The 55,724-nt window shown below is 70.1% G+C and carries 52 protein-coding genes and 1 tRNA gene (2 of these 53 cut by a window edge); 19 read left to right on the top strand and 34 right to left on the bottom strand.

The genetic code is table 11. The annotated features are described in order from the left end of the window. Nucleotides 1–630, bottom strand: the 5' portion of a protein-coding gene (locus ABZ796_RS13150) for a LuxR C-terminal-related transcriptional regulator (protein ID WP_357337371.1). The gene continues 255 nt to the left of window position 1, outside the view; 630 of the gene's 885 nt are visible here — the first part of the coding sequence; its start codon is at nt 628–630; its stop codon lies off the left edge, out of view. 135 nt (nt 631–765) lie between these two features. On the opposite strand from ABZ796_RS13150, the gene ABZ796_RS13155 reads away from it, so the two are divergent. The 3 genes from ABZ796_RS13155 (at nt 766) to ABZ796_RS13165 (ending at nt 4,552) form a co-directional block, all read left to right on the top strand. After that, nucleotides 766–2,082 carry an MFS transporter gene (locus tag ABZ796_RS13155; RefSeq protein ID WP_357337373.1) on the top strand — a complete coding sequence of 439 codons (1,317 nt, stop codon included), beginning with the start codon at nt 766–768 and terminating at the stop codon, nt 2,080–2,082. Nucleotides 2,083–2,147: 65 nt separating this feature from the next. Then, complete coding sequence (locus tag ABZ796_RS13160) at nt 2,148–3,788, top strand: AMP-binding protein (RefSeq protein ID WP_357337375.1); 1,641 nt, start codon at nt 2,148–2,150, stop codon at nt 3,786–3,788. Then, nucleotides 3,785–4,552: a thioesterase family protein gene (locus ABZ796_RS13165; protein ID WP_357337376.1), complete on the top strand. Its 768-nt coding sequence runs from the start codon at nt 3,785–3,787 to the stop codon at nt 4,550–4,552. The genes ABZ796_RS13160 and ABZ796_RS13165 overlap by 4 nt, the downstream gene beginning before the upstream one ends. A gap of 16 nt (nt 4,553–4,568) precedes the next feature. On the opposite strand, the gene ABZ796_RS13170 is transcribed toward ABZ796_RS13165, so the two are convergent. Both ABZ796_RS13170 and ABZ796_RS13175 read right to left on the bottom strand, forming a co-directional pair. Next, complete coding sequence (locus ABZ796_RS13170; RefSeq protein ID WP_357337378.1) at nt 4,569–6,272, bottom strand: AMP-binding protein; 1,704 nt, start codon at nt 6,270–6,272, stop codon at nt 4,569–4,571. 53 nt (nt 6,273–6,325) lie between these two features. Then, nucleotides 6,326–6,805, bottom strand: coding sequence for an OsmC family protein (locus tag ABZ796_RS13175; protein ID WP_357337379.1), 480 nt, complete (start codon nt 6,803–6,805; stop codon nt 6,326–6,328). 96 nt (nt 6,806–6,901) lie between these two features. Here ABZ796_RS13175 and ABZ796_RS13180 point away from each other — a divergent pair, with 96 nt between their 5' ends. After that, complete coding sequence (locus tag ABZ796_RS13180) at nt 6,902–8,035, top strand: DUF418 domain-containing protein (protein ID WP_357337380.1); 1,134 nt, start codon at nt 6,902–6,904, stop codon at nt 8,033–8,035. A 7-nt stretch (nt 8,036–8,042) separates the two neighbouring features. Here ABZ796_RS13180 and ABZ796_RS13185 read toward each other — a convergent pair whose 3' ends face one another. The 3 genes from ABZ796_RS13185 to ABZ796_RS13195 form a co-directional block, all read right to left on the bottom strand. Continuing rightward, nucleotides 8,043–9,536, bottom strand: coding sequence for an MFS transporter (locus ABZ796_RS13185; protein WP_357337381.1), 1,494 nt, complete (start codon nt 9,534–9,536; stop codon nt 8,043–8,045). Between the two features lie 73 nt (nt 9,537–9,609). Beyond that, entirely contained in the window at nt 9,610–10,779 is a 1,170-nt protein-coding gene (locus ABZ796_RS13190) for a CoA transferase (protein WP_357337382.1), read from the bottom strand. A gap of 5 nt (nt 10,780–10,784) precedes the next feature. Next, nucleotides 10,785–12,113, bottom strand: a complete 1,329-nt coding sequence (locus ABZ796_RS13195; protein WP_357337383.1) for an SLC13 family permease — start codon at nt 12,111–12,113, stop codon at nt 10,785–10,787. Between the two features lie 109 nt (nt 12,114–12,222). Between ABZ796_RS13195 and ABZ796_RS13200 the strand changes: the two genes are divergently transcribed. Both ABZ796_RS13200 and ABZ796_RS13205 read left to right on the top strand, forming a co-directional pair. Then, on the top strand, nt 12,223–12,921 hold the full coding sequence (locus tag ABZ796_RS13200; protein ID WP_357337384.1) for an FCD domain-containing protein: 699 nt from the start codon (nt 12,223–12,225) through the stop codon (nt 12,919–12,921). Beyond that, a complete protein-coding gene (locus ABZ796_RS13205) occupies nt 12,921–13,682 on the top strand; it encodes a sulfite exporter TauE/SafE family protein (protein WP_357337385.1) in 762 nt (253 codons plus the stop codon). Before ABZ796_RS13200 ends, ABZ796_RS13205 begins: the two co-directional genes overlap by 1 nt. Nucleotides 13,683–13,705: 23 nt before the next feature. On the opposite strand, the gene ABZ796_RS13210 is transcribed toward ABZ796_RS13205, so the two are convergent. Both ABZ796_RS13210 and ABZ796_RS13215 read right to left on the bottom strand, forming a co-directional pair. Further along, nucleotides 13,706–13,981 (bottom strand): DUF4873 domain-containing protein, encoded by a 276-nt coding sequence (locus ABZ796_RS13210; RefSeq protein ID WP_357337386.1) that lies wholly within the window; start codon nt 13,979–13,981, stop codon nt 13,706–13,708. Beyond that, a complete protein-coding gene (locus tag ABZ796_RS13215) occupies nt 13,978–14,658 on the bottom strand; it encodes a TetR/AcrR family transcriptional regulator (RefSeq protein ID WP_357337387.1) in 681 nt (226 codons plus the stop codon). Before ABZ796_RS13215 ends, ABZ796_RS13210 begins: the two co-directional genes overlap by 4 nt. Nucleotides 14,659–14,724: 66 nt before the next feature. Between ABZ796_RS13215 and ABZ796_RS13220 the strand changes: the two genes are divergently transcribed. Next, complete coding sequence (locus ABZ796_RS13220) at nt 14,725–15,606, top strand: diiron oxygenase (RefSeq protein WP_357337388.1); 882 nt, start codon at nt 14,725–14,727, stop codon at nt 15,604–15,606. 29 nt (nt 15,607–15,635) lie between these two features. On the opposite strand, the gene ABZ796_RS13225 is transcribed toward ABZ796_RS13220, so the two are convergent. Then, nucleotides 15,636–16,820, bottom strand: a complete 1,185-nt coding sequence (locus ABZ796_RS13225) for an acyl-CoA dehydrogenase family protein (protein ID WP_357337389.1) — start codon at nt 16,818–16,820, stop codon at nt 15,636–15,638. Between the two features lie 143 nt (nt 16,821–16,963). Between ABZ796_RS13225 and ABZ796_RS13230 the strand changes: the two genes are divergently transcribed. Genes ABZ796_RS13230 through ABZ796_RS13240 form a run of 3 tightly spaced genes read left to right on the top strand, consistent with a single transcriptional unit; the run spans nt 16,964 to nt 18,939 of the window. After that, nucleotides 16,964–17,635: a YceI family protein gene (locus ABZ796_RS13230; protein ID WP_357337390.1), complete on the top strand. Its 672-nt coding sequence runs from the start codon at nt 16,964–16,966 to the stop codon at nt 17,633–17,635. A 21-nt stretch (nt 17,636–17,656) separates the two neighbouring features. Further along, entirely contained in the window at nt 17,657–18,175 is a 519-nt protein-coding gene (locus ABZ796_RS13235; protein ID WP_357337391.1) for a sigma-70 family RNA polymerase sigma factor, read from the top strand. Next, nucleotides 18,172–18,939: a zf-HC2 domain-containing protein gene (locus tag ABZ796_RS13240; RefSeq protein ID WP_357337392.1), complete on the top strand. Its 768-nt coding sequence runs from the start codon at nt 18,172–18,174 to the stop codon at nt 18,937–18,939. The genes ABZ796_RS13235 and ABZ796_RS13240 overlap by 4 nt, the downstream gene beginning before the upstream one ends. Nucleotides 18,940–18,960: 21 nt before the next feature. Here ABZ796_RS13240 and ABZ796_RS13245 read toward each other — a convergent pair whose 3' ends face one another. The 3 genes from ABZ796_RS13245 to ABZ796_RS13255 form a co-directional block, all read right to left on the bottom strand. Beyond that, on the bottom strand, nt 18,961–20,574 hold the full coding sequence (locus ABZ796_RS13245) for an AMP-binding protein (RefSeq protein WP_357337393.1): 1,614 nt from the start codon (nt 20,572–20,574) through the stop codon (nt 18,961–18,963). 52 nt (nt 20,575–20,626) lie between these two features. Further along, the gene (locus ABZ796_RS13250) at nt 20,627–22,210 is read right to left on the bottom strand and encodes a GMC family oxidoreductase N-terminal domain-containing protein (protein WP_357337394.1); all 1,584 of its coding nucleotides are present in this window, start codon (nt 22,208–22,210) and stop codon (nt 20,627–20,629) included. A gap of 107 nt (nt 22,211–22,317) precedes the next feature. Beyond that, nucleotides 22,318–23,280, bottom strand: a complete 963-nt coding sequence (locus tag ABZ796_RS13255) for a tyrosine-type recombinase/integrase (protein ID WP_357337395.1) — start codon at nt 23,278–23,280, stop codon at nt 22,318–22,320. Between the two features lie 100 nt (nt 23,281–23,380). On the opposite strand from ABZ796_RS13255, the gene ABZ796_RS13260 reads away from it, so the two are divergent. From ABZ796_RS13260 to ABZ796_RS13270, 3 genes are all read left to right on the top strand, one after another. Further along, on the top strand, nt 23,381–24,475 hold the full coding sequence (locus ABZ796_RS13260; RefSeq protein ID WP_357337396.1) for a hypothetical protein: 1,095 nt from the start codon (nt 23,381–23,383) through the stop codon (nt 24,473–24,475). Between the two features lie 57 nt (nt 24,476–24,532). Next, nucleotides 24,533–24,608, top strand: a tRNA-Gly gene (locus ABZ796_RS13265). A gap of 166 nt (nt 24,609–24,774) precedes the next feature. Further along, nucleotides 24,775–25,629: a DnaJ domain-containing protein gene (locus ABZ796_RS13270; RefSeq protein WP_357337397.1), complete on the top strand. Its 855-nt coding sequence runs from the start codon at nt 24,775–24,777 to the stop codon at nt 25,627–25,629. Here ABZ796_RS13270 and ABZ796_RS13275 read toward each other — a convergent pair. Further along, nucleotides 25,593–26,165 (bottom strand): 2'-5' RNA ligase family protein, encoded by a 573-nt coding sequence (locus tag ABZ796_RS13275; protein ID WP_357337398.1) that lies wholly within the window; start codon nt 26,163–26,165, stop codon nt 25,593–25,595. The genes ABZ796_RS13270 and ABZ796_RS13275 overlap by 37 nt on opposite strands. Nucleotides 26,166–26,240: 75 nt before the next feature. Between ABZ796_RS13275 and ABZ796_RS13280 the strand changes: the two genes are divergently transcribed. Then, nucleotides 26,241–26,876, top strand: coding sequence for a class I SAM-dependent methyltransferase (locus ABZ796_RS13280; protein WP_357337399.1), 636 nt, complete (start codon nt 26,241–26,243; stop codon nt 26,874–26,876). Here ABZ796_RS13280 and ABZ796_RS13285 read toward each other — a convergent pair. Genes ABZ796_RS13285 through ABZ796_RS13295 form a run of 3 tightly spaced genes read right to left on the bottom strand, consistent with a single transcriptional unit; the run spans nt 26,853 to nt 30,012 of the window. Further along, the gene (locus ABZ796_RS13285; RefSeq protein ID WP_357337401.1) at nt 26,853–27,959 is read right to left on the bottom strand and encodes a prenyltransferase; all 1,107 of its coding nucleotides are present in this window, start codon (nt 27,957–27,959) and stop codon (nt 26,853–26,855) included. The genes ABZ796_RS13280 and ABZ796_RS13285 overlap by 24 nt on opposite strands. Nucleotides 27,960–27,966: 7 nt before the next feature. After that, entirely contained in the window at nt 27,967–28,734 is a 768-nt protein-coding gene (locus ABZ796_RS13290) for a class I SAM-dependent methyltransferase (RefSeq protein ID WP_357337402.1), read from the bottom strand. 3 nt (nt 28,735–28,737) lie between these two features. Continuing rightward, nucleotides 28,738–30,012, bottom strand: a complete 1,275-nt coding sequence (locus tag ABZ796_RS13295) for a glycosyltransferase family 4 protein (protein ID WP_357337404.1) — start codon at nt 30,010–30,012, stop codon at nt 28,738–28,740. A gap of 129 nt (nt 30,013–30,141) precedes the next feature. Here ABZ796_RS13295 and ABZ796_RS13300 point away from each other — a divergent pair, with 129 nt between their 5' ends. After that, entirely contained in the window at nt 30,142–30,762 is a 621-nt protein-coding gene (locus ABZ796_RS13300; protein ID WP_357337405.1) for a DUF1707 domain-containing protein, read from the top strand. On the opposite strand, the gene ABZ796_RS13305 is transcribed toward ABZ796_RS13300, so the two are convergent. The 4 genes from ABZ796_RS13305 to ABZ796_RS13320 are packed head-to-tail and all read right to left on the bottom strand — an operon-like array spanning nt 30,759 to nt 37,344. Next, entirely contained in the window at nt 30,759–32,744 is a 1,986-nt protein-coding gene (locus ABZ796_RS13305) for a phosphocholine-specific phospholipase C (protein ID WP_357337407.1), read from the bottom strand. The two genes, ABZ796_RS13300 and ABZ796_RS13305, sit on opposite strands and share 4 nt — an antisense overlap. A 49-nt stretch (nt 32,745–32,793) precedes the next feature. Further along, nucleotides 32,794–34,362, bottom strand: coding sequence for a hypothetical protein (locus ABZ796_RS13310; protein ID WP_357337408.1), 1,569 nt, complete (start codon nt 34,360–34,362; stop codon nt 32,794–32,796). 48 nt (nt 34,363–34,410) lie between these two features. Continuing rightward, the gene (locus ABZ796_RS13315; protein ID WP_357337410.1) at nt 34,411–35,709 is read right to left on the bottom strand and encodes an MFS transporter; all 1,299 of its coding nucleotides are present in this window, start codon (nt 35,707–35,709) and stop codon (nt 34,411–34,413) included. A 9-nt stretch (nt 35,710–35,718) separates the two neighbouring features. Continuing rightward, on the bottom strand, nt 35,719–37,344 hold the full coding sequence (locus tag ABZ796_RS13320) for a hypothetical protein (RefSeq protein WP_357337412.1): 1,626 nt from the start codon (nt 37,342–37,344) through the stop codon (nt 35,719–35,721). 145 nt (nt 37,345–37,489) lie between these two features. Between ABZ796_RS13320 and ABZ796_RS13325 the strand changes: the two genes are divergently transcribed. Continuing rightward, entirely contained in the window at nt 37,490–38,665 is a 1,176-nt protein-coding gene (locus ABZ796_RS13325; protein ID WP_357337413.1) for a macrolide family glycosyltransferase, read from the top strand. A gap of 272 nt (nt 38,666–38,937) precedes the next feature. On the opposite strand, the gene uvrB is transcribed toward ABZ796_RS13325, so the two are convergent. The 7 genes from uvrB to ABZ796_RS13360 form a co-directional block, all read right to left on the bottom strand. Next, nucleotides 38,938–41,079 (bottom strand): excinuclease ABC subunit UvrB, encoded by a 2,142-nt coding sequence (gene uvrB, locus ABZ796_RS13330; protein ID WP_357337415.1) that lies wholly within the window; start codon nt 41,077–41,079, stop codon nt 38,938–38,940. A 10-nt stretch (nt 41,080–41,089) separates the two neighbouring features. Next, nucleotides 41,090–42,679: a hypothetical protein gene (locus ABZ796_RS13335; RefSeq protein ID WP_357337416.1), complete on the bottom strand. Its 1,590-nt coding sequence runs from the start codon at nt 42,677–42,679 to the stop codon at nt 41,090–41,092. A gap of 105 nt (nt 42,680–42,784) precedes the next feature. Then, complete coding sequence (locus ABZ796_RS13340; RefSeq protein WP_357337418.1) at nt 42,785–43,954, bottom strand: sulfotransferase; 1,170 nt, start codon at nt 43,952–43,954, stop codon at nt 42,785–42,787. Continuing rightward, nucleotides 43,947–44,741 carry an SDR family oxidoreductase gene (locus tag ABZ796_RS13345; protein WP_357337419.1) on the bottom strand — a complete coding sequence of 265 codons (795 nt, stop codon included), beginning with the start codon at nt 44,739–44,741 and terminating at the stop codon, nt 43,947–43,949. The genes ABZ796_RS13340 and ABZ796_RS13345 overlap by 8 nt, the downstream gene beginning before the upstream one ends. A 39-nt stretch (nt 44,742–44,780) precedes the next feature. After that, on the bottom strand, nt 44,781–47,096 hold the full coding sequence (locus tag ABZ796_RS13350) for a serine/threonine-protein kinase (protein WP_357337420.1): 2,316 nt from the start codon (nt 47,094–47,096) through the stop codon (nt 44,781–44,783). Nucleotides 47,097–47,142: 46 nt separating this feature from the next. Beyond that, nucleotides 47,143–48,315 carry a hypothetical protein gene (locus ABZ796_RS13355; RefSeq protein ID WP_357337421.1) on the bottom strand — a complete coding sequence of 391 codons (1,173 nt, stop codon included), beginning with the start codon at nt 48,313–48,315 and terminating at the stop codon, nt 47,143–47,145. Further along, nucleotides 48,312–49,208, bottom strand: a complete 897-nt coding sequence (locus tag ABZ796_RS13360; protein ID WP_357337423.1) for a TIGR03619 family F420-dependent LLM class oxidoreductase — start codon at nt 49,206–49,208, stop codon at nt 48,312–48,314. The genes ABZ796_RS13355 and ABZ796_RS13360 overlap by 4 nt, the downstream gene beginning before the upstream one ends. A gap of 46 nt (nt 49,209–49,254) precedes the next feature. On the opposite strand from ABZ796_RS13360, the gene ABZ796_RS13365 reads away from it, so the two are divergent. Both ABZ796_RS13365 and ABZ796_RS13370 read left to right on the top strand, forming a co-directional pair. Further along, nucleotides 49,255–49,743, top strand: coding sequence for a nitroreductase/quinone reductase family protein (locus ABZ796_RS13365; protein WP_357337424.1), 489 nt, complete (start codon nt 49,255–49,257; stop codon nt 49,741–49,743). Nucleotides 49,744–49,753: 10 nt separating this feature from the next. After that, entirely contained in the window at nt 49,754–50,179 is a 426-nt protein-coding gene (locus tag ABZ796_RS13370) for a nuclear transport factor 2 family protein (protein ID WP_357337425.1), read from the top strand. Between the two features lie 4 nt (nt 50,180–50,183). On the opposite strand, the gene ABZ796_RS13375 is transcribed toward ABZ796_RS13370, so the two are convergent. Next, on the bottom strand, nt 50,184–50,453 hold the full coding sequence (locus ABZ796_RS13375; RefSeq protein WP_357337426.1) for a helix-turn-helix domain-containing protein: 270 nt from the start codon (nt 50,451–50,453) through the stop codon (nt 50,184–50,186). A 197-nt stretch (nt 50,454–50,650) separates the two neighbouring features. On the opposite strand from ABZ796_RS13375, the gene ABZ796_RS13380 reads away from it, so the two are divergent. Next, nucleotides 50,651–50,905: a hypothetical protein gene (locus ABZ796_RS13380; RefSeq protein ID WP_357337427.1), complete on the top strand. Its 255-nt coding sequence runs from the start codon at nt 50,651–50,653 to the stop codon at nt 50,903–50,905. A gap of 63 nt (nt 50,906–50,968) precedes the next feature. Here the strand turns inward: ABZ796_RS13380 and ABZ796_RS13385 are convergent, their stop codons facing one another. From ABZ796_RS13385 to ABZ796_RS13410, 6 genes are all read right to left on the bottom strand, one after another. After that, a complete protein-coding gene (locus ABZ796_RS13385) occupies nt 50,969–51,301 on the bottom strand; it encodes a hypothetical protein (RefSeq protein ID WP_357337429.1) in 333 nt (110 codons plus the stop codon). A gap of 394 nt (nt 51,302–51,695) precedes the next feature. Continuing rightward, a complete protein-coding gene (gene pcaD / locus ABZ796_RS13390; protein ID WP_357337430.1) occupies nt 51,696–52,466 on the bottom strand; it encodes a 3-oxoadipate enol-lactonase in 771 nt (256 codons plus the stop codon). A gap of 134 nt (nt 52,467–52,600) precedes the next feature. Next, nucleotides 52,601–53,182: a hypothetical protein gene (locus tag ABZ796_RS13395; RefSeq protein ID WP_357337431.1), complete on the bottom strand. Its 582-nt coding sequence runs from the start codon at nt 53,180–53,182 to the stop codon at nt 52,601–52,603. A 148-nt stretch (nt 53,183–53,330) separates the two neighbouring features. Next, nucleotides 53,331–54,404 carry a ferredoxin--NADP reductase gene (locus ABZ796_RS13400; protein ID WP_357337432.1) on the bottom strand — a complete coding sequence of 358 codons (1,074 nt, stop codon included), beginning with the start codon at nt 54,402–54,404 and terminating at the stop codon, nt 53,331–53,333. Further along, a complete protein-coding gene (locus ABZ796_RS13405) occupies nt 54,394–54,699 on the bottom strand; it encodes a hypothetical protein (protein WP_357337433.1) in 306 nt (101 codons plus the stop codon). Before ABZ796_RS13405 ends, ABZ796_RS13400 begins: the two co-directional genes overlap by 11 nt. After that, nucleotides 54,699–55,724: the 3' portion of a Rieske 2Fe-2S domain-containing protein gene (locus ABZ796_RS13410; RefSeq protein ID WP_357337434.1), read on the bottom strand. It continues 144 nt past the right edge of the window; 1,026 of the gene's 1,170 nt are visible here — the last part of the coding sequence; its start codon lies off the right edge, out of view — the gene reads right to left on this strand; its stop codon occupies nt 54,699–54,701. Before ABZ796_RS13410 ends, ABZ796_RS13405 begins: the two co-directional genes overlap by 1 nt.

Below are 55,724 nucleotides of genomic sequence, written 5' to 3' on the forward strand. Positions count from 1 at the left end.
CTCCAGACGGCTGCGGACCTCGGGGTCCACCACCTGGCCGGCCAGGTCGGTCAGCTCGGCGGCCATCTCCCGGCGTTCGGCGAGATCGCGCTTCGCCGCGGCGTCGACCGAGCTCGGAGCGGGAGTGGGCGTGGGCGCCAGCCGGGAGAGCCGGTTGCGGACCTCGTCGTCGATCAGGATCTCGCGCTCGAGGGTGCGGATCAGCGGACGGAGCCCGTCGAACCAGACACCGCCGAGACCGAGTCGCGAGCGGGAGGCGAGGTAGATGAGCATTCGCGGGGCCCGGTCGACCAGGATCGGCAGGGCGGCGACGGTCTGGATCTGCTCCTGGGCGACGGCGGTGTCGTAGAGATGGGTGATCCCGCGAGCCGTGTAGTAGTGGTCGACGGAGCCGGGCTGGCGGGTCTGCAGGGTCTTCCCACCCAGGCCCTCTCCGTTGACGACCCGAAGACCCCGCAGCGAGACACCCTTGGCGCCGTAGGTCGCGGTGATGTCGATGGCAGTGCCGTCGCCGCGCACCGGACCACCGAAGGCGAGATCGAGCCCCGAGGCCGACCGGAACGAGGCCAGCGTCTGGGCGATCCGGGACCCGTCGTACGGCACCTCGGGGGCGATCGTGGGGCTGCTCATGACATTGAGCGTAAGTGACGACGATCACAGGCAACAAGAGGCACACCCCCTCCTTCGAGGGCACTCTTCCGGGGGTATCGGACCAAAGGTGACCGCCCCACACTCGGTTCACCAATCCGAGTAGGAGGCACGATCATGGCCCAAATCGCGGCTAGCCGAGCCGAGGTCGACGGGCGCACCATGCGCCGCGTCGCGACGGCGTCACTGACCGGCACCACCATCGAGTTCTACGACTTCCTCATCTACGGACTCGCGGCAGCTCTGGTGTTCAACGCCATCTTCTTCCCGTCCATGGGCGGCCCCGAGGGAACCCTGGCCTCGATCGCGACCTTCGGTGTCGCGTTCGTCTTCCGGCCGCTCGGCGCGATCCTCTTCGGCCACTACGGCGACCGGATCGGCCGCAAGGCCACCCTGATCACGACGCTGCTGATCATGGGCACCTCGACGTTCGTGATCGGCCTCATCCCGAGCGTGGAGTCCATCGGGAAGAGCGCCGTGGTGATCCTGGTGCTGCTGCGCGCCCTGCAGGGCATCGCGCTCGGCGGCGAATGGGCCGGCGCCGCCCTCCTCACCACGGAGTACGCCGCCCACGGCCAGCGCGGCCGCTACAGCATGTTCCCGCAGCTCGGTCCCAGCCTGGGCCTGATCATCGCCGCCGGCGCCATGCTCACCACCTTCCGGCTGATGGAGCCCGACGCGTTCGCGGCCTGGGGCTGGCGGATCCCGTTCCTGGCCAGCGCCGTCCTGGTCGGCGTCGGCCTCTGGGTCCGGCTCAACGTCGCCGAGACCCCGTCGTTCAAGAAGCTGCAGTCGGCGGGCAACCGCAGCTCGCTGCCGTTCCTCGGCTGCATCCGGGACCAGTGGCGCCAGGTCCTGCTCGGCGGGGGAATCATGGCGATCGTCTTCGGCGCCTTCTACACCGGCGCGAGCTTCATGGTCGCCCACGCGGTCGGCACCCTCGGCCTGAGCATGACCCAGGCGCTGCTCGGGGTGATCGTCGCCGCGTTCGCGATGAGCATCACCGTCATCGCCTCCGCGTGGCTCTCCGACGTGCTCGGCCGCCGGACGGTCCTGCTCCTGGGCGCTGCCTTCGGCATCGTCGCCGGTCCGCTGGCCTTCGGGGTCATGGAGCCGGGCAGCTTCGCGAGCTTCGCCCTCGGCAACAGCCTGCTGCTGTGCGTACTCGGCCTCAACTACGGTCCGATCGCGGCGTTCCTGCCCGAGATGTTCCAGGCGAAGTACCGCTACACCGGCGCCGGGCTGGGCTACAACATCGCCGGCATCCTGGGCGGCGCCGTCCCGCTCGTCATCGCCGAGGACCTGCTGGCCCGATGGGGCACCGACGGGATCGCCTACTTCCTCACCGCCCTGGCGCTGCTGAGCGTCGTGTGTCTGCTGGTCGCCAAGGAGACCAGCAGGGTGGAGCTCGACGCGGAGCCCGCGATCGCCTGATCCGGCACCCGCTCACCCTCCTTCGGGGGTGTGGCTGCCACCACGGTCTCGGTCATGCTCGCGGCATGACCGAGACCTCATCCATCACCGCGTCGTCGGCTCGTGGCGACATCGACGTCCCGCTGCTCGAGGAGACGATCGGGGCCAACTTCGAGCGCACCGTCGCCCGCCACGGAGACCGTGAGGCGCTCGTCGAGATCGCCACCGGACGACGCTGGACCTACGCCGAGCTGGACGCCGACGTGGACGCCCTCGCGGTCGGCCTCCGCAAGGCCGGCATCGGCAAGGGCGACCGCGTCGGCATCTGGGCTCCCAACTGCGCCGAGTGGACGATGGTCCAGTTCGCCACGGCCAAGATCGGCGCGATCCTGGTCAACATCAACCCCGCCTACCGGACCCACGAGCTCGCCTACGCGCTCAACCAGTCGGGCGTGCGGCTGTTGATCAGCGCGACGGCGTTCAAGACCAGCGACTACGTCTCCCTGGTCGGCGAGGTGGAGGGCGACTGCGGTGCGTTGGAGCAGACCGTCTTCCTGGGTACGCCGGAGTGGGACGCGCTGCTCGCGGCCGGCCGCGGAGAGCGGCTGGCCGACCACGTCGACTACCCGCTGGACCCGAACGACGCGATCAACATCCAGTACACCTCCGGGACCACGGGCTTCCCGAAGGGCGCGACCCTGTCGCACCGCAACATCTTGAACAACGGCTTCTTCGTCACCGAGACGATCCACTTCACCGAGCAGGACCGGCTCTGCATCCCGGTGCCCTTCTACCACTGCTTCGGCATGGTGATGGCGAACCTGGGCTGCACCACCCACGGCGCGACCATGGTCATCCCGGGCCCCGGCTTCGACCCGGCGACGACACTGCAGACGGTGCAGGACGAGAGGTGCACGGCGCTGTACGGTGTACCGACGATGTTCATCGCCATGCAGGACGACCCGGGCTTCGCGTCCTACGACCTCTCCACGCTGCGCACCGGGATCATGGCCGGCGCGCTGTGCCCGATCGAGGTCATGAAGCGGTGTGTCAGCGAGATGCACATGAGCGAGGTCGCGATCGCGTACGGGATGACCGAGACCTCGCCGGTCTCCTGCCAGACCCGCACCGACGACGACCTCGAGCGGCGCACCGAGACGATCGGCCAGGCCGCCCCGCACGTCGAGGTCAAGATCGTCGACCCGGCCACCGGCGAGGTGGTCCCCCGCGGCGCGGCGGGTGAGTTCTGCACCCGCGGCTACTCGGTGATGCTGGGCTACTGGGACGATGAGACCAAGACTGCCGACGCGATCGACGCCGACGGCTGGATGCACACCGGCGACCTGGCCGTGATGCGGGAGGACGGCTACTGCGTGGTGGTGGGAAGGATCAAGGACATGGTCATCCGGGGCGGGGAGAACATCTACCCCCGCGAGATCGAGGAGTTCCTCTTCACCCACCCCGACATCGCCGAGGCCCAGGTCGTGGGTGTTCCGGACGAGAGGTACGGCGAGGAGCTCTGCGCTTGGATCCGGATGCGCCCCGGCGCCGAGCCGCTGGACGCCGACGCCGTCCGCGCCTTCGCCAGCGGCAAGCTCGCGCACTACAAGGCGCCGCGCTACGTGCTGCTGGTCGACGAGTTCCCGATGACGGTGACCGGCAAGGTCCGCAAGATCGACATGCGCGAGCAGAGCGTCGCTCTGCTCGGCCTGCGAGCCGCCGAATGACGTACTGGCACCGGACTGGTCCCCAGACCTTCACCCCGACGTCGCACGTCGGCGGTGCCTGGGATCCGGGTACGCAGCACATCTCCACCCTGCTGGGCGTGCTCGCGCACGAGGTCGAACGCGATCGCGACAGCCGCCGTGAGGACGGGCTCCAGGTCACCCGGTTCAGCTACGACATCCTCGGCACGATCCCGCTCGAGCCCGTGGACGTGGAGGTCACCGTGCTCCGGGCCGGGCGCACCATCGAGCTCGTCGAGGCGCGGGCGAGCCACGGCGGCCGGCCGGTCGTGCTGCTCCGTGCCTGGCTGACCACCGCCTACCCGACCGCGGAGCTCGAGGGCACCCACCACGCGCCGATGCCGGCGCCGGACGACGTGCCGGTGTGGGACATGACCTCGCTGTGGCCCGGAGGCTTCATCGCCTCGGTCGAGGTGCGGCGCCACCACCTCGGTCCGGGCCGGGCCCAGACCTGGGTGCGTACACCGCACCCCATCGTGGCCGACGAGGAGGTGAGTCGGCTGGCGCAGGTCGCCGGGCTGCTCGACATCACCAACGGCGTCGCCGTCCGGGTCGACCCCAAGGCGGTCGCCTTCCCCAACCTCGACCTGACTGCGCACCTGTTCCGCGCACCGGTGCAGGGCTGGCTGGGGCTCGACACGACGGTCTCGTTCGGTCCCGACGGTGCCGGCGTGACCACCACCGTGCTCCACGACGAGAAGGGCGCCTTCGGCATCAGTACGCAGTGCCTGACCGTGCGTCCGTGACGCCCTCCTCCCCCGGCTAGCTGCGCGTGAAGAAGTCCTCGTAGCGGTGCTCCCCCGGCGGTCGTTGGTCGACGACCTCCTGCTCGCGGGTCCGGAGCTCGACGCGCCGGATCTTCCCCGAGATCGTCTTGGGCAGGTCGAAGAACTCCAGCCGCCGCACGCGCAGGTAGGGCGGCAGGTGGTCGCGGGCGAACTCGAGGATGGCTCGGGCGGTCTCGGCGCTCGGCTCGTGGCCGGCGGTGAGGGAGACGTACGCCTTGGGCACGGCGAGCCGCACCGGGTCCGGGGCGGGCACGACCGCCGCCTCGGCCACCGCGGGGTGCTCGATCAGCACCGACTCCAGCTCGAAGGGCGAGACCTTGTAGTCGGAGGCCTTGAAGACGTCGTCGGTGCGGCCGACGTAGGTGATGTAGCCCTCCTCGTCGCGGCTGGCGACGTCACCGGTGTGGAAGAAGCCACCGCGCATCGCGTCGGCGGTGCGCTTCTCGTCGTCGCGGTAGGCGGTCATCAGCGTGGCGGGCTGCTGCGAGAGGTCCAGGCACAGCTCGCCCTCACCCGGCCCCTCGATCACGGTCTCCTCGATCGGGTCGACGAGCACGACCGGGACACCGGGCAGCGGCCGGCCCATCGAGCCCGGACGTACCGGCTGGCCCGGGCTGTTGGCGATCGTCGCGGTCATCTCGGTCTGCCCGAACCCGTCCCGGATGGTCAGGCCCCACGCCTGCTGAACCTGGCTGATCACCTCGGGGTTGAGCGGTTCACCGGCACTGATCGCCTCGCGCAGCGAGCCGCGGCCGCCGCTGAGGTCGGCCTGGATGAGCATCCGCCACACGGTCGGCGGGGCGCACATACTGGTCACGTGCTCCTCGCGGATCCGCTGCAGCAGCGTGGCCGCCTCGAAGCGCGCGTAGTTGAGGACGAAGACGGTCGCGCCCGCGAGCCAGGGCGCGAAGAAGTTCGACCAGGCGTGCTTGGCCCACCCGGGGCTGGAGATGTTCATGTGGACGTCGCCGGGGCGCAGACCGAGCCAGTACATCGTCGTCAGGTGCCCGACCGGGTAGGTGTAGTGGGTGTGCTCGACCAGCTTCGGACGGCTCGTGGTGCCGCTGGTGAAGTAGAGCAGCAGCGCGTCGGTGGTGGCGTTTCCTGGGTGCTCGACCGGCTCCTGGGCCTCGGCGGCAGTCGCGGCGTAGCCGTGCCAGCCCTCCCGCTCCCCCACGCTGATCCGCACGTAGTCGCCGGAAACCTCATCGAACTTGTCGGTGTCCTCGGCGTTGCAGACCACGGCCTTCGCCCGGCCCCGGGCGAGGCGGTCGACGAGCTCGGCGGTGCCGACCGCCGTCGTCGTCGGCATCAGGACCGCACCGACCTTCATCGCCGCGAGCATCGTCTCCCACAGCTCGACCTGGTTGCCGAGCATGACGACCACGCTGTCGCCGGATCCGACGCCGAGCCGCTTCAGATAGCGCGCCACCGCGTTCGAGCGACGCGCCAGCTCGTCGAAGGAGTACGCAGCCCTCGACCCGTCCGACTCGGAGATGACCAGCCCCGGAGCGTCGTTGCCCCGAGCCATCGGGTCGAACCAGTCGTGAGCGAAGTTGAAGCTCGCCCCGACGTCGGGCCAGCGGAAGGTGTCGAGCGCCCCGGCGTAGTCGAGACGCTGGGCGATCAGCGCGTCCCGGGCGGCAAGCAGGGCGTCGGTCGAGGTCGATCCAGTCATGGCGGTCATCATGGTCGCGGACACCGACCCCGCCCTACCCCCGGAAGAGGGGGCTAAGACTTCAGCCCACCGACGATCACGGTCGGCTCGACCTCGACGGGGAAGTTCACGCTGCTCGCGATGAAGCAGTCCAGGTGGGCCTGGTGGTGGGCGGAGGTGGCGGCCTCGATCATCGCAGCGTCCGCGACCGTGACGACCGGGTGCAGCACGGCGCGGGTGAACCGGCCTCCGGTCCCCTGCGTCTCCATGGTGGCGGTCGCGGCGTCGTGGTAGTCGAGGACGACCACGCCCACCGTCACCGCCTGATGCAGGTAGGAGAGCATGTGGCACTGCGCCAGCGAGGTCAGCAGCAGCTGCTCGGGGTTGTGCCGGCTCGCGTCGCCGCGGAAGGTCGGGTCGGCTGAGCCGAGGATGTCGGGCAGGCCCTCGATGCGGACGACGTGGTCCCGGGCGTAGTCGCGGTAGCCGCTCGTCCCGGTGCCACGGTTGCCCGTCCACTCCACCGAGACCGTGTAGTCGTGGGTCAGTGCCATGTCCGCACCCTAGTGCCGTACGCGCAGACCAAAGTCGGGGACGGTGGATCCCCTGGGCTGATGCCCGCTGCCGCGATGCTCTGTTTCGATCGGAACATGACCACCGTCGCGTCCGAGCCGACGCCGCTGACCGCCCGCGCGCTGGGGCCGGATCTGGCCCGCGGGGTGATGCTGCTGTTCATCGCGCTCGCGAACTCCCACTACTTCCTGCGCGGGCAGGACTACCTGGGAGGGTTCCCGCTGGACGGGTCGGCCGCGGACCGCGCCGTGTCGTGGTTGATCGCCACCTTCGTGGACGGCCGCGCGTTCCCGATGTTCGGGCTGCTGTTCGGCTACGGGGTGGCACACCTGGTTCGGCGCAACGCGGCCTCGGGCCGGCCGACGGTACGCCGGTTGCTGTGGCGACGCAGCGCGGTGCTCATCGTCGTCGGAGTGATCGACGGCCTCCTCTTCTACGCCGGCGACATCCTGGCGATGTACGGGATCCTGCTGCTGGTGGGCGCCTGGGCCGTCTTCTGGCGTGACAGGTGGGTGCTCGCGGTGGCCGGTCTGTTCTTCGTGATGACGTCGCTGCCGAGCCCCGGTGCCTTCTCGACCGCTGCGCCGGACGGGTCCCTGCTACCGGCCGACCTGGTCTCGATGGTGACCGACCGCGGTGCCGCCGTCCTGTTCGTCGCGTTCCTCGGGCCGCTCGGGTTCGCCTGCCCGTTCCTGGTCGGCCTGTGGGCAGGGCGCCGGCGCACTCTGGAGCGGCCGGACCTGCACAGGGTGCTGCTGACGGTGACAGCAGTCGTGGGAGTCGGGGCCGCCGTGCTCGGCGCGCAGCCGGTGGCCCTGCCGCTCGCCGGGATCGGCGGGGTGCCTTCCGCCGAGGATCTCGCGGTCCTCGGCGCCCTGCACAGCGCCACCGGAGTGCTCGGCGGGTTCGGGTACGCCGCGTTGATCGCGCTCCTCGCCGAGCGGATCAGCCATCGGCGCGGTGCGGTGGTGGACGCGCTCGCGGCCACGGGTCAGCGATCGATGACGTGCTACCTGATGCAGTCGCCGGTGTGGGCGGTGACCTTCACCCCGTTCCTCCTCGACCTCTCCGACGACCTCACGGTCACCTCGACCGCGCTGCTGGCCGTCGTGACCTGGCTGGTCACGGTCGTGGTCGCCCAGCGGATGAGCCGTGCGCAGCGCCGAGGGCCGTTCGAGACGCTGGTGCGGCGGGTGACCTATCGGCGGTGACCCGATCTCAGTGGTCGGCCGGGTGCAGCTGGGGACCGCTCACGCCACAGTGCACACAGGTCTCGATGTGCACCCGGTGTTCGTCGGGCTCGGCTGCGGCGGCGAGCGGGCGCCGTACGAAGGCCGCGGCGAGCGCCGCGCCGAGAAGCAGGAGACCGGCGTTGATGATCATCGCCATGCCGTAGCCCTCGTCGAAGGTCTGCGGGTTGGTGTAGTCGCCGGCGATCCCGACCGCCGCCGGGACGACCGCGACGGCCAGCAGCCCGGCGGTCCGGGCGACCGCGTTGTTGACGCCGGAGGCGATGCCGGCGTGCCGGTCGTCCGCGGCGTCGAGCACGGTGGCGGTCAGCGGCGAGACCAGCAGCGTGAGCCCGATGGCGAAGAGCAGGACGGGGGCCAGCACGTCGGGGACGTACGCCGCTTGGGGGCCGATCCGGCCCATCCAGAGTGCGCCGCCGGCCGCGAGCAGCGGCCCGAGGGTCATCGGCAGGCGCGGCCCGATGCGCTGCGCCAGCGCGCCCGAACGTGACGAGAAGAGCAGCATCACCACCGTCACCGGCAGCAGGGCCGAGCCCGCGGCGAGGGGCGACCAGCCACTGACGATCTGGAGCTGGAGGACGAGCAGTACGAAGATCACCCCGAGCGCGGCGTACACGAGCAGGGTGACGGCGTTGGCCGCGCTGAACTGAGGATTGCGGAACAGCTCGAGCGGGACCAACGGGTGGGTCGAGCGGGCCTCGACGACCACGAAGGCGACCAGGCAGGCGACTCCGGCCGCCACCCCGGCCGCGACGGTCCCGGCGAAGCCCACCTCACCCGCCCGGGTCAGCCCGAAGGTGAGCGCCCCGAGCCCGGCTGCGGCGAGCAGCGTGCCGGCCAGATCGATCCTGCCACCGGCGTCCGGGTCCCGGCTCTCCGGGACGTGGCGCAACGCGACGACGACGATGAGCACCGCGACGGGGACGTTGATGAGGAACACCAGCCGCCAGTCGATCTCGACCAGCCAGCCGCCGACGAGCGGTCCGACCGCGGCCGCGACGCCGCTGAGACCCGACCAGGCGCCGACGGCTGCGGGCCGGTCGTCGACGTGGAACGACGCCGCGATGATCGCCAGGCTCCCCGGCGTCAGCAGGGCGCCGCCGACTCCCTGCAGCCCCCGCGCGGCGATCAGCAGCTCGATGTCGGGAGCCAGCCCGCACAGCAGCGAGGCGACCGCGAACCAGACCACGCCGATGAGGAACACCCGGCGCCGGCCGAAGCGGTCGCCGAGGGAACCGCCGAGGAGGATCAGCGCGGCGAGGCTCAGCGTGTAGGCGTTGACCGTCCACTGCAGCCCGGAGAAGCCCGCGTCGAGATCCTCCCCGATCCGGCCGAGGGCGACGTTGACGACGGTCGAGTCGAGCAACGCCAGGCCGGAGCCCAGCACCGTCGTCGCCAGCACCCAGCGGCCGCGGGCCGTACCCAGACGGAGAGGAGCCCGATCGTTCGCAGAGTCCTGCATGATCGGGCTCCTTCTCTCGGTGGCAAGACGCGGTATCAGCAGTATCCCAGCCAGGCGCCCCGCGTCTCCTCGTTCAGGGCTGGTCCGCCACCCACGTACGCAGCCCGGGGCCGTGCTGGTCGAGGGTGGGCGGCGCGGCGTGGTCGGTGGGAGTCACCTCCGCCCCGTCGGTGAAGAACCGCAGCGGCGGTCCGGGGAGGGTCAGGTGGCCGAGCGTGGAGTGGTCGACGTCGATCAGCAGACCCTGGCTGGCGGTCTGCTCCCAGGCGTAGACCTCGTCCAGGGAACGCACCTTGCCGGCCGGGACACCGGCGTCGGCGAGCTTGGCGAGCAGCTCCTCGGCCGGCCAGGGCGAGAAGAGCGCCTCGACGAGCTCGACGACCTTCTCCCGGTTGGCCGCTCGCTCCGGGTTGGTGGCCATCCCCTCGAGGTCGGGCGCGATGTCGAAGGCGGTGCAGAACCGCCGCCACAGCCCCTCGCTCCCGACCGCGATCTGCACGGTCCCGTCGGCGCAGCGGAACAGGCCGTAGGGCGAGATGCTCGGGTGATGGTTGCCCTGGGCGCGGCCGACCTCGCCGGCCACGGTCCAGCGGGTGCCCTGGAAACCGTGGACGCCGACGACGGCGGAGAGCAGCGAGGTGCGCACGACGGTGCCGCGGCCGGTGCGGTCGCGCTCGTGGAGAGCGGCCAGGACACCGTAGGCGCCGTACATCCCGGCCAGCAGGTCGGCGATCGGCGTGCCGACCCGCTGGGGATCGTCGGGGCCGGAGCCGGTGATCGACATCAGGCCGGCCTCGCCCTGCGCGATCTGGTCGTAACCGGACCGCCCACCCTCGGGGCCGTCGTGGCCGAACCCGGTGATCGAGAGCACGACGAGGCGCGGGTTGCGGGCCTGGAGCTCGTCGATGCCGAGCCCGAGCCGGTCCAGGACGCCCGTGCGGAAGTTCTCGACGAGCACGTCGGCCCGGTCGACCAGGCGCAGCAGGACGTCCTTGTCGTCGGTGTCCTTGAGGTCGAGGGTGATCGATTCCTTGTTGCGGTTGGCCGAGAGGAAGTACGTCGCCTCCCGCTGCCCCTCCGCCCCCACGAACGGCGGGCCCCAGCCTCGGGTGTCGTCGCCGTGCCCGGGCGCCTCGACCTTGATCACGCGGGCACCGAGGTCGCCCATCATCATCGCGGCGTGCGGCCCGGCCAGGGCGCGGGAGAGGTCGAGGACGACGACGTCGTCGAGCGGTCCACGCATGCCCGTCACCAGCCCGGGAGGACCATGGTGGCCCAGACCAGGAGGGGACCGACGAGCACCACGACGACGCTGTAGCCGAGGATCTGCTTGTAGTAGCGCTCCTCGGTGATGGACTCTGGCCGGTTGGCCAGCATCAGCGCGCCGTTGGTGGAGAACGGGCTCACGTCGACGATCGTCGACGAGATCGCCAGCGCGGCCACGAACATGGCGGCGGAGATCCCGCCCTCGGCGATCAGCGGCACCGAGATCGGGATGATGATCGGGAGCAGCGCCGTCGAGGAGGCGAACGCGGAGACGACCGCCCCGACGTAGCAGAGGATGAGCGCGCCGATGGTCGCGACACCCAGGCCGGCCGCCCAGCCACCCACGAACTCCGGCGCTCCGGCGGTGTTCAGGATCGTCGCGTACGTCGAGACGCCGGCGACCAGGAGGACCGTGGGCCAGGCGATCTGGCGGATGGCGTCCTTGTGCTGGCTCGGCGACAGCGCCGCGAGGACGGTCGCCGCGGTGATCGAGGCGAAGCCGATGTTCTTGTCGAAGAACAGGGCGACGGCGGCGACGATCACGAAGGCGGCCAGGGTGAGGACCTGCTCGGTGCGGATGCCGGGCTTTGTCCCGGTCGGGGCGAGGGTGCCGTAGCCGCGGGCCGGGACGGTCACGCCGCCCTCGTTCAGCTCACCCGGTACGCCGGCGGCGGCGCTGGCCGCCTCGTCGGGGTCGAGCCGCATGCCCATCAGCGCTCGCCCACCGAGGGCGAAGAACAGGATCGTCGCCATGATCAGGTTGACCACCAGGCTGGCCAGGAAGACCGTCATCTCGCTGGCGGGCAGGCCGTTGTCGACCATGACCGAGTTGGTGATCGTGCCGTAGATGCTGATCGGCGAGAAGCCGCCGCCCTGGGCGCCGTGCACGACGAACATGCCCATCATCAGCGCGTTGATCTTGTAGCGGCCCGCGAACCCGAGCGCGACCGGCCCGATGATCGCGCAGGCCGCCGGGCTGGCGGCTCCCATGGCGGTCAGGAGCGCGGTCACGCCGAACATCACCCACGGGATCAGGGCGACCCTGCCGCCCACCGCGCGTACGGCGCTGCTGACGATCAGGTCGACCGTGCCGTTGTTCCTCGCGATCGCGAACAGATAGGTCACTCCTATCAGCGTCAGGATCAGGTCGGCACTGACCCCGGCCAGGATCTCCTTCTCGTCGAGGTTCAGCGCGAACATCCCGACCAGCCACGCTGCGACGTAGGCCAGCGCACCCATGTTGATCGGCAGCAACGTGCCGGCCACGAACAAGGCGACCAACGCGATGATCGCCACCCATTCCGGTCCCATCGGATTTCCCTTCTGTTTGGCCCCCGTCTGGCACCTGTGTGACTCGCATCACGTCGGCTCAGTGGCCTAGCCAATAGGACAATCAGCCGAACGTCAATACCCTGTAGCCATGAGTGAGTCCGCGCGCTTTCCACGTCCGCTGCAGCGAACCCGCCTGTACGAGCAGGTTGCGGAGCAGATCACGGCCTGGATCTCGGAGAACGATCTGAAGTCCGGAGACCGGCTGCCGCCGGAGCGACAGCTCGCCACCAGCCTCGGCGTGAGCCGGGCGACCCTGAGCCAGGCGCTGGTCGCGCTCGAGGTCATCGGCGTCGTCGCGGTGCGCCACGGCGACGGGACGGTGCTGACCGACAAGCCGCGGGTCGAGCGCATCACCGATGCGATCCGGGCGCACGCGGAGCGGATCCCCGACGTCATCGAGGCGCGCGACGCGCTGGAGACGAAGATCGCCGCGCTGGCCGCACGCCGGCGTACGCAGGAGGACCTGGACCATATCGACGCGGCGCTGAAGGCGATGGACGAGGACATCGCGGGCGGTGGCCGCGGCGTCCACGGCGACGAGCTCTTCCACCGGGCGGTGACCCAGGCCGCCCATTCCCCTCTGCTCGAGCAGATGATGTCCGAGATCAGCGAGCTGATCCGCGAGACCCGCATCGAGTCGCTCTCCCAGCCCGACCGTCCCAAGACCTCGCTCGCCGGCCACCAGAAGATCGCCGACGCGATCGCCGCGGGTGACGCCGAAGCCGCGGCAGCCGCGATGCACGGCCACGTCATGCTCGTCAGCGACGTCGCGCTGCTCCGCGACTGATGACCTGGCTGGATCAGCTCGTGGTGCTCGCCGCGGGCCTGGGTGCGGGCATCCTCACCTCCACCGTCGGTGTCGCCTCGCTGCTCAGCTTCCCCGTCCTCGTCGCGGTCGGCCTCCCACCGGTGGTGGCCAACACCTCCAACACGGTCGGGATGACGCCGGCCGGGCTCAGCGGCTCCTTCGGCTACCGGCGCGAGCTGGCCGAGCATCCGGGGGTGACCACCGCGGTGCTGATCACCGCCGCCGGCGGCAGCGTCGTGGGGTCGTTGCTGCTGCTGTGGCTGCCGGGATCGGTCTTCGAGGCGGTCGTGCCGTGGCTGATCCTGGGGACCTGTGTACTCGTGGGGGTGCAGCCGCGGCTGAGCCGCTTCCTGCGCCAGCACGCCGCCGATGACGAGCCGAGGGTACGGATCTCGGGGCTCACCAAGGTGTTCGCGACGCTGACCGGCGTCTACGGCGGCTACTTCGGTGCCGGGTCGGGGGTGATGATGATGGCCGTGCTCGGGCTCGGAACCGACCTGGAGTTCCGTACGGTCAACGCGCTCAAGACGTTCGCGGTGATGGCCTCGAACGTGGTCGCCACGGTGATCTTCCTGGCCATCGCCGAGCTCGACTGGCTGGCCGTCGGGCTGCTCGCCGCAGGCTCGGTCGTGGGCGGGTACGTCGGGTCGCACATCGGCCGGCGACTGCCGGCCACGGTCCTGCGGTCACTGATCGTCGTCGTCGGGATCGGCGCGGCGGCGCTGATGCTCGTGCGCTGAGGTCCCTCGCGACCCGCGCGGGGTCAGAACGGAGGCTTCCCCGTCCCGGAGACCCGGAACCGTCCCCAGGGGTCGATGTCGGAGAGCTTCCCCTCGGCCTCGCCGTGGTCGGTGCGGACGGTGACGGTCTGGCCGTTGCGCACATCGTCGAGGGCCGTGCCGACCCGGCCGTACCAGTGGAAGTGGCCGTCGATCGGCTGGAAGACGCCGCGCAGCGCGACGTCGACCTCCCAGGTGCCGTGCTCGGACTCGAGACGGGCGGGACCGTCGTAGAGGTGCTGGGGCTCGTGCTCGCTCATCGGGGGCTCTTTCGCAGCGGGGTGACGATCTCGGGACGGTCCAGGGCGTTCAGGTCGACGCCGTACTCGGCGGTGGTGCCGGCCAGCGCATGCCAGACGAACTCGCTGAGATAGCGGGTGAAGGCGGCGCGGGACATGGTGCGCCGGTCTAGCCACCACTGGCCCGCCGACTCACCGATCCCGACCAGGCTGTGGGCCCACGGCTCGGCGCCGGCGGCGTCGACGCCGAGGCGGCCGAAGGTGTCACCGAGCAGACGCGCCAAGGTCGCGGCGATGAGCTGCTTGCCGTCCGCGAGCGGGTCGGTGCCGCCGGTGTGCTGGCGCACCAGGAGCAGATAGACGTTGGGGTGGCCGGCGATCGTCTCGACGTACGCCGCGACCCCGGCCTCGACGCGCTCGCGGGTCGGCGCCGGGGCGAGCACGGCGTCGACCACCGCGTCGAGGATCTGCCGCGCGGCCCACATCCCCACCGCTCCGTGCAGCTCGGCCTTGTCGGCGAAGTAGCGGTAGAGCACCGGCTTGCTGACCCCGGCCTCCGCGGCGATGTCGGCGATCGAGACCTCGGCGCCGACCGCGTCGACGGCGCGTACGGCAGCCGCGACCAGCTCTGCCCGCCTGTTCTCCCGGTGGGAGTCCCAGCGCGAGGAGCGGCCGTCGTCCTTGACGTTCCGTGTCATGTCCTGCACTCTAGCAACTATCCGTAACTCTTGGTAACACATAGTTCAGCAGGGAGAAGAATGACCATGGCCGACCCGACCTCCGAGCGGCTCCTGCGTTCCACCGCGCGTCAGTCCTACGACCCGGAGGTCGACCTCGACTGGGACGCCGCGCCCGTCGAGGGACTGTGGTGGATGCAGCCCGAGCGCGTCTCCCTCTACGGCACCCCGGCCTGGGACCGGCTCAGCCCGGAGCAGCAGATCGAGCTCTCCCGGCACGAGGTGGCCAGCATCATGAGCGTCGGGCTGTGGTTCGAGGTGCTGCTGATGCAGCTGCTGCTCCGCGAGGTCTACGGGGCGGACCCGCGCACCGCGCGGACCCAGTACGCACTGACCGAGATCGGCGACGAGACCCGGCACTCGGTGATGTTCGGCCGGGCGATCGCGGCGATGGGCGCACCGGCGTACGCACCCCGGCCCGCCGTCCTGCGCATCGGCAAGCTCGCTCCGCTGCTGCACGGGCCCAGCGTCTTCTCCGCGACCTTGGTCGGCGAGGAGCCGCTCGACCGGTGGCAGCGCGAGCTGATGAAGGACGAGCGCTGCCAGCCGCTGACCCGGATGGCCTCCCGCATCCACGTCACCGAGGAGGCCCGCCACGTCACCTTCGCCCGCGAGGAGCTGGCCGCGGCGATGTCGCAGAAGATCGGGCGTACGCAGCTCCGGCTCCATCAGAACCTCACCGCCCGCTCGGCCTATGTGATGGCCCGCTCGCTGGTCCACCCGGACTGCTACGCGGCCGTCGGGCTGGACCCGATGGCCGCCCGCCGTGAGGCGCTCGGCAACGAGCACTACCGTGCCACCCTGGCCTGGATGGGCGAGAAGATGATGCCGTACCTCACCGAGCACGGGATGGTCTCGGCGAAGGACCGCAAGCTCTGGCGGGCCTCGTTCCTGCTGCCGCGCGACTGACGCCCGCTCGCCGCTCCGTCGCCCCGGGGTCAGCGGAAGGCGGACTGCCCCGTGAGCGCCTGCCCGATGATGAGCTGGTGGACCTCGCTGGTGCCCTCGTACGTCAGCACGGACTCGAGGTTGTTGGCGTGGCGCAGGATCGGGTACTCGAGGGTGACGCCCGCGGCGGCGAGGATGGTGCGGCACTCGCGGGCGATGGCGATGGCCTCGCGGACGTTGTTGAGCTTGCCCAGGGAGATCTGCTCGGAGCGGAGGGTGCCCTCGTCCTTCAGCCGGCCCAGGTGGAGCGCCAACAACATGGCCTTGCCGAGCTCGAGGGTCATGTCGGCCAGCTTGGTCTGGGTGATCTGGTAGCCGGCGAGCGGCTTGTCGTAGATCTCGCGGGAGGCGGCGTACGCGATGGCGGACTCGAGGCAGTCACGGGCGGCGCCGACGGCGCCGAAGACGATGCCGAAACGGGCCTCGTTGAGGCAGGAAAGCGGCCCCTTCAGCCCCCTGACCTCGGGGAACGCTGCGGCCTCAGGGAGGCGTACGTCGTCGAGGACGATCTCGCCGGTGACCGAGGCCCGCAGGGACAGCTTCTGCTTGATCACCGGGGCGGAGAAGCCCGGGGTGTCGGTCGGGACGACGAACCCGCGGATCCCCTTGCCCTCCGTGCCCTCGTCGGTCTGGGCCCAGACGACCGCGACGTCGGCGACCGGGGCGTTGGTGATCCACATCTTGGTGCCGGACAGGATCCAGTCGCCCGAGGCATCGCGGCGCGCCCGGGTGCGCATCCCGGCGGGGTTGGAGCCGAAGTCGGGCTCGGTGAGCCCGAAGCAGCCGATCGCCTCGCCGGCCGCCATCCGCGGCAGCCATTCCTGCTTCTGCTCCTCGCTCCCCCATTTCCAGATCGCGAACATCGCCAGCGAACCCTGCACCGAGACCAGGGAGCGGATCCCGGAGTCGGCGGCCTCGAGCTCCAGGCAGGCCAGGCCGTACGCCGTGGCGCTGGTGCCCGCGCAGCCGTAGCCCTCCAGGTGCATGCCGAGAACACCGAGCCTGCCGAGCTCGGGAGCCAGCTCCTTGACCGGCACCGAGCCCGCCTCGAACCAGTCGGCGAGGTGCGGCTTGATCTCCTTCTCCGCGAAGGATCTCACCGTGTCGCGGATCGCGCGGTCCTCATCGCCGATGAGGGCCTCGGTGCCGAAGAGCTCGAGCGGGGTCTGGGGCATGGTGGAGTCTCCTTGGGGTTCGATCGAGGGCGCCCGCCGATTGTGTCACCCGTCACGGACACTCGTTTGAACCGTTCGCGACAGAGCTCCGTAGTAGAGGTGAAGGCCGGCATCGGGTCAGCCTCCAGGCGAGAGGAAACGGCGTGCGGACACGTACGAAAGCAGCAGTCGGGGTCGGTGCGGCAGTGGTCGTGGTCGCAGGCGTCGCAGCGATCTTCGGACCCGGTTGGTACGCGGACCACGCCGAGGACGCCGCCGCGGACAAGCCCAGCCTGAGCGCGTCGGCGGCACCCGCGGACGGCGCCGACAGCAGCGGGACCTGGACCGTCTCGGACGGCTCCTACGCCGGCTACCGCCTCGACGAGGTGCTCCAGGGCGAGGACGTCACCGTCACCGGCCGCACCGAGGACGTGACCGGCCAGGTCACCATCGCCGACGGCGAGGTCACCGAGGCGAGCATCGAGGTGAAGGTGGCCACCATCGCCACCGACTCCGGCAACCGGGACGGCTACTTCCGCGACAACGCGGTCGAGGCCGAGAAGTTCCCGACCGCCACCTTCGAGCTGACCGAGCCCGCCGCTCTCGAGGAGGGTGCCACCGAGGTCGAGCTCGTCGGTGACCTCACCGTGCACGGCGAGACCAGGTCGGTGACCGTAGACGCCCAGGTCGGCGGTGACGGCGCCAGCACCCTGCAGGTCGTCGGGAGCGTGCCGATCACCTTCGCCGACTTCGGCGTCGAGGCACCGAACCTCGGTTTCGTGAAGGTGGAGGACACCGGCAGCGTCGAGTTCTCCCTCGACCTGGCCAAGGCCTGATCCGGGACTCTGGGATCCTGGGTGCGAGGAGGCGACATGGGTGCGGAGGACGAGCTGCTCGTAGCAGTGCACGACGCCCACTCCGAGGCGCTCTACCGCTACGTCGTACGCCGCACCGGTGACGCCGAGGAGGCGCGCGACGTGGTGCAGGAGACGCTGCTGCGCGCTTGGCGCAACCCGGACGTGCTGCAGCGGCCCGACGAGGGCGTCCGCGCCTGGCTGTTCACCACCGCCCGCAACCTCGTCATCGACGACCTGCGCAGCGCGCGCCGGAAGCGGGAGTACGCCGCCGAGTCGCCACCCGAGCAGAGCCGGGCCGACGAGACCCAGGCGGTGCTCGACTCCTGGGTCGTCGCCGACGCTCTGCTCGCCCTCTCCCCCGAGCACCGGGCGGTGGTGGTCGGGGCCTACTACGGCGGCCGGTCGGTCGCCGAGCTCGCCCACGAGCTCGACATCCCGCCCGGCACGGTCAAGTCTCGGTTGCACTACGGTCTGCGAGCCCTGCGTCTCGCGCTGCAAGAGAAGGGGGTCACCTCATGAACGACCTGGACGCCTCCGCACACGAGACGTACGCCGACTGGGACGCCTCCTACGTGCTCGGCGCGCTGAGCCCGAGCGACCGGCGGGCCTTCGAGCGACACCTGATCGGTTGCGGCCTGTGCCGCGACGCCGTCGCCGAGCTCGCCGGGATGCCCGGGCTGCTCGGCGCGCTCTCCCGCGAGGAGGCCGTGGAGCTGCTCGAGGAGCCTGCCGCGGAGGTGGCGACGCCGCCGCTGGCAGAGCTGGCCGGGGCCGTACGCAGGTCGCGGCGGCGTCGCCGGGCCTTCGCGGTCGCCGCCGCGGTCGTCCTGCTCGCGGGCGGTACGGCGATCGGTGGCCTGCTGCTCGGTCGTGACGGCACCCAGCAGCCGGCCGCGGCCCCCTCGACCTCCGCCACGCCGACGGGTTCTGCGGGTGCGAACGTACGCACCGTCGATCTGCGGCCCGTGGGCAGCGTCGACATGTGGGCCCAGCTCGTCGTCACCCCGACGTCCTGGGGAACCAAGCTCAACTGGAGCTGCCACTACCCGCCCAAGCCCGGGAAGACGCCGGCGTCGTCGGACTACCAGGGCGAGCCGGTGACATACGACCTGGTGCTCGTCGGCCGCGACGGGTCGCGCACCGTCGCCGGGTCGTGGACCTGGTCCGGTGGGGAGACGCTCGGGCTGGACGCCTCCTCCGCGCTGCCGATCACCGACGTCGAGCGGGTCGAGATCACCCTCGTCGGCAAGGACACCGCGGTGGCGGCGGCCTCGCTGACCTGACCTCTTGAACTCCTAGAGCCCCTAGAGCCCGAGCTCGGAGACCGTCTTCTCCCGCATCTCCACCTTGCGGACCTTGCCGGTCACGGTCATCGGGAACTCCTCGACGATCAGGACGTAGCGCGGGATCTTGTAGTGGGCGAGCTTGCCGGCTGCGTACGCCCTCAGGGTCTCGGCCGTCATCCGCTCGGCGCCGGGGCGCAGGCGGACCCAGGCACAGAGCTCCTCACCGTACTTCTCGTCGGGGACGCCGATCACCTGAACGTCCTCGACGTCGGGGTGGGTGTAGAGGAACTCCTCGATCTCGCGCGGGTAGATGTTCTCGCCGCCGCGGATGACCATGTCCTTGATCCGGCCGACGATGCTGCAGTAGCCGTCGGGGTTCATCACCGCGAGGTCGCCGGTGTGCATCCAGCCCTCCGCGTCGATCGCGACCCGCGTCTTCTCCTCGTCGGCCCAGTAGCCGAGCATCACCGAGTAGCCGCGGGTCTGGAGCTCGCCGGCCTCACCCCGGGGCAGCACCGCGCCCGAGACGGGGTCGACCACGCGCACCTCGACGTGCGGATGAACCCGGCCGACGGTGGCGGTGCGGTGCTCGAGGTCGTCGTCGCGCCGGGTCTGGGTCGAGACCGGCGAGGTCTCGGTCATGCCGTAGGCGATCGAGACCTCGCTCATGTGCATCTCGTTGACGCACCGCTTCATCACCTCGACCGGGCACGGGCTGCCGGCCATGATCCCGGTGCGCAGCGTGCTCAGGTCGAACGTGGCGAAGTCGGGGTGGTTCTGCATCGCGATGAACATCGTGGGTACGCCGTAGACGGCCGTGCAGCGCTCGTCCTGGACCGCCTTCAGGGTGGCGGCCAGGTCGAAGGCCTGGCCCGGGATGACCATGGTGGCGCCGTGGGTGATGCAGCCCAGGTTGCCCATGACCATCCCGAAGCAGTGGTAGAAGGGCACCGGGATCGCCAGCCGGTCGTTCTCGGTGAAGCCGATCGTCTCGGTCGTGAAGTAGCCGTTGTTGAGGATGTTGCGGTGGCTCAGCGTGGCGCCCTTGGGATAGCCGGTGGTGCCCGAGGTGTACTGGATGTTGATCGGGTCCTCGGGGCTCAGCTCGTAGGTGACGTGGTCGGCCAGCCGCTCCCCGGCGCCTGACTCGAGAAGGGCGGTCCACTCAGGGTCACCGATGAAGACGGTCTGCTCGAGGTCGGGGCAGTCGCCGCGGACCGCGGCCACCATGCTCCGGTAGTCCGACGTCTTGAACTCGGGGGCGGAGACGAGCAGGCGGACGCCCGACTGCGTCAGGGCGTACGCCAGCTCGTGGGTGCGGTAGGCAGGGTTGATGTTGACCAGGATCGCCCCGATCTTCGCGGTCGCCACCTGGGTCAGCGTCCACTCCGCACAGTTGGGCGCCCAGATGCCGACCCGGTCACCTTTCCCGATCCCGGCCTTGCGCAGCCCGACGGCCAGCGTGTCGACGTCACGGCTCATCTCGGCGTACGTCCAGCGCCTTCGGCCGGAGCCGAGGTCGACCAGCGCCTCCCGGTCGCCGAACCGGGCGACGGTGCGGTCGAAGCTCGCCCCGATCGTCTCCTCCAGCAGCGGGGTGGTGGTCTCTCCGGCAGCGTAGGAATCCGTCATGCGACCAGTGTGACCTGAGTCACGGGCGGGTTCAACGGACCTGCTGAGCGTGTCAGGCGCCGGCGATCAGCTCCGCGGCACGCTCGCCGATCATGATCGCGGGGGCGTTGGTGTGGCCGCGCACGATCCTGGGCATGACTGAGGCGTCGGCGACGCGGAGGCCCTCGACGCCGCGTACGCGCAGCCGGGGGTCGACCACGCTGGCCTCGTCCGTGCCCATCCGGCAGGTTCCGGTCGGGTGGTAGAGGGTGTGCGCGTGACGCGCCAGGAGTGCGTCGGCGACCTCGTCGGCGGACGAACCCACCGGTACGTCGGGCCGCAGAAACTTGCCGAGGAACGGCTTGAGCGCGGGCTGGGAGGCGATCTCCAGCGCCACCCGGACGCCCTCGACCATCGCGGCGCGGTCCCGGCCCTCGGGGTCGGCGAGGTAGCGCGGGTCGATGACCGCCTTGGCGGCCGGATCCTTGGAGGCGAGCGTGACGCTGCCGCGGCTGGCCGGGTCGACGAGGATCGGACCGGCGACGACCGCCTCCCCCACGAACGGCACCAGACCCTCGTCGAAGAACCCGACCGGGGCGAAGATCATCTCGATGTCGGGCGCCTCCAGGTCGGGGCGCGAGCGGATGAAGCCGTACGCCTCGCCGACGTTGGAGGTGAGCATCCCGCGTCTGCGCAGCAGGTAGTTGCCCAGGTTGCGGAGCGACTCAGCGGTCGCGAGCGAGCCCTGCTCGACCTCCCAGCCGATGCCGGCGACGAGGTGGTCGGAGAGGTTCTCCCCCACCTCCGGCGCATCACGGACGACATCGATGCCGAGATCCTTCAGCTGTGCCGCCGGCCCGATCCCGGAGAGCATCAGCAGCTGCGGCGTGTTGATCGCGCCGCCGGACAGGATCACCTCGCGTCGCGCGGTGATCCTCGTCTGCGTGCCGTCGACGACGGCCTCGACCCCGGTCGCGCGGGTGCCGTCGAAGGTCACGCGTGACGCCAGCGCGCCGGTCACCACGTTCAGGTTCGCGCGCCTGGCGGCGGGCTTGAGGTAGGCCGACGCGGTGCTCCACCGCATCCCCCGCCGCTGGGTGACCATCGTCTCGACGTACGCCTCGGGGTTGGGGCCGTTGGCCCGCCCGCGCCGGTAACCGGCCTGCTCGGCGGCCTGGAGGAACGACTCGGTGTAGGGGCGGGGGCTCCGCTGGCGCTCGACGCGGACCGGACCACCGGTGCCGTCGAGCGCGGTGGCGTCCTCGACGTCCTCGAGCTTCGCGTACGCCTTCTTCACAGCGTCCCAGCCCCACTCGGGCCCGGCAGCCGCGCCCCACTCCTCGTAGTCGGCCTGGAGCCCCTTGACCCACATCATCGCGTTCATCGAGGACGAGCCGCCGAGCATCCGCCCTCGCGGCCAGTAGATCCGCCGCCCGCCGAGCGCCGGCTGCGGCTCGGTGGAGTAGTCCCAGTCGTGCTCGGTCCGGAAGAGCTTCGAGAACGCCGCCGGGATGTGGATGTTCATGCTCTTGTCGCGCGGCCCGGCCTCGAGCAGCGTGACCTGGACGCTCGGGTCCTCACTGAGTCTCGCCGCGAGCACCGCCCCCGACGATCCGGCCCCCACCACCACGTAGTCGCTGGTCAGTTCCTGGCTCATACCGGATCTCCTTCGTCAGCGTTGACGGGCGTTCGAAGGCTACCGCTGCGACGGTGGGGTTGGGGAGGGGTTGAGCGAGCGAGCTCGTGCCGACGGTCAGGCTGGTGTCAGTCGGCGAGGAAGGCGCCCAGGGCGTAGGCGGGGTGGCGGTCGAGGTTGTGGCGGCCGCGGTCGTAGCGGCGGGTGGTGCGGGGGTCGGCGTGGCCGGCGGCGTCCTGGACGTCCTCGAGAGGTACGCCGGCCTCACGGGCCAGGGTCACGAAGGTGTGGCGCAGGCTGTGTGGGGAGAGCTTGTCGCCGTGCTCGATGCCGGCCGAGGCGCCGAGCTTGCGGATCAGCCGGAAGGCCTCGGAGCGGTGCCAGCGGTTGCCGGTGCCGGTGATGAAGACCGGGCCGTCGGCTCGGGCGTCGAGGTAGGCGTCGAGCGCCTGTGAGGTCGCCGGGTTGAGGACGACGTCGCGCCGAGCACCGCCCTTGCGGGTGATCGTCAGGATGCGGTGGCCGCGGGAGTGGCTGAGGTCGGTGACATCGGCCCCCAGGGCCTCGGAGATGCGCAGGCCGTCGTGGAGCAGCAGCGTCACCAGTGCGGCGGCGCGGGTGGAGTGCTCCCGAGCGGCGGCGAGGAAGGCTCGCGCCTCTCCCCTGTCCATGCCCAGGGTCTGGGAGTCATTGCTCGTCTTGGGGCGCTTGATGTGCTCGGCCGGCGAGGCGGTCAGGACGTCCTCCGCCACGCCGTAGCGGTAGAAGCCGGCGACCGCGGAGAGTCGTCGAGCGATCGTCGCCGGGCTCCGCCGGGTCTCCAGATGGCGGGCGTAGCCGTCGACCATCGCCCGGTTGGCGGCGAGCGGGTCGATCTCCAGGGCGGCGCACCAGCCGAACCAGTCGGCGAGGTCTCGGCCGTACGCGGCGCGGGTGTGTCCGGCGTAGGAGAGCAGGAACCGTCTGGCGAGCGCTTCGGCCCTCTTCTCCTGGGGCACTTCCCGGAGGTCTTCGAGGAACAGTTCTCTGACGGATTCCGTCACCGCGACCTCTGTGGTGGGGGTCTGCGGACGGCGTTCGACGGTGCTCATGGGACACATCATAATGCCAGTTATGTTGTGCCGCCCATCTGGATCTCACTTGGACGCACTTCAGTATTCGTTACGTCTTTCGTCACGCTATGCTGACGTTATGACGGAAACGATAGTGGTCGACGAGAAGCTCTGCCGGTTCCCCGGCTGTCCGCTGCCCGCAGCGGCGTCAGAGAGCGGGAGTGGCCGGCCGCCGGAGTACTGCGACGACCCCGCCCACAACCGGGCAGCCGCCTGGCGCGAGCGGAAGCGCCTGCAGCGGCTCGTGGAGACGCGCGACCCCGAGGAGACCGCGCGACCGGTGCAGGCCGCCCAGCAGCGGGCCGCGGAGATCACCACCCAGCTGACCCAGCTCGCCGACAGGTTCCTCGACCAGCTCCCGAAGGCCCTCGACGAGCTGCGTACGCTCGGCGACCTCACCGCCGCCGAGGCCCAGATCGCCACGGTGCAGAGCGAGGCCCAGGAGCAGATCGCCGCCGCGAGTGCTCGTGCCGTGCGCGCCGAGCAGGCGCAGCGTACGGCCGAGGCGGAGCGCGACGAGGCAGATGCCGCCGCGGCAGAGGCGCTGGAGGAGTCGGAGCGATCGGCCGAGATCCTGCGAGAGGCGCTGTCGGCCACGACCGCCGCCGAGGAGTCCCGTCAGGCCGCCCAGGCGGCGCTGGAGAGAGCCGAGTCCGAGGCTGCTGCCGCGGCGAAGACCGCCTCCGCGACGATCGACGCGCTGGAGAAGCGCGTCGATGAGACCGCCTCGGCCCGCGATGCCTTGGCCGAGAAGCTCGAGAAGCTCCAGGCCGAGCACGCCTCGGCCGTGCAGCACAGGCGGAGCGAGACCGCGCGCGCCGACCATGCCGAGAAGGCGATGGCGCGGCTGCAGGAGCAGCTGATCGCCGAGAAGAAGGCCGCCGAGAAGGCGGCGGCGAGCGCGGAGGCGACGATCTCCGGTCTGCGTACGCAGCGCGACGCCGCCCGTGAGCAGAACGACGCCCTGCGGGACCAGGTGGCCGACCTCCGCGGGAGCGAGGCGGCGGCGAAGGCGGATCGCGACGCCACCCGCGCCGAGCTGGACCGCGAGCGCACCCACGCGAGCGAGCGGCTCGAGGATCTGCGGGCAGCACACCAGGCCCAGGTCGCGCAGCTGCTGGAGCAGATCGAGCGGCGTACGCCGTCTCCGGATGTCCCCGACGAAGGTGCGTGACACGCGGGACCCCAGTTGGAGCTGAACGGACGACATCCGCTACTGTTCTTCTCGCAAGCGGACGTAGCTCAGTTGGTAGAGCGCAACCTTGCCAAGGTTGAGGTCGCGAGTTCGAGCCTCGTCGTCCGCTCCACATCGAGGGCCGCCCCATCGGGCGGCCCTCGATCAATTTCCCGTGGCGAAACCAGCATCTCGCCGCGACTGCTCTAGGATTTCAATGTTCTGGGATTCAGGCACCAGGTGTGGATGAGCCTGGGGGCGAGGCCGACAACCGAAGGACCGTGCGTGGGGGGCGTTGAATGAGCGGGAAGTTCATCGACGCCTATGCCGTGCTCGAGATCGGTCCGGACGCGGACGACGCGGCCGTCCGGGCTCGCCATCGTGAGCTCGCCAAGCAGTTCCACCCCGACCGTGGCGGCCGCGCTGCCGACGGCGAGCTGATGATGCGCATCAACCGGGCGCGCGACGTGCTGCTGGACCCGGTCGCGAGGGCCACCCTCGACGAGGAGCTCGCCCGCCGCCGCCGCGAGGCCGCGTCCCCAGGTTCCGCCGGGAAGGCGCCCGCGTCAGCTTCTCCTGGTGGCCCGCCGTTCAGCCGCGACCGGCGCTGGCGAGCAGAGTGGGGTGCCACCACTCCCCGGCCGACCCCGGCGCCCGGGAGCAGCTCCCCGGCCCCGGTGCCGCCACCCGCTCGGGTGCGCCCGTCGGCCACCAGGCTGCGCCAGGCCACCCGGCAGGCTCGGTCGGCGAACTCCGCGCTCTCCTCCCGGCAGCGGCCCGCGGCCACGAAGCCTCCTCGCCGGATGGCCGAGCCGCCTCCTCCGCAGCCCGCCGGCCAGCAGCCTGTCGGCCAGCCCGCGAATCCTCAGCCGGCGCCCCCGCAGCAGCAGACCGCGCCGGCGGCGGACAAGCCGGCCAACGCCTGGTCGCTCTACTCCGTGCCCCTCGACGCGGTCTCGGTCGCCTCGCTGCTCGCCAGCGTGCTGATGTGCGGCCCGCTCGGCTTCATCCTGGGCATCATCGGCCTGGCCCGGACCGCCGACGACAAGCGTCGCGGCCGCTGGGCCGCGGTCGCGGGCATCGCCATCAGCAGCCTGACGATGCTCGTCGCCATCGGCTACGTGATGCAGGCGGTCTCCGCACCTTCGCCCTGACCCGGTGATCCGCCCAGCGGCCACTCGGCGATGGTCCGGCAGCCGTGGTTCTCGTACCACTGCAGGCTGACCCGGTCGGCACGACATCGCGCGGGGAGATACGGCTCCAGGGACGTACGTGTCGAGGCGAGGTCCACTCCCCCGGCGAGGTGGTCGACGGTCAGGTGCGGCACCGGGTCGAAGAGCCCGGCATACGGCGGGCACTGCGGAAACGCCGCACTCAGCTCGGCGGTCAGCGCCGCGAAGGGCTCCGCGGGCTCGGGAGGCAGGTAGATCGTGCCACCGGCGAAGACACGTACCTCGTCGAGCCGGAAGTCGAACGCAGCCGCCGCGGTCGCGATCTTGCCGATCCGCTCCAGATCGTCGGTCGTGGGCGAGCTCAGGAACGGTGCGAGCAGCGTGATGTGCGCGTGCACGAACGCAGGGTCGGCCGAGACGAACGAGTCGTCGTAGTGGCGCGTCCGCCCCAGGACGTACGTCTCCAGCACGGGCACGGGGACGACCAGCACCGAGTGCCCGGCCGAGGATCTGCTCATGTCCGGATTCTCACGTTCAGGTCGCATCGATGACCACTCGGCGCGAACCGCTCACGGCTGGGCTAGGGTGCCCGGGTGTCCGTACCTGAGATGCCCGCAGACCTGCTCAAGCACGCCCTCGACGCCACGGGGTTCATGCCTCCCGAGGAGGGCATCGCGCTGTTCGAGTACGCCGTGGAGCGGCTGCCCCACGGCCCGGTCGTCGAGATCGGGACGTACTGCGGGAAGTCGTCGGTCTACCTCGGCGCTGCGGCCAAGCTGACCGGAGGCACGGTGTTCACCGTCGACCACCACCACGGCAGCGAGGAGAACCAGGCGGGCTGGGAGCACCACGACACCACCCTGGTCGACGAGCACACCGGACGGCTGGACACGCTGCCGAGCTTCCGACGCACCATCGAGCAGGCCGGCCTCGAGGACGAGGTGGTCGCGGTGATCGGTGCCTCGAGGACCGTGAGCCGGTGGTGGACGACGCCGGTCTCGCTGCTGTTCATCGATGGCGGCCACGGCGTCGAGCCCGCGCAGCTCGACTACCGCGGCTGGGCACCGAAGGTGATGCCCGGTGGGCTGCTCCTGGTCCACGACGTGTTCCCGGACCCGGCCGAGGGCGGCCGGCCGCCGTACGAGGAGATCTACCTGCCCGCGCTCGCCTCGAAGCAGTTCGAGGAGATCGGCCCCGTCGGCTCGCTACGCGTGCTGCGACGCCTCTGAGGTCTCGCACCCACACTCCAGCGCCAGCTCCTCGAACGGCGCGGCGAGGGAGGTGCCGCGCATGATCCCGGAGCCGGCGGTGGAACCCCCATAGCGCTCCCCCAGCGCGTCCGCGGCCAGGATGACGGCGGCGGCGGTGAAGGTGGAGTGCTCCTCGGGCCAGAACGCGTTGGGGTTCGGGTTGGGGTAGTCGGGCGACTCGTAGACCCAGCCGGTCCAGTAGCCGCCGTCGTCGGCACGCATGTGCTGCATCTCGGTCAGCAGCCGCAGTGCGCGCCGGTGGTCGCCGATGTTGTCGAGCGCCATGGACAGCTCGCAGGTCTCCGCGCCGGTCACCCACGGGTTGGTGTCGACGCAGAGAGCGCCGAGGCCGGGGCGTACGAAATGGTCCCAGCGCGACTCGATCAGCTCGTGCCCGGCGGCACCGACGACGGCGCCGCCGAGGACCGGGTAGTACCAGTCCATCGAGTGGTGCGACTTGTCCTCGAACGAGTCACGATGGTGGCGCAGCGCGTGACCGAGCCGGCCGCCGACGATCTCCCACTCCGGCTGCGGGTCGTCCATCAGGTCGGCCAGAGCGACCCCGGCACGCAGCGACTGGTAGATCGATGACGACCCGGTGAGCAGCGCGAACGGGTCGCGCGGGGTCCAGGCGATCCCCCCGAAGGGCAGCTGCAGCCCGACCACGAAGTCGAGTCCGGCCCGCACCGAGGGCCACAGCCGCTCGACGAACGTACGATCGCGCCGGATCAGCCAGTGGTGCCAGAGACCGACCGCGAAGTAGGCCGACATGTTGGACTCGCCGATCGTCTCCACCGGCGACCCGTCGGCGATCTTCATCGGCCACGAGCCGTCGGCGTTCTGCAGCGTCGGGATCCACGAGTACGCAGCCTCGGCCTCCTCCACCAGGCCACCGACGAGCAGGCCCATGGCCGCCTCGACGTGGTTCCAGATGTCGGTGTGCTGACCGGGCACCCACGGGATCGCGCCCGACGCCTCCTGGGCGCGGGCGATCGACCCGGCCGTGGCGACGATCTGGGCAGGGGTCAGCACCCCGTCGACGTACGGGATCTCGACTCTCATCCGCAAATCAGGCAGCCGCGGTGGGGTCGGTGGCGACGGGGCCCGGCTTGCGGAAGTAGAGCACCATGCTCTTGCCGATCATCGGGTCGAGGACCTTGCCGGCGAGCCGCAGGGCACGCGGGTTCTTCATGATCTCCCAGACCAGGACCTGGTGGTAGGCCTTCACCAGCGGGTGCTTGTCGTTGTCGACGCCGACGGCCGACTTCAGCCACCAGTAGGGCGCGTGCAGGCCGTGGGCGTAGGACTTGCCCTCGAAGATCATCGCCTCACCAGGGGTGCCGTCGTTGGGGCGTCCGGCCTTGGTGACCTTGTCGATGAGCTCGTGGTCGGTGTAGATGCGGATGTGGCCGCCCGGCGTGTTGTGGTAGGCCTCGGAGAGCTTCCAGTTGACGACCTCGGGCAGCCAGCGCGGCACTGAGATGGCCAGGGTGCCACCCGGACGCAGCACCCGGACGAGCTCCTTGATCGCGTCGACGTCGCGGTGGATGTGCTCGAGCACCTCGGCGGCCACGATCCGGTCGAACTCGCCGTCGGCGAAGGGCAACGACAGGGCGTCGCCCTCCTTGATCTCCGCGTTCGCGCCCGCGGGGACCTCCTCGCGCATCGCGAAGAACCACTCGCTGACCTTGGCCAGCTCCTCGGCGTCCTGGTCGAACGCGATCACGTCGGCGCCGCGGCGGTACATCTCGAACGCGTGCCGGCCACCGCCGGCACCCATGTCGAGCACGCGCTCTCCGGCCTGCAGGCCAAGGCGGTCGAAGTCAACGGTGAGCACGGCTCACTTCCTTCCATTGAGGTGGTCGAGCTTGTCGAGACCGAAATCGTCGATGGCCTGCTGGTAGATCGCCGTCATCCGCTCGGCGACGGCATGCCAGGAGAAGTGCTCCTCGACCCGGGCGCGCCCGGCGGCCGAGTAGCGGGCCCGGCGCTCGGGGTCGTCGAGCAGCGCCGCGATGGCCTGCTCGAGCTCCTCGGTGTCACCCGGGGTGACCTGCTTCGCGCACAGGTCGTCGGGACCGACGACCTCGGGGATCGCCCCGGCGCGGGAGACGACGAGCGGGGTGCCGCACGCCATCAGCTCGGCGGTCGGCAGCGAGAAGCCCTCGTAGAGCGAGGGCACGCAGGCGATCTCGGCCGAGCCCATCAGCTCGACGAGCTCGGCGTCGGAGATGCCGTTGACGAAACGTACGTGGTCCTTGATCGCGAGCTTCTCGATGAGCTGCTCGGTCGGACCGCCCTTCTTGGGCTTGGAGACCAGGACCAGCTCCAGGTCGCGTTCGGTGCGCAGCTTGGCGAAGGCCTCGAGCAGGAAGGCGATGCCCTTCAGCGGAGCGTCGGCGCTGGCCATGGCCAGGATCCGGCCGGGGACACGGGGCCCGGTCGGCGGGACGAACTCCTCCGGTACGCCCAGATGCACGGTCTGCACCCGCTCGGAGGGGACCCCGAAGTCGGTGAGGATGTCGCGCTTGGAGCTGTCCGAGGGCGTGATCACGTGCCGCAGCTGCGAGGCGACCTTGGCCTGCATCTTCACGAACGAGTACCAGCGCCAGACACCGAACTTCTTCTTCCAGCCCACGGCGCTGTCCAGCTCGATGCGCCGGTCGAAGGAGATCGGGTGGTGGATCGTGGTCACCAGCGGCAGGCCGACCTCGGCCTCGATGCTCAGCAGCGGCGTGGCCAGCGTCTGGTTGTCGTGGACGATGTCGAAGCCGTCCGCCCGCTCCTTCAGCACCTTGAGGACACGCTTGGCGAAGGTCAGCGGCTCGGGGAAGGCGCCGGTGCGCATCCGGGCCCACTCCTCGACGTCGACCAGGTCACGGAGCTCGGAGAGCTTCGGGTTGCCGAACGGGTTGGGCTCCTCGTAGAGGCCCAGGCTCGGCACCTTGGTGAGGGTGACGCCCTCCCCCAGGAGGTCGAGGTCGGGATAGGGCTGACCGGAGAAGACCTCGACAGTGTGCCCGAGCTTGGCGAGCTCCCGACTCAGATGGCGGATATAGACGCCTTGACCGCCGACGTGCGGCTTGCTGCGATACGACAGCAGAGCGATCCGCATCCGCCACCTCCCTCAAACCTAGGCAGAGCAAAACTAGAACGTGTTCTATACTAGCAGGTAGCCAGCGCGAGTCACTCTAATGCAGGCGCTTCAACAGACGGTGTCGGGCTGGGCGTCTAGGCTGGTCGTGTGGAGGGCTTCTGGACCCGGTTCCGTCTCGATCCGAGGCAGGCCGACAACGCACGCATGCGCGCCTCCGATGCCGATCGGGAGGTCGTGCGCACCGTTCTGTCCGATGCCTTCGCCGACGGCCGGCTGACCCGCGAGGAGCACGACGAGAGGGTCGGCACTCTCCTGGAGGCTCGTACGCTCGGCGAGCTGCCCGGGCTCGTGGACGATCTCGTTGCCCTCGAGCCCGCTCCCGGTGACGCCGGGGTGAACCTCCCCGAGACGCTCGGCTTCCGTGAGCAGGGTGCGGCTGCGTACCGCAAGGAGCTCCAGGAGGCGCTGGCGACCTTCTTGATGGTCAGCCTCATCACCTGGGGGATCTGGCTGTTCACCAGTGCCCCCGACGGTCATCCGTGGCCGATCTACCCGATGCTCTTCCTGGTCGTGAACCTGGTCGGCACCGGCGTACGCCGCGAGGCGATCGTCCAGCGCGAGGTGGACCGCCTGGAGAAGAAGGCCGCCAAGAAGGCGGCGAAGAAAGCGGCGAAGGCCGAGGTCGAGGCAGCACCCGAGACGACTGCCCCGATCCTCGACCCGCCGGCGGGCGAGACCGAGAAGGACCGGCCCGCCGATCCCTCCTAGGCGCCCAGCTGGGGGTCGCTCACGGAGGGACGTCCGGTCTCCAGGTGGCCGGCGAACCCGCGCACCCAGGTGGTACCCGGGACGGTCAGCGTCAGGTCGTACCAGCCGCCGGTGGCTCGGGTGTCCACCTGGCTGGAGCGGATCCTGCCGGCGTACGCACTGGTGATCTCGGCCTTCCTGGGAGCCGTCACGGTGAGCCGCTGCGAGCGGCCCTCGCGCCGCAGCCGGGCGGGGGCCGGGTCGGAGCCCACGGTGCCGGCGTAGGAGCGGAAGAAGCCGTTGGGGCCGTGCAGGTGGATCTCGTAGTCGCCGCTGACCGGCAGTCGCACCGCGACGCTGTCGCCGGCGCCGACGGTGTAGCTGTGCGGCGCGCCGGCGGGCGCGAGCAGCCGTGCTTGGAGGTGGGCACCGACAGCGCCGGTGTTGCGGATCTCGAGGGCGATCTCGCCGCCGGCGGCGGTCTCGACCACCTCGAGCTCGTAGGGCGCCGGACGGGCCCGGCGGGTGCCGCGCTCCTGGGTCGGCATCGTCCCGCTAGCGGGGGTCTCGGGCGAGTACGACGGGTGCCGCTCCCGGTCTGCGGGCTCCCACGCGCTCGTGTCGGGGAGCACCGGCGGCTGGGAAGTGCGGGAGAAGTCGAACGCCGAGGTCAGGTCACCGCACACCGCACGACGCCAGGGCGTGATGTTGGGCTCGGCGACACCGAAGCGCTTCTCCATGAACCGCAGGATCGAGGTGTGGTCGAACGTCTCCGAGGCGACGTAGCCGCCGACGCTCCAGGGCGAGACGACGAACATCGGCACGCGCGGGCCGAGGCCGTAGTGGCCGTCTCCGTGGGAGCCGGTGTAGAGCTCGTGCTCGGTCGAGACGGTCGACTCCCCCGGCACCAGCGGGCTGTTGATGTGCGGTGGCACCAGGTGGTCGAAGAAGCCGTCGTTCTCGTCGTAGGTGATGAACAGCGCGGTCTTCGCCCAGACCTCGGGGTTGGCGGTGAGCGCGTCGAGGACCTTGGAGATGTACCAGGCGCCGTAGTTCGTCGGCCAGTTCGAGTGCTCCGAGAAGGCCTCCGGCGCCGCGATCCAGCTGACCGAGGGCAGGTCGCCGGCCTCGACGTCGGCACGCAGGATCTCGAAGTAGTCCTGGCCGTCGATCGCGCGGGTGCCGCGCCGGGCCTTCTCGAAAAGCGGGTCGCCGGGCCGGGCGTCCTGGAAGCTGTTGAAGTAGAGCAGCGAGTTGTCGCCGTAGTTGCCGATGTAGGCGTCCTGGGTCCAGCCCCACCAGTTGCCGTTCTCGGCGTCGAGCCCGGTGCCCTCGTCCTGGTAGACCTTCCAGCTCACCCCGGCCACCTCGAGCCGCTCCGCGTAGGTGGTCCAGTCGTAGCCGGCCTCGTCGTTGTAGAGCACGGGCCCGCCGCCCTTGCCGTCGTTGCCGGTCCAGCCGCTGAGCATGTAGTAGCGGTTCGGGTCGGTGTTGCCGATGAAGGAGCAGTAGTAGGCGTCGCACACCGTGAACGCGTCGGCCAGCGCGAAGTGGAAGGCGGCGTCCTGTCGCTGGAGGTACGCCATCGTGGTGGTGCCCTTGGCCGGCACCCACTGGTCGTAGCGGCCGCGGTTGATCGCCTGCTGGCCGTCGGTCCAGCTGTGCGGGAGGCCCTCGAGGAACGCGGCGCCCAGATCGTCGACCTCGGGGTGGAACGGGAGCAGCTCGCCGTCCCCGTTCGGCTGGTGCCACACCGGCTTGCCCGAGGGCAGGATCGCCGGGTGCGGGTCACCGAAGCCGCGTACGCCGCGGAGCGTGCCCAGGTAGTGCTCGAAGCTGCGGTTCTCCTGCATCAGGACGACCACGTGCTCGATGTCGCGGATCGTGCCGGTCCTGCGGGCGGCGGGGATGGAGGCGGCTCGCGCGATGCTCTGGTCGAGCATGGTCAGGGCAGCGGCGCCGCCGGCGAGTCCGAGGAACCTACGACGATCGATGTCAACCACAGGTGCTCCTTGAGGTGGGGGTGGGCGGCCACCATCGCGGTTCAGATGTTCACCACGGCAACAGGTGACCGGTCGCGAGGTGACCGTCAGGCGAAGACTTCGCGGCCGGCCGCGCGGTCAGTCCGAATACCTCCGGGCGCAGGCGGCGGCGCAGCTGCGCGGTGACGTACGCGGCGACGAGGAACATCACCAGGTCGGCCGCGATCAGCGCGAACAGCCAGGAGGCATCGGCCGGTCCGTCGATCCGCTGCTGGATGTGCAGATGGGCGACCATCGCCGAGACGATGAACCCGCCGCCGGCAAAGAGGGTGATCCGCAGGTCGACCCTCTCCTCGTCGCTGCCGCGCAACCAGCGGCGGCCGACTCGCAGGATCGCGAGCGAGGTCAGGGCCGCGATCACCGGGAGGAACGGCATCGCGTAGCGCGCGTGGATCCAGCCGCCGCCGGCGTGGAACGAGGCCAGGTTGACGATGATGATGACGCAGTAGATCCCCATCAACGCCCGCACGGCCAGCTCCAGCCGACGCTCCAGGACGGTCGGCTCCGGCCCGGGGATCACCACGCGGCGCATCATCCCGTCCGGCCGCGGTCGGGCCTTGGCGTTGGCGTCGAGCACCATCCCGGTGACCGTGACCGCCAGGGTCGCCGCGGCGGCCACGATCCAGACCTTCGGGATGACGTCGTCGGCCCACAGCGAGCCGTACAGGTGCAGGTAGAGCTCGGGGTTGACCAGCTGGAAGAGCGTGTCGCCGTGGGTCTGGCGGGAGAACTTCTCGAAGAGCGCCGCGGAGGCGGTGGCATCGCCGTAGAGCATGATGTTGCGTACGTAGAACCAGCCGATCACGATCACCGGCGCCAACCCGATCCGGATCGCCAGGACCACCCCGCGGCGGAACGTACGCAGCGACGGGTCGCGCAGCCACAGTGCGGCCAGTACGCAGCCGCCCAGGACGAGCACCGCCACCAGGCCGGTCGAGCGGAAGCTCGCCGCCGCGACGCCGGCGACCGTGGCCCAGACCAGCCGGTCCCGGGTGATGCCCTCGCGGATCATCCGGAAGCCGAGCAGCAGGGTCAGCGAGGCGGCCACCGTGCCCCAGCCGTCGTTGTAGATCGCGCCGCCGTCGTAGGTCACCGCACCACAGCCGAGCACCATCGCCGCGGCGAGCACCGGGACCACCCGGCGCCTGGGCACCAGCTCGCGCGCCAGCAGCCCGACCAGGATGATGCTCAGCGCGTAGCCGAGCGCGTTGAGCAGCCGCATCCCGAGCAGCGTCACCCCGACGTTCCCGACGGCGTCGCCGAGCCAGACCAGCGGCAGGCTCATCACGTAGAACAGCGGCGGGTGGTTGGCGACCCAGATGTCGCGGCGCGGCTCGTCGAGCCCGAAGAGGGCTTCGGCGAACTGCGGATAGCGCACCGGGTCGGCCGGGGTGTTCGTGTCGATCGTGGGCAGGACGCCCTGGGACAGGACGATGGCGTAGGCGGCGTGCTGCTTCTCGTCGGCCTTCAGCAGCGGCGGCATCCCGATCGCGTACTGCGCGCTCATCGCGAAGCCGAGCACCCCCAGCAGGAGCAGGCATACGGTCACCTGGGACAGCGAGCGCGGAGACGTAGGCACCTCGACAAGCTAGTGGGCCGGGATGCCGCTGAGGTGACGTGCGGGCGATCAGTCGGTGACCATCGAGGAGCCGGCGGCGACCTGCTCCCGGGTCGTACGCCGCCGCACATCGCGCCGGTGACGCCAGATCTGCACCACCCCGAGGCCCCAGAACAGGTACTGCACCGACATCGCCCAGCGGAACGCCTCCGGCGTGTAGGAGGTCGAGGCCCCCGGCGTACGCCAGTCGAGGATCCAGCCGACCAGCACGATCACGAGCAGCGCTGCGACGAAGCCGCCCTGGTTGATGATCCCGCTGGCGCTCGCCATCCGCGCGGGCGGGTTGCTGGTGCGGCCGACGTCGAAGCCGATCATCGAGGCCGGTCCGCCGAAGCCGACCACGGCCATCAGGAGCAGCAGCACCGGCAGCGGCGCCTCGCCCGGCCAGGCGAGCACAAGCGTCCACACCGAGGCCAGCGCGGCGATCATCGTCAGCGCCACCGTCGAGCGGTGCCACGGGTAGCGTCCAGCGAGGATGCCGATCACCGGACCGGCGGCCAGGGCGGCGACGACGGTGACCGAGAGCAGCGTGCCGGCGAGGGTGTCGGAGAGCCCTTCGGAGGTCACCAGGAACGGGAATCCCCACAGCAGCCCCATCAGGTGGGAGCTGAACGGGGTGGAGAAGTGGATCCAGAAGCCGAGGCGGGTGCCCGGCTGATACCAGGATGCCTTCAGGCTCCGGCCGAGCTCGCGCGGCTTGAGGGAGCTGCCCCGGCGGTGGCGGTCATCGGGCCCGTCGTGGACGAAGAGGCGCAGCAGCACGAGCAGGACCGGGCCGATCAACGCGGCCGTGAGATAGGCGCGGGTCCAGCCGAGATGGCCGAGCGCCCACGTCATCGGGACCGCGGCCGCGATCGCGCCCAGCTGTCCCACGGTGCCGGTCAGCTGACTGACCAGGGACACCCGTCGCCCCGGGAACCACGACGGGACCAGCCGCAGCACGCAGATGAACGTCATCGCGTCGCCCATCCCGACGAACGTACGCGCGAGCAGGGCCAGCGAGTAGGAATCGGCGAACGCGAACCCGGCCTGAGCGAGCGCGAGGATCAGGGCGCCCGCGGAGAGGACCGTACGCGAGCCGAACCGGTCGACCAGCAGACCGACCGGCACCTGCATGAGGGCGTAGACGAGCAGCTGCAGCATGACGAAGGTGGCCAGCTGGCCGGCGCCGATCCCGAAGCGCTCGGTCGCCACCAGACCGGCGACCGCGAGGCTGCTGCGGTGGAAGACCGCCAGGCCATAGACCGCGAGGGCGATCCCCCAGACGGCCCATGCTCGTGCTGTCGGCTGGGGATCATACACACTCACATAGCGAGGCTACTTTGTCTGCAGCCCCGTCGAGGCGCCGGAGTCCTGCCGTGGACGCGCGATCTCAGTCACAGGAGCGGAGAGCATCGGTACCGGGTCGAAACGGCCCGGCCGCATCCGTCGGCGCAGCTCGGTGGCGACGTACGCAGCCACCGCGAACATCACCAGATCGGCGGCCACCAGGGCGACGAGCGCGAAGGTGCTGCTGACCGGCCCGTCGACGTACTGCTCGGTGTCGAGGTGGCACACCAGGCCGACGACCATGAAGGCCAGCGAGACACCCAGGGCGACGCGCAGGTCGCGCGCCTCGTCGAGCGCGGTGACGCCGGCTCGCGAGCCGGTCGGAACTCGCAGCGGCAGGAGCCGACCCAGGCGCAGCGCGGCGATCCCGGCACCTGCGGCGAGGAACGGCAGGAACGGCACCGCGTAGCGAGCGTGGATCCAGCCACCACCGGCGATGAAGCCGGCGACGTTGACCAGGATCAGCAGGCAGTAGCCACCCAGGAGCGCCCAGATGGCCAGGTCCTGGCGGTGCTGCATCGTGCTCTGCGGGGCGAGTTGGATGCGCCGCAGGACTCCCGTGCGACGCGGGTTGGCCTTCGCGACGGCGTCGAGCACGAGCCCGACCACGGTGAGCGTGAGCACGATGACGGCCGCCTGGCTCCAGGTGTTGGCGATGTTGCCGTCGGTCCACAGGCTGCCGAGCAGGTGGCCGTAGAACTCGGGGTTGACCAGCTGGAACAGGGTCGTGCCGTTGGGCTCGCGGCCGAACTTCTCGAAGAGCGAGCTCGACGCGGTCGGGTCACCGTAGATCCGGATGTTGCGCACGTAGAACCAGCCGAAGACGGCCACCGGCGCCATCCCGATGCATGCCGCGATCCCGACAGCGCGCCAGAACGTGCCGCGCAGGAACGTACGCAGCGTCGGCTCGCGCAGCCACATCGCCACCAGCACGCAGGCGCCGAGGAAGAGGACCGCGACCAGACCGGTCGACCGGAACCCGGCAGCCGCGACGCCTACCGCGGTGGCGGCGATCAGGCGCTCACGCGTCACCCCCTGACGGATCATCCGGAAGCCGAGGAAGAGCGTGAGGAACGCCGCTGCCGAGGACCAGCCGTCGTTGTAGATCCCGCCACCCAGGAAGGTCATCGCGCCGCAGCCGATGCACATCGCGGCGGCGATCACCGGGACGGCGGGACGGCGGGGCACCAGCTCGCGCGCCAGCAGGCCGACCATGATCGTGGTCAGCGCGAAGCCGAGCGCGTTGAGCAGGCGCATCCCGAGCAGCGTCAGGCCTGGAGAGCCGACCGCGTCGCCGAGCCACACCAGCGGCTGGCTCATCACGTAGAAGAGCGGCGGGTGGTTGGCGACCCAGATGTCGCGGTGGGCCTCGTCGGCCCCGAAGAGGCTCTCGGCCAGCTGCGGGTAGCGGGCCGGGTCGTCGGGGATGTCGGTGTCGATCGTCGGCAGCGTGCCCTGGGACAGCGCCACCGCGTACGCCGCGTGGGCCCGCTCGTCGGCCTTGAACAGGGCCGGCATCGCGATCGCCACCTGGGCGCTCATCGCGAAGCCGAGCACACCCAGCAGCAGGACGCAGATCGTGGACTGGGACATGGAGACCCGAGGGACAGACACCCTTCGACGGTAACGGGTGAAATTGACGGGACACCCGGGCCACGGCTCACGGGCGATGAACAGAGCGGAACACGCGGGTGACAAAACGTTGACGCAAAACTCGGTCGCGTCAGGTCCCGGCCGGCCGATAGCGTCCGGCGGTGTCATGACTACTTCATCGCGCCACATCGCCATGGTCGCCTCACCCGCGATCAGCCATGTCCTGCCGAGTCTCGAGCTGATCAAGGAGCTGGTCGCGCGTGGCCACCGAGTCACGTACGCCACGCACGAGTCGATGGCCGAGGCGATCAAGCCGACCGGGGCCGAGCTCGTTCCGATGCCGACGGTGCTGCCCGTCGAGGACCGGCTCTGGCCCGAGGACCCGGTCGCCGGGATGGGCATCTTCCTCGACGACGCCATCGGGGTGCTCCCGCACCTGGCCGCGTTCTACGGAGCCGAGCCGGCCGATCTCTACCTCTACGACATCGGAGGCTATGCGGCCCGGGCCCTCGCGGAGAGGCAGCAGCGTCCGTTCGTGCAGCTCTCGCCGACGTTCGTCGCCTGGGACGGGTATGCCGAGGAGGTCGGCGCCCAGGTGCGGCAGCTGCCGGGCTACGACGGCTACCTGGACCGGTTCGGGGCCTGGCTCGCCGACGCCGAGGCGAGCACGCGCGACCCGGAGACGTTCGCCGGAGCGCCGAAGCGGGCACTCGCCCTCATCCCGCGGGCGATGCAGCCCCACGCCGACAAGGTCGACGACGAGGTCGTCACCTTCGTCGGCCCGTGCTTCGCGCTCGACTCCGAGGAGACCTGGACCCGCCCCGCCGAGGCCGATCACGTCTTGCTGGTCTCGCTCGGTTCGGCCTACACCGCCGACGCGGACTTCTTCCGCTCCTGCATCGAGGCGTACGCAGCCCTGCCCGGCTGGCACGTCGTGATGTCGATCGGCACCCAGCTCGACCCCGCCGCGCTCGGCGGCCTCCCCGGCAACGTCGAGGTCCACTCCTGGCTCCCCCAGCGCGCCGTCCTCGCCCAGGCCGACGCGTTCGTCACCCATGCCGGGATGGGCGGGAGCAGCGAGGGTCTGATGGCCGGGGTTCCCATGGTCGCGGTCCCGCAGGCGGTCGACCAGTTCATGAACGCCGACCGTCTGGTCGAGCTCGGCGTTGCCCGCCGGATCGACGCCGCGGACATCACGGCCGCTGCGCTGCGTACGGCACTGCTCGAGCTGCTCGACGACCCCGACCGGCTCGCCCGCTCGGCGAAGCTGCGTGCCGACGCGCTCGCCGAGGGCGGCACCCGCCGTGCCGCCGATCTGATCGAGGACATGCTCCCCCGCTGATCCCGCCGCCCCCGCTGGTCGAGACCCAGTCACCCCGCTGGTCGAGCCGCGAGCGCCAGCGAGCGTGTCGAGACCAACACAGTCCCTACCGCGCTCGATCGGACCGTGTTGGTCTCGACACGCCTCCGCCTAGCGGCTCCGGCGGCTCGACCAGCGTGCTACTTCGTCGCCAGCGCGCTCGCTTCGCTCGCGCGCAGCTCCTCGTTCGTCGGGACCGGGCGTAAACCCTAGGAGGCGCCTTCGGCGCGAAAGGGCTTACGCCCGCTCCCTCCTCACTTCGTCGCTTCCATCATCTGCCGAAGCTCCTTCTTGAGGTCGGAGATCTCGTCGCGGAGGCGGGCGGCGACCTCGAACTGGAGCTCGGCGGCGGCGCCCTTCATCTGCTCGGTGAGGTCGCCGATGAGCTGGGCGAGGTCGGAGGACGGGAGGCCGACGAGGCCGCGCTCGCGGGCCTCGCGGGCGGCGTCGCCGAGCATCGGGGTGGGGGACTTGGCGGCAGTCTTGCCTGCGCGGCCCTTGGCCTCGGTGCCGGCCCAGGTGTTGAGCAGCTCCTGGGTGGACTCGTCCTCGCGGGCGAGCATGTCGGTGATGTCGGCGATCTTCTTGCGCAGCGGCTGCGGGTCGATGCCGTTGGCCTCGTTGTAGGCCATCTGGATCGCTCGACGGCGGTTGGTCTCTTCGATCGCCGACTCCATCGACGGGGTGATCTTGTCGGCGTACATGTGCACCTGGCCGGAGACGTTTCGGGCCGCACGGCCGATGGTCTGGATCAGCGACTTGTCCGAGCGGAGGAAGCCTTCCTTGTCGGCGTCGAGGATCGAGACCAGCGACACCTCAGGGAGGTCGAGGCCCTCACGGAGCAGGTTGATGCCGACCAGGACGTCGTACTCCCCCAGCCGCAGGTCGCGGAGCAGCTCGATCCGCTTGAGCGTGTCGACCTCGGAGTGGAGGTAGCGCGTGCGGATCCCGGCATCGAGCAGGTAGTCGGTGAGGTCCTCGGACATCTTCTTGGTCAGCGTGGTGACCAGGACGCGCTCGTTCTTGGCCACCCGGTCGTTGATCTCGCCGATCAGGTCGTCGATCTGTCCCTTGGTCTGCTTGATGACCACCTCGGGGTCGATCAGGCCGGTCGGGCGAATGATCTGCTCGACCACGTCGGGGGCGCCGCCGTCGCGAGTGACCAGGTCCAGCTCGTAGTTGCCCGGCGTGGCGGAGAGGTAGATCGACTGGCCGATCCGCTCCAGGAACTCCTCCCACTTCAGCGGCCGGTTGTCCTGGGCGCTGGGCAGCCGGAAGCCGTGCTCGACCAGGTTGCGCTTGCGGGACATGTCGCCCTCGTACATCCCGCCGACCTGCGGGACCGCGACGTGGGACTCGTCGACGACGAGGACGAAGTCCTCCGGGAAGTAGTCGAGCAGACAGTTGGGCGCAGAGCCCCGCTCACGGCCGTCGATGTGCATCGAGTAGTTCTCGATCCCGGAGCACGATCCGACCTGGCGCATCATCTCGATGTCGTAGGTCGTACGCATCCGCAGCCGCTGCGCCTCGAGCATCTTGCCCTGCTTCTCGAACGTGCTCAGCTGCTCGTCGAGCTCAGCCTCGATCCCGTTGATCGCGCGCTCCATGCGCTCGGGACCGGCGACGTAGTGGGTCGCAGGGAAGACGTAGAGCTCCTGGTCCTCGGTGAGCACCTCGCCGGTGACCGCGTGCAGCGTCATCAGCCGCTCGATCTCGTCGCCGAAGAACTCGATCCGGACCGCGTGCTCCTCGTAGACCGGGAAGATCTCCAGGGTGTCGCCGCGCACCCGGAACGTGCCGCGGGTGAAGGAGAGGTCGTTGCGGGTGTACTGGATCTCCACGAGCCGCCGCAGGATCGAGTCGCGGTCGTGCTCCTCCCCGACCCGCAGCCGGATCATCCGGTCGACGTACTCCTGCGGGGTGCCGAGACCGTAGATGCAGGAGACGGTCGAGACCACGATGACATCGCGCCTGGTCAGCAGCGAGTTGGTGGCCGAGTGGCGCAGCCGCTCGACCTCCTCGTTGATCGAGGAGTCCTTCTCGATGTAGGTGTCGGTCTGGGGGACGTACGCCTCGGGCTGGTAGTAGTCGTAGTAGGAGACGAAGTATTCGACCGCGTTCTCCGGGAAGAGCTGGCGCAGCTCGTTGGCGAACTGGGCGGCGAGGGTCTTGTTGGGCTGCAGCACCAGCATCGGACGTTGCAGCTGCTCGGCCGTCCACGCCACCGTCGCCGTCTTACCGGTGCCGGTCGCGCCGAGCAGGACGACGTCCTTGACGCCGTCCTGGATCCGCCGGGTGATCTCCGTGATCGCAGCGGGTTGGTCGCCCGCGGGCTGGTAGTCGGAGACCACCTTGAACGGGGCGACACGACGCTCGAGATCGGTGACAGGACGCATGGTTACGAGACTACGCGGCACCACCGACAGTTTCGGCTGCGATCGGTTCCTGGCGGCCGGACGACGGGCGCCTCAGTGCCGGTGGACCCCAGACGAGCGGCAGCGCGACCCCGGCGATCGCGCAGAGCGCGCCGACGCCGAGCACGACGTACGGCACCGGCCGGATCTCGGGAAGCATGAGGTCGACCCCGAGGTGGATCTGGGTGCGCACCGACACCGAGAAGGTCGCGGCTGCCATCCCCACCAGGAACGCCGAGACCAGCGCTGCCGCGATCTCCTCGCGCCGGCGGATCTCACCCCACGGCAGCGCGTCGACGATGGCCAGGAGGCCGACGGAGAGCACGATCGCCACCAGCGGCATGATCGTCATCAGGTAGCGCTCGTGCGGGTTGCCGCCCCCGGAGCGGAACTGGGCGAGGTTGACGATGATCACGAACGCGTGCGCGATCAGCACGAGCAGACCGACGGTCGCCACCGACGGCACCCGCGGTGCACTGACGACCAGGCCCCGCTCACGACCGTGATCCCGCAGGCGTGCGATCACCCCGAGCGCGAGTCCGAGCAGCGCGACGAGCGTGATGGTGTCGATCACCCAGTGCTGCCCCGTGCCACGCAGCTGGAGCGGCTCCCACAGGTGGTCGTACCAGCCGTGCCAGAAGCGCGGTGCGGTCATCACCTCGAACCAGGTGTCGATCTGCACCCGCTGGTAGCGCTCCAGGAGCGCTGAGCTCGCGGTCGCGTCGCCGTAGAGCACGATGTTGCGTACGTAGAACCAGCCGATCGCCAGCCCAGGCACACCGGTGGCGATCGCGGTCAGCCGGGTCGCCCGGAGGAATCCCTTCCGGCTGCGGTCGCGAAGCAGCAGCGTCACCCCGAGCGCTGCGCCGCACATGATCACCGTGAGCACGCCGGGCGCCTTCGTCGCGGCGGCCAGCGTACCGGCCACCGCCACCACGATCATCCGGTTCCGGGTCACCCCGAGGCGGAGGATGCGCAGCGTCGCGAGCACCGTCAGCGACGAGGCCGCCACCGCCACGCTGTCGTTCATGATGAACCCCGCGGCTGTCGCCAGCACCGCCGGCGAGGCCGTGAACGCGGTCGCGAGCATCGCCGCTGCCGGGCGACGCGGGGTGACCTCGAAGGCGATCAGACCGACCAGGAAGACCAGCGCCCCGTACGCCAGCGCGCTCACCGCCCGCATCCCGGCGATCAGCACCTGCGGGTTCCCGAGCGCATCGGCGAGGGCGACCCACGGCACGCCGAGGAGGTAGTAGAGCGGCGGGTGGTTGGCGGTCCAGATCATCCGGTGGCGGTCGAACTGCTCCCGCTCGGCGCCGCGGGCGATCTGCGGGAACCGGTCCCGGTCCTGCGCCACCGGGGTGTCGATCGTGGGCAGGTCGCCGTCGTGGAGCGAGATGGCGTACGAGGCGTTCGGCCCCTCGTCCCGCGCGTGGTACGACAACGCCTGGGTGGTGGCGAAGTAGAGGCTCATCGAGGCCGCGAAGGCGGCCAGCAGCGCGAGCACCGTGACCAACCTGGCCGACGGCCGGGCGGGCGCATCCGTCGGCTCGTCGCTCAGGACCGCAGCGGCATGACTCATCAGGTGGCTCCCGTGGGTTGAGCGGCATCATGAGCCGCACCCCCATGAGCTCGCGCGTCGCACGGTAGGGCACCTCGGTGGAGGCAGGACGGTCGCCTCGCGGGATCAGAGAGTGAACGCCTGGCGAACCTCGTCCTCCGTCAGCCCGTAGTCAGCCAGGCTGTAGTCGTGCTTGGGCCGCGCGCTGCCGGAGCGGGACTCGGCGTCGATCCGGGCGACCTCGGCGCGGGCCGCCTCGCTCCAAGGGATGTCGAAGTGGGTGTAGATGTTCTCGACGGTGCCGCCCGGGTCCTTGACGAACGCGCGGTAGTCGACGTCGAGGAACTGCGCCGCGTCGTACTTCTTCCGAGTCTCGCCGAAGGAGCGCCACGAGCGGGAGAGCATCTCCAGCTGGGTCGTCCCGATCGTCTCCCCGACGAACGTGGTCGACATCCCCGCGGTCGCCTCGGCGGAGAGCGAGCAGCCCGAGGCGACCGAGACGACCGGGTCGCGGTGGGTGACCACCACGAGCGCGTCCGGGTAGACCTCCATCAGCGCCTCGAGGGCCACCAGATGGGAGGGGTTCTTGAGCACCCACCGTTTCTCGGTGTCGTTGAGCCCGATGAGCTGCAGCGAACGGCGATGGACCTCGTACGCGTCTCGCCAGTCCTGCTTCGCCAGCCAGGCCGAGTAGCGCGGCACGTGGGCCAGGGACTCGAACGAGATCGACTTGCCGCTCTGTCGCAGCACCCGCCAGCACTCCTCGACGCTGGTCGCGTCCATGTAGTGGATGCCCATGAACTCCGGGTTGCTGACGTGGTGCTGCCGGTAGGCGCCCTGCAGCGCGTTGAAGACCGGGTCGTCCTCCCAGGTCTCGCGCGGCGGCCGCGGCTGGGGGAACTCGGTCAGCCAGGTCTCCAGACCCTGGTGCTCCGGGTCCGCGGCCAGGAGGCGGTGCAGGGCGGTGGTGCCGGTGCGGACCAGTCCGGTGACGAAGATCGGCCGCTCGATGCGTACGTTCTGGTGCTGGGGGAACTCCGCGAGCCGGGCCTGCGTCATCAGCCTGCCCACGAGGGCCGACTTCACCTGGGCACGGTGGAAGTAGTTGCCGACCGGGGTCAGCCCGGCCTCGGGCGAGGCGAGGTCCTCGACGAGGAGCCGCAGCCCCTCCTCGTGGTCGGTCCCACCGAAGTCCTCCAGACCGGTGGTGCGGGTCGCGGCCGCGCAGATGTCCTCGTACGTCCCGACGTCCGCCCGCTCGCGCGGTGCGGTCTCTCCTGGGCGCGTCTCAGTCATGGAACTCCCCGCAGTCCACGTTGAGGACGGTGCCGGTGACCGCGGAGGCGAGGTCGCTGGCCAGGAAGAGCGCCGCCCGGGCAACCTCCTCGGGGGTCGCGAGCCGCTTCAGGTCGGTGGGGGCGGCCTTCTCGTCATAGACGTCTTGATGGGTCCGTCCCGACTCCGAGGCGATCCAGTCGAAGTAGGACTTGTTGACGTCCTCGTAGATGTAGGACGGCGCGACGGAGTTGACCCGGATGCCGCGCGGGCCCAGCTCGGTGGCCAGCGAGGAGGACAGGTGGGCCAGGGCGCCCTTGGAGAGCTTGTAGCCCGCGAACTCCGGCTGGCTCTGGTAGAGCACCGCCGAGTTGATCATCACGATCGCGCCGCCGGGCTTCTCGGGAGTGGCCGCGAGCGCATCGGCGAAGAGCGCCGAGAGCCGCAGCGGGGCGTACACGTTGGACTCCTGCGCCAGCCGGAGCGCGTCCAGCGGGATCTGGGTCAGCGGTTCCATCGGCGGGATGCCGAAGGCGTTGTTCAGGAGTACGTCGACGCGCCCGAACTCCTCGAGCGCGGCCTCGACGAGGTGGCGCCGCGCGTCCTCGTCGGTGATGTCGGTCGGCACCACGAGCGCACGTCGTCCGTGCTCCTCGATGACGCCGGCCATCTTCTGCAGCCGCTTCTCGGTGCGGCTGGCGAGCACCAGGTCGGCGCCCATCAGCGCGGCCTGCTCGCCCAGCGAGCGCCCGAGGCCGGGGCCGACCCCCGAGAGTACGACGACCTTGCCATCCAGGAGTCCAGTCATGGGGCCTAGACTAGAACGTGTTTCACTTTTCCGGAAGGGTCAGTCGGGAAGAGCGAATCTGGCGACCTCGTCGACCCACCCGGCGTATGCCCCGACCTCCTGCGGCACCTCCTGCCCCCGGACGAGGTCGGCGAAGGCGCGGTTCACCCGGGACCAGTCGGCGCACGAGCCGCACGTCGCCCGTCCGCAGCCGGCCGTGTGCTCGCGCGCGACCTTGTCCAGGACCTTCCGGAACGTGGCGCCGTCATCCCCTGCCGCCAGCTCTTCGACCACGGCACCGAGCACCTGGGCCGCCTGTGCCGGCGCGCCGACCAGGATCGCGACCAGGATCCCGAGGGCGCGGAGGGCCGACGGCTCGGCGGTCGCGCTCGCGACCGGGGCCGTACGCGCGAGCCGGTAGACCGTGAGCAGCTTCTTGGCGCCACCGGGTGTCGCGCAGAACCTCGCCAGCTCGCTGGTGAAGAGCGCCTCCCCCGGCGACAGCTCGAAGCTCTCCACCACGACCTGGCGCCCGGACCGGTCGCCGGCACCCGTGGCCAGCGCCGCCGGCCACGACGGCACCGCCTGGCGCATCAGGGACCGCATGAACCGCACCGCGGGGTCGCCCGCGAACGCGCGCAGCGCGAACGGCACGTCGAAGACCCGGGAGAGGTACGCCGCGGGCTCCGCCACTCGACCCTCGAGCGATCGCCGCAGCGTCTGCGCATCCACGGCCGCGACGACCGCGACACCGTCCTGGCCGCTCAGCTCGTCGATCGCCTGCAGCACCCCGGCGGTGGTGGCCGGGTCACATCTGTCCAGGTCGTCGACGTAGACGATCGTCCGGCTCGGCTGCGGACCAGGCGGCGGCCCCGGCGGCGCCGCCCGCAGCGCAGCCTCGTAGGCCGCCACCTCCCGGTCCATCGCCGCGAGCGCCATGGTGGCCCCCATCGACTGGGACCGGCGCTTGCCCCGTTGCCCGTCGTCCTCGGGCACCCCGGCCAGGGCCGCCTGCAGCTCGGCCTTCCGCCGTTGCGCGGCCTGGTGCTTGGTCACCAGCGGCGGCGGCTGGCTCCGCCCCGCGCCCCGGACGCTGTCGAGCACGGCGCCCGCGACGTCGCCGGCGGCGTACCGTCGCGCGTCGATGCGTACGTGCCTCGTGGGGGCGGCGTAGGCCTCGTCGTGCTCGGCGAGCCACTCGATGCGCTCCTGGACCTTGCGTATGAAGGTCGACCGGCCACTCCCGGGCAATCCCTGGACGGCCACCGAGATCGGCAGCTGGGTGTGCGCGGAGGCGAGCAGCCGGGCCAGGCGATCGACGTCGACCCGGTGGCCGAGGACGTCGTCCTGGTCGCCGTGCTCGGCCCACTCGGGTTCGGTCACCACGTGTTCCGTCACGACGGGGCCCGTGACGATCGGCACCTCGGCGGTGTCTCCCGCATCCGAGGACTCGTCCTGTGCCGGGATCGGGACCGGGTCCGGAGCGACCGCGATCTCAGCGACCTCCTCCCCCGGCTCCGGCATGTCCGCGAGCGGCGTGACGGGCAGCCCGAGCTCCACCTCGACCGCCTGGAGCGCCTTGGCGAAGTCGGCGGCACTCCAGTGCCGTCCGGCGCGGCGCTTGAACATCGCCTTGCGCAGTGCGTCCTCGAACGACACCGGGACATCGCCCCGGTCGAGGGGCCGCGGCTCGAACTCCCGGATCCGCTCCGCCAGCGCCTCCGGGGCATCGCCACCGGCCAGTCCCTCGAACGGCGTACGTCCCGCCAGCAGCGTGTAGCAGGTCGCGGCCAGGCTCCAGATGTCCGCCCAGCCGCTCGGCTCGGGCGGATCCGAGAGCATCTCCGGCGCCACCCACGGCAGCGAGGTCGAGTCGGTACCGCCGGGGCGCCCAGCCGAGGAGAGGCCGCCGAAGCCGACCAGCTGCGGCTCTCCGCCGCTGGTCATCAGAATGTTCGCGGGCTTGACGTCGCCGTGCAGGATCCCGTGCCGGGCAGCGATGTCGAGCGCGCCCGCGACCTTGATGGTGATGCTCAGGGCATCGGCGACAGGGAGCCGCTCGCGCTTCCAGCGGGTCTGCAGGTCGCCGCCGGCACGGTGGTCCATCACCACGAAGGAGCGGTCGTCGTCACTGACGCCGACGGCGTGCAGGGGCAGGACATGGGGATGCGCGGCGAGCTCGGCGACCTCCTTGGTCTCCTTCGCCAGCGCGTCCTGCGTCTCGCCGCTGAGCGGGTCGTTCCAGACCTTGACGACGACGTCGACCTTCTCCTGCGGCCACTCGTAGAGGAAGACCTCGGAGGATCCGCCGGCGCCGATCAGGCGACGATGCCGGAAGCCCGGGATCGTCGGTGGCTCGTTGTGGGGACTGGCCATGGGCGGCAATCATAGGGGCCCTACGCCTTCGCGTCGCGCCCGCTCCTCAGCTGAGCATTCTGCGCGCAACTGCCCGCTGACGTGCGGCGATCCTCTCCGCATACCCCCCTGGGCTCAGCGTCTCGGCATGCGGGAGCAGATGAGCGACGTCTGCCGTGCGCACTTTGTGCACGACCGGTCCGTCAGCGGCGGTGAGATCGCGCTCGAGCCGCTGCCAGCGCAGCATCAGCGAACCGGTGCGGTGCCCGGTGGTCTCGAGCCAGTTCGCGATCGGCTTGCCGTCCAGCGGCGGGTGCTCGGAGATCACGAACCGCATCACGCCGTCGGGGTCGGTGACCGCCTGGGCCTTGGTGAGGCTGGTCTGGTGGGTCTCGTAGTCGGTCGAGGCGTACCAGTCCGAGCCGACCTGGATGCCCTGGTAGCTGCAGTCGTCGCAGCGCGGCACCTCCACCACGAGCGCCTCGTCCTCGGCCAGCTCGTAGTGGCCGATCGAGGAGAACTGCGACTCCAGCCCACCCGGCGTCCGGGCGGGGACGGTGAGGGTGTTGACCGGCTCCTTGTACTGGAAGAACTGGGGGAAGGCGAACCAGGTCTGGATCGAGCCGGTCAGCGATCGGGCCGCGACCTCGTACTTCTTGCGGAGCAGGTCCTGGGTGAGCGGGCGGCGTGGCTTGCCGAGGGTGTCGGGGCGCTCGATGGTGATCGCGCCGCGGGTCTCGGTGTCCCAGTCGTTGAAGACCTCGCGCACGATCAGGGTCTTCGCGCCCGGCTCCGCCGTGTAGGTGAACTCGAAGGAGCCGTCGAAGTCGAGCTGGAGCTTGCGGTCGTCGAAGGCCATCAGGCTGGTCGCGGCGGAGTCCGCGGTGTAGGCGCCACCCATCACCTGGAAGGAGAGGTCGGCGCTGGTCCCGCGCCGGCCGCGGACGACGTACTCGACCCCTTCTCGTAGGTAGGCGTTGAGATAGATCGCGTCCGGGTTGTCCAGACCCTGCTTGGAGAACTGGTGGGTCGGGTTCACGAAGAGCGGCTGCTCCAGGTCGTAGTCGAACGCCGTCTGCATCGCCATCCGGATCCGGCCGGAGAGATACTCATAGCCCTCGAGCCGGTCGGCTTCGGTGCGGATGAACGGCGCGTTCGCGATCAGCTCCTCCGCCTCCGCGATCGCCCACTGGAGCGGCTCGGTGAGCCCGTACGCCGCGCTCGGCTCCGACGACGTCATCCGGCCGCCTTCGCGATGATGTTCTCCGCGTACCACTCCAGGTGCTTGATCTTCTTCTCCAGCGGCTCGGTGTCGGGACCCTTCACGTAGGGGTCGCGGAACCCGACGATGCAGTCGGTGACGCCCTTGTCCTCGAGCCGCTTGACCCCGTCGAGGTCGTACGCGTCGTAGCTGATCACGTGGACCTCGAAGTCGTCCCTGGTGTCGCCCTCCTCGCGCCGGATCTCGGCGAGGCGCACCAGGAGGCGGTCGAGCTCCTCGCCGTCGCCGCCGGCGTGCATCCAGCCGTCACCCTTGAGGACCGCGCGGCGCAGCGCCGCGTCGGCGTGGCCACCGACGAGCAGCGGGATCTTCTCGGTCGGCGCCGGACGCTGCTGGAGCGGGGTGAACTGGTAGAACTCCCCGTCGTAGCCGAAGAAACTGTTCACATCATCGGCGCTCGGGTCGGTCAGACCGCGCAGGATGTCCATGCACTCGTCCATCCGCTTGCCGCGACGCTTCCAGTCGACGCCGAGAGCGGCGAAGTCCTCCGGCCACGGGGACAGGCCGACACCGAGTCCGAGCCGGTTGCCGGAGAGGAAGGCGAGGCTCGAGGCCTGCTTGGCGGCCAGCACCGGAGGGCGCACCGGCAGCTTCACCACGAACGGCGTCAGCCGCAGCGTCTCGGTCACCGCGAAGAGGTGGGCGCACAGGATGAACGCCTCGATGAACTCCTTGCCCTGCAGGAACTCCCGGTCTCCGGTGTCGGTGTAGGGATAGGTGGAGTCGGACTCCTCGGGATAGATCAGGCTGTCGGCCACGGTCATGCTGGTGTAGCCGGCCGCCTCCGCCGCCTGAGCCAGCGGTCCGTAGTAGTCGGCCTGCGTCATTGCCTCTGCATAGGTGAAGCGCATGTGCCCACACTAGAACGTGTTCTAAGTTTCTGCCAGAGTGTTCGTCATGTCGTCTTCTCTCCAACGTCCCGCAGGCCTCGATTCGCCGCTGACGGCGAGAGTCATCAAGTACGGCGCCCGCGCCAACACCGCGTTGTTCAAGCTGACCAACGGCCGGATCGGCGGCGCCTGGCGGGTGATGGCCGGGTGGCGCAAGCCCGCCCCGGTCCTGCTGCTCGAGCACATCGGCCGCAAGTCGGGCCGCACCTTCACCACTCCCCTGCTGTTCATGAGATCGGGCGCGGAACTCGTGGTCGTCGGCTCCCAGGGCGGACTGCCCAAGGACCCGCAGTGGGTCGCCAACCTGCGCGCCCACCCCGACGTGGCGGTCCGCGTCCCCCGTCGTGGTCGGAGCCTGGTCCGGGCGCGCGTCGCCAACCACGAGGAGCGGGCCGAGCTGTGGCCACGGCTGCTGGAGACGTACGCCGACTTCGAGACCTACCAGACCTGGACCGACCGGGAGATCCCGGTCATCGTCCTCTCACCTCGCTCCTAAGGAGATGTTCATGGACCTCGACGAGCTCATCGATCGCGCCGAGATCACCGACGCGCTGACCCGCTACACCCTGGCCATCGACGACGGCGACTGGGACGCGCTCGACACGGTGTTCGCCGCCGATGCCACGATCGACTACTCCGAGTCCGGCGGCACCGTCGGCGAGGTCGCCGACGTCAAGAAGTGGCTCGCCGAGATGCTGCCGGCGTTCTCCAGCAAGCGTCTGCACACGATCGGCCAGGTCGCGATCACCTTCACCGACGAGGGCGCAGACGTTGTGGCGTACTTCGACAACCCGATGGTCATCGCCGACGGATCCGGCGGCGAGCGGGTCGTCGAGGTCGGCGGCCGCTACCGGCATTCCTTCGTCCGCACGCCGGACGGTTGGCGCTCGCGCCACCTCCACGAGGAGGTCTTCTGGACCCGCGGCTTCTGACGGGTCAGGCAGCCTGGCCGCAGACGACCCAGTCCGCGAGACCGGCGAGCGGGACCAGCAGCTCCTGACCGCGGTCGCTCAACGCGTACTCCACACCTGGCGGCACCGTGGGGAAGACGGTACGCGTCACGATCCCGTCCTCCTCCAGCGTGCGCAGCGTCCGGGTCAGCATGCGCTGGCTGACGCCCTCGACCCGGCGCCGCAGCTCGTTGTAGCGGTGCGGGCGCTCGGCCAGCATCATCACGACCAGCAGCGTCCACTTGTCGCCGAGCATCTGCAGGGTCTGCGTGACCGGACACGCCTCGTACTCCCCCGGCTGGATCCGCTCCGGCAGCCCTGCCCGACGGCGGTGCTGACGATGTGCCGGGGCACATCGGTGTTCCCATCTGACATTGAAGTGCCTTCTTCCGCGATCGCCGCCGGGCGGCGAGGGTTGCTGACATCAGCAACCTATCCATGAGGGAGAAGCAGATGAGCACGATCGCGGTCCTGGGCGTCGGCCTCGGCCTGGGGATGTCGGTGGCGCAGCGGTTCGCCAAGGAGGGGTACGTCGGCGGCCTGATCGAGCGCGGCGACATCCACCGGATGCTCACCGATCCCGGCACACCCACCCCGTACGCCACCCTCGACCCCGACGAGATCGCAGATGCCGTCTGGCGCCTGGCCACCGAGCTCGAGGACGATGACGTCTTCGACGTACTCACGCCGCAACCTGCAGACGGCTGAGTCTTGGACCGACAGTCGCCACCACGACCCTCGACTCCGATGGCGCCGGCTCTCTGCCATCGCTCAGTCAGGCGAGGGTCCGTCGGTGAACGAAACCGGCTTGCCGGTGGCGCGGGCATAGGCGATCTCCCTGCTGGTCGACTCGCCGACGTACCCACCCGGGTTGACGACCAGAACCCGGTCGGCCAGATCGATCTTGCGCAGGTGAAGCGCGTCGAGCGCAGTCTTCTGCTCCTCGGCGATCGACATGCCCGCTTCGCGATCCTCGGTGCGCAGGAAGACGCCTGGCGCGAGGACGATGACGCCCGCGAACGTCAGGTCGCGGTTCGCCTCGCTGATCTCGTCCACGAACCGCGTGGAACCGCAGATGCAGACGATCTCGGGGCGGTCGGGCACGGCTCAGTCCTTGGGGTCGAGCGGGAAAATCGGGAACAGTTTACGCATCCGGTCTGCCTGGCCGGCCGACACCGATTCTTCGCATACGCCAACGCTGACCAGACGGCCTTGACGTCGCGGTGATCATTCCCCGTCGAATCGTCGATGCTGACCAGCACAGGAGCGGTCAACGACACGACCAGCAGGATCAATGCGCCCACCGCCTGGCTCGCCCGCAGACGCTGGTCCACCTCCGCCACGGCACGCTCGACTGCACTGCCCGGCTCGTTCGTGTTCACCACCTGGCAAAGGTAGACGCCGAAGGCGAGCTGGCGGGTGCACAGCTGCGGCGCGTCCGCTCAGTCCGCATCAGCGCCGAACCCAGGCCGTGCCTCCATGCGCACCTGCGGTTCGGTCACCTCGCCAATAGGTGCTCGACGATCGCCGGCGTGATGGTCCCGGGCTGCTGTGCGTTTGCCAGGTGGGCGGAGTCACGGACGACCAGCACACTGCCGTCCACGACCGCGTCGGCGATCTGCTCCAGATGGGGCGGCGGGGTCGCCGGGTCGTTCGCGCCGGCGATGGCCAGGGTCGGGGCGGTGATCGCCGGGAGGTCGTCGCGCAGGTCCATGGCCGCGATGACCTCGCAGCACCCGGCGTAGCCCTCGGCCGGGGTGGCGGCGACCATGGCCTCACAGGTTGCCTTGACGTCGGGGTTGGCATCGAGGAACCCGGGCGTGAACCAGCGGGCGACGACCGCCTCGGCGACGGCCTTGGTCCCGTGCGCCCGCACGGTGGCCGCCCGGTCGCTCCATGCGGTAGACGGCGTCAGGTGCGCGCCAGTGCACAGCAGAACCAGGCGGTCGACCCGCTCCGGGTTGCGGGCGGCGAGGCGCATCCCGGTCATGCCGCCGAGCGAGAGACCTACGAAGTGGGCCCGCTCGACACCGAGGCGGTCCAGGAGGGCTACGACGTCGTCGGCCAGGTCGTCGATCGTGTACGGACCAGGCGGAACCGGCGAGCCTCCGTGCCCACGGGTGTCATAGCGAACCACCCGGAAGTGGCGCTCGAGCTCGACCAGGTTCTCGTCCCACATCGCCTGGGTGGCACCCAACGAGTTGGACAGGACCACGACCGGCCCGTCGGCCCGACCCGAGACGACGTGGTGCACGTCGACCGCGTTCACGACACCACCCGCTCGAGGTGGACAGTGACTCGGCCGGCTGCACAGATGACGTCCATGCCGGAAATCTAGGATCGACCGAGCGGTGTTGTGAAGTATCGATCAGGCACAGATTGATACGCCCCGCGTATCAAGCCTCAGCCGAGACCCGGACGGGCGTGCAGCCCGCCACCGGACTCGTAGAGCAGGCCCTTGTCCTTGATCAGCTGGCCCGCGGCCGCCAGGATCGGGCTGTCGCCCACGGCGGAGCCGGCCATCGACGCGATCGCCTCGAACATCTTGATCGCGGCGTCGTCCACGGCTGGCCAGTTCCACTCCGAGGGAGCGGCACCGGTCGGCTCCACGGCGTGCCACCGGGCGGCACGGGCCTCGGCCATGGTGGTGAGAGTGCTCCAGCCGAGGCCACCGAGACCGACGACGCCACCGAAGTTGAGCCCGATGAGCCCCCAGCCGTTGCACTGGTACTCGAAGGCCGACGGACCGAACTCCGACTCGTCCAGCTCCACCCGGGTGATCACCGGCTCGGGACCGGTGTTGGGGGCGTAGAGCTTGAACGCCGGACGCGCGGCGAGCAGCGAGGCCGATGCTGTCGTGGTGATCTCGCTCAACGGCTGGCCAGGTGCCGAGTAGGCGTCGAAGACTCTGAAGCCGAGGTCGAGCGCATAGCCGACGACGAAGCGCCGATCGTCCTGGGCGGCGTAGAAGTTGCGATTGAACACGTTGGGGGAAACCTCGCTTGAGCCCTACCGGTCAGCCGACGACGTTCTTCGGGTGACGCGGCGGGATGTGATTCGGGCAGCGCGACACTATCGCGCCAGGCACGTCGACCTGGCAACCGGTTGGTGATCTGTGTCTCTCGCGAGTCCCTCAGGAGTAGGTGCCGCGGACGGTGTCGGTGGTCGGCAGCGACTGGCAGCCCAGCCGGATCCCGTCGTCGAGGTCCTCCTGCTCGAGCACGTCGTTGCGCGCCATCTTCACCTCACCCTCGAGCAGCCGGAACGCGCACGCCGAGCACTCGCCCTCGCGACAGGAGTAAGGCGCCTTGACGCCCTTCGCCTCGAGGAAGTCGAGCATCGGGGTGCCCGGATCCCAGTCGTCGTACGTCTCGGTGATGCCGTCGAGCTCGATCTCGAGCTTGACGGGCTGTTTGGGGCCGTCGTCGACGCGATGTCCTGAGCTTGTCGAAGGGACCTCAGCCTCCGCCTCCTCGACCGGGGCGACCTCGCCGAACGGATTACCGCCCAGGGAGGCGAACTTCTCCTGATGCCGCCGCGCTCGTGGGAACTCGAGCTCCTTGAGCGCAGCGACCGTCGCCTTCATGAACGGAGCAGGCCCACAGACGAAGGCGTCGTACGTCAGATGGTCGGCCGCGAACGCCTTGAGCTGCTCACCGGTCGGCAGGCCCTGGACCGACTCGAGCCAGTGGATCACCTGGAGCCGGTCGGGGTGCTCGGCGGCCAGCCGTGCCCACTCCTCGGCGAAGATCACCGAGCGCTCGTCGCGGTTGGCGTAGAAGACCACGATCCGCCCTGTTCCCTCCCTCAGGGCGGATCGGGCGATCGAGATGATCGGGGTGACGCCCGATCCGCCGGCGAAGAGCAGGAAGTCGGCGTCGATGTCGGCAGGGGTGAAGATCCCGCTCGGCGGCAGCACGCGGAGCGTGTCACCGGGGCGCAGGTTGTCGCAGATCCAGTTGGAGGCGTAGCCGTCCACGGTGCGCTTGACGGTCACCGTGAGCGGGTCGCCCGGTGCGCTGGAGAGCGAGTAGCAGCGTGCGGCCAGGCCGTCACGGTCGCTCGGCACGGCGACGGTGAGGAACTGCCCCGGCTTCGGCTGGAAGGCGTGCCGCACGTCCTCGGGGAGCTCGAAGACGATCGAGTGGGCGTCGGCGGTCTCCTTGACGATGTCGCTGACGGGCAGCAGGAAAGAGTCAGTAGCCATCCTCGGCTCCGATCTGGATCCGGCCGTCGACGACGGCTGCTTCGATGGACGCCGCCAGACGAGGGCAGCGGGCATGGACGAGCCGCTCGCCGTTGGCGGCGGCCTTGCGGCGTACGAGATCCGGACACTGTGCCTGCGCCTCGGCCGTCCACTGGACGGAGGTCTGGTGCTCGCTGTTCTTCTTCACCCCGACGCGGGCGAGGCAGTCGAGGCACTCCACCTCGACCAGGCGGGCCTGGGTGTAGAGCCGCTGGTCCTCGACGGTCTCCGGCGACGTGGGGACGAACGAGGCCATCAACTGACCCCGGCGTCGCTCGACTCAGGGTTCTCCGCCTTCTCGGCCTCGATCCGGCGCAGGTTCTCGGCGACCTCCTCGTGCCAGAACTCGTTGGCCTTGGTGGTGTCCACCTCGAACTCGAACCGGGCACGCATCTCGGGCTCGATGTCGGCGACGTCGACGTAGAACTGCTCGTACCAGCGGCGCAGCTGGTAGACGGGGCCGTCCTCCTCGCACAGCAGCGGGTTCTGCACCGGTGCCTTGTTCTCCCAGATCGCGACGTCCTGGAGGAACCCGTCGCCGAACATGTCGGCGTACTTCTTGCCGATGAAGTCGGCGGTCTTGTCGTCGAGACCCTCGGGCTTCTTGACGGTGATCCCGTACTGCAGCAGGAACGAGTCGGGGCCGGTCGGGATGTGGCAGTTGATCAGGATCACCTCGGTCACGAAGCCCTTGTAGTCGACCTCGAGCCAGTTGATCATGTACGCCGGGCCGTAGTAGGTCGCCTCGGACTTCAGGAACATGTCGGCGTCGCCGTAGCCACCGGCCACGTCCGGACGTCCCTTCGACGCCATGTACTGCGTCGCGGTGTGGTCCTCGAAGACGTTGCGGAAGTCGGTCGGGAAGGCGAAGTGCACGTAGTAGAAGTGCGCCATGTCGACCACGTTGTCGATCAGCTCGCGGCAGTGGCTGCCCTTGATCGGGACCGTGTTCCAGATCCAGTCGGTGTAGACCTCGCGGTTGCCGACATCGGGGAGCTCCGGCGGCAGGATGTCGTGGTCGGCCTTCGAGCCCTCAGGGTCGTGCCAGATGAGCAGCGAGTCGTTGCGGATCACCGTCTCGTACGCCTTCGTGCGGGCGCGGAGCGGGACACGGCGGGCGTAGGGGATCTGCTTGCAGCGGCCGTCGACACCCCAGCGCCAGTCGTGGAACGGACAGCCGACCTCGTCGCCCTTCACGGCGCCCTGGGTCAGGTCACCGCCCATGTGGCGGCAGTAGCCGTCGAGCACGCCCAGCTCGCCCTTGGTGTTCTCCCAGACGAC

Source organism: Nocardioides sp. NPDC047086 (assembly GCF_040643685.1).
GTDB lineage: Bacteria > Actinomycetota > Actinomycetes > Propionibacteriales > Nocardioidaceae > Nocardioides.

What these genes read in the sequence shown, in the direction of transcription:
- ABZ796_RS13255 (WP_357337395.1), bottom strand. Translation starts at nt 23,280, where the DNA reads ATGAGCACCGTCGAACGCCGTCCGCAGACCCCCACCACAGAGGTCGCG.
- ABZ796_RS13355 (WP_357337421.1), bottom strand. Translation starts at nt 48,315, where the DNA reads ATGACGTCGTCGGAGCCGAGCGCGGCGTACGGGCTCACCGAGCCGCTC.
- ABZ796_RS13375 (WP_357337426.1), bottom strand. Translation starts at nt 50,453, where the DNA reads ATGCTCGGCGACAAGTGGACGCTGCTGGTCGTGATGATGCTGGCCGAG.
- ABZ796_RS13210 (WP_357337386.1), bottom strand. Translation starts at nt 13,981, where the DNA reads ATGAGCGAGCACGAGCCCCAGCACCTCTACGACGGTCCCGCCCGTCTC.
- ABZ796_RS13295 (WP_357337404.1), bottom strand. Translation starts at nt 30,012, where the DNA reads ATGCGGATCGCTCTGCTGTCGTATCGCAGCAAGCCGCACGTCGGCGGT.
- ABZ796_RS13245 (WP_357337393.1), bottom strand. Translation starts at nt 20,574, where the DNA reads ATGACGGATTCCTACGCTGCCGGAGAGACCACCACCCCGCTGCTGGAG.
- ABZ796_RS13365 (WP_357337424.1), top strand. Translation starts at nt 49,255, where the DNA reads ATGTCGTCTTCTCTCCAACGTCCCGCAGGCCTCGATTCGCCGCTGACG.
- ABZ796_RS13250 (WP_357337394.1), bottom strand. Translation starts at nt 22,210, where the DNA reads ATGAGCCAGGAACTGACCAGCGACTACGTGGTGGTGGGGGCCGGATCG.
- ABZ796_RS13165 (WP_357337376.1), top strand. Translation starts at nt 3,785, where the DNA reads ATGACGTACTGGCACCGGACTGGTCCCCAGACCTTCACCCCGACGTCG.
- ABZ796_RS13260 (WP_357337396.1), top strand. Translation starts at nt 23,381, where the DNA reads ATGACGGAAACGATAGTGGTCGACGAGAAGCTCTGCCGGTTCCCCGGC.
- ABZ796_RS13340 (WP_357337418.1), bottom strand. Translation starts at nt 43,954, where the DNA reads ATGACTGAGACGCGCCCAGGAGAGACCGCACCGCGCGAGCGGGCGGAC.
- ABZ796_RS13205 (WP_357337385.1), top strand. Translation starts at nt 12,921, where the DNA reads ATGACCTGGCTGGATCAGCTCGTGGTGCTCGCCGCGGGCCTGGGTGCG.
- ABZ796_RS13215 (WP_357337387.1), bottom strand. Translation starts at nt 14,658, where the DNA reads ATGACACGGAACGTCAAGGACGACGGCCGCTCCTCGCGCTGGGACTCC.
- ABZ796_RS13360 (WP_357337423.1), bottom strand. Translation starts at nt 49,208, where the DNA reads ATGCGCTTCACCTATGCAGAGGCAATGACGCAGGCCGACTACTACGGA.
- ABZ796_RS13345 (WP_357337419.1), bottom strand. Translation starts at nt 44,741, where the DNA reads ATGACTGGACTCCTGGATGGCAAGGTCGTCGTACTCTCGGGGGTCGGC.
- ABZ796_RS13405 (WP_357337433.1), bottom strand. Translation starts at nt 54,699, where the DNA reads ATGGCCTCGTTCGTCCCCACGTCGCCGGAGACCGTCGAGGACCAGCGG.
- ABZ796_RS13240 (WP_357337392.1), top strand. Translation starts at nt 18,172, where the DNA reads ATGAACGACCTGGACGCCTCCGCACACGAGACGTACGCCGACTGGGAC.
- ABZ796_RS13325 (WP_357337413.1), top strand. Translation starts at nt 37,490, where the DNA reads ATGACTACTTCATCGCGCCACATCGCCATGGTCGCCTCACCCGCGATC.
- ABZ796_RS13195 (WP_357337383.1), bottom strand. Translation starts at nt 12,113, where the DNA reads ATGGGACCGGAATGGGTGGCGATCATCGCGTTGGTCGCCTTGTTCGTG.
- ABZ796_RS13220 (WP_357337388.1), top strand. Translation starts at nt 14,725, where the DNA reads ATGGCCGACCCGACCTCCGAGCGGCTCCTGCGTTCCACCGCGCGTCAG.
- ABZ796_RS13170 (WP_357337378.1), bottom strand. Translation starts at nt 6,272, where the DNA reads ATGACTGGATCGACCTCGACCGACGCCCTGCTTGCCGCCCGGGACGCG.
- ABZ796_RS13350 (WP_357337420.1), bottom strand. Translation starts at nt 47,096, where the DNA reads ATGGCCAGTCCCCACAACGAGCCACCGACGATCCCGGGCTTCCGGCAT.
- ABZ796_RS13175 (WP_357337379.1), bottom strand. Translation starts at nt 6,805, where the DNA reads ATGGCACTGACCCACGACTACACGGTCTCGGTGGAGTGGACGGGCAAC.
- ABZ796_RS13270 (WP_357337397.1), top strand. Translation starts at nt 24,775, where the DNA reads ATGAGCGGGAAGTTCATCGACGCCTATGCCGTGCTCGAGATCGGTCCG.
- ABZ796_RS13155 (WP_357337373.1), top strand. Translation starts at nt 766, where the DNA reads ATGGCCCAAATCGCGGCTAGCCGAGCCGAGGTCGACGGGCGCACCATG.
- ABZ796_RS13185 (WP_357337381.1), bottom strand. Translation starts at nt 9,536, where the DNA reads ATGCAGGACTCTGCGAACGATCGGGCTCCTCTCCGTCTGGGTACGGCC.
- ABZ796_RS13380 (WP_357337427.1), top strand. Translation starts at nt 50,651, where the DNA reads ATGAGCACGATCGCGGTCCTGGGCGTCGGCCTCGGCCTGGGGATGTCG.
- ABZ796_RS13400 (WP_357337432.1), bottom strand. Translation starts at nt 54,404, where the DNA reads ATGGCTACTGACTCTTTCCTGCTGCCCGTCAGCGACATCGTCAAGGAG.
- ABZ796_RS13275 (WP_357337398.1), bottom strand. Translation starts at nt 26,165, where the DNA reads ATGAGCAGATCCTCGGCCGGGCACTCGGTGCTGGTCGTCCCCGTGCCC.
- ABZ796_RS13190 (WP_357337382.1), bottom strand. Translation starts at nt 10,779, where the DNA reads ATGCGTGGACCGCTCGACGACGTCGTCGTCCTCGACCTCTCCCGCGCC.
- ABZ796_RS13160 (WP_357337375.1), top strand. Translation starts at nt 2,148, where the DNA reads ATGACCGAGACCTCATCCATCACCGCGTCGTCGGCTCGTGGCGACATC.
- ABZ796_RS13225 (WP_357337389.1), bottom strand. Translation starts at nt 16,820, where the DNA reads ATGCCCCAGACCCCGCTCGAGCTCTTCGGCACCGAGGCCCTCATCGGC.
- uvrB (WP_357337415.1), bottom strand. Translation starts at nt 41,079, where the DNA reads ATGCGTCCTGTCACCGATCTCGAGCGTCGTGTCGCCCCGTTCAAGGTG.
- ABZ796_RS13285 (WP_357337401.1), bottom strand. Translation starts at nt 27,959, where the DNA reads ATGAGAGTCGAGATCCCGTACGTCGACGGGGTGCTGACCCCTGCCCAG.
- ABZ796_RS13335 (WP_357337416.1), bottom strand. Translation starts at nt 42,679, where the DNA reads ATGAGTCATGCCGCTGCGGTCCTGAGCGACGAGCCGACGGATGCGCCC.
- ABZ796_RS13370 (WP_357337425.1), top strand. Translation starts at nt 49,754, where the DNA reads ATGGACCTCGACGAGCTCATCGATCGCGCCGAGATCACCGACGCGCTG.
- ABZ796_RS13180 (WP_357337380.1), top strand. Translation starts at nt 6,902, where the DNA reads ATGACCACCGTCGCGTCCGAGCCGACGCCGCTGACCGCCCGCGCGCTG.
- ABZ796_RS13200 (WP_357337384.1), top strand. Translation starts at nt 12,223, where the DNA reads ATGAGTGAGTCCGCGCGCTTTCCACGTCCGCTGCAGCGAACCCGCCTG.